43 protein-coding genes and 2 pseudogenes (2 of these 45 cut by a window edge) are annotated in these 57,671 nt (G+C 38.0%); 22 read left to right on the top strand and 23 right to left on the bottom strand.

Annotated elements, in window-relative coordinates; translation table 11 throughout:
* A protein-coding gene (locus tag H6G06_RS11225) for a thioredoxin family protein (RefSeq protein WP_190560068.1) crosses the window boundary here: on the top strand, window positions 1-254 show its end. 325 nt of this gene lie to the left of the window's left edge; only the last 254 of its 579 coding nucleotides appear in the window; the start codon falls outside the window, past its left edge; its stop codon occupies window positions 252-254.
* An 85-nt stretch (window positions 255-339) separates the two neighbouring features.
* Here the strand turns inward: H6G06_RS11225 and H6G06_RS11220 are convergent, their stop codons facing one another.
* The gene (locus tag H6G06_RS11220; protein ID WP_190560066.1) at window positions 340-852 is read right to left on the bottom strand and encodes a hypothetical protein; all 513 of its coding nucleotides are present in this window, start codon (window positions 850-852) and stop codon (window positions 340-342) included.
* A 984-nt stretch (window positions 853-1,836) separates the two neighbouring features.
* Here H6G06_RS11220 and aroA point away from each other — a divergent pair.
* On the top strand, window positions 1,837-3,186 hold the full coding sequence (gene aroA, locus H6G06_RS11215; protein WP_190560064.1) for a 3-phosphoshikimate 1-carboxyvinyltransferase: 1,350 nt from the start codon (window positions 1,837-1,839) through the stop codon (window positions 3,184-3,186).
* A gap of 93 nt (window positions 3,187-3,279) precedes the next feature.
* Here the strand turns inward: aroA and H6G06_RS11210 are convergent, their stop codons facing one another.
* Genes H6G06_RS11210 through H6G06_RS11200 form a run of 3 tightly spaced genes read right to left on the bottom strand, consistent with a single transcriptional unit; the run spans window position 3,280 to window position 6,062 of the window.
* Window positions 3,280-3,939, bottom strand: a complete 660-nt coding sequence (locus H6G06_RS11210; protein ID WP_190560062.1) for a type II restriction-modification system restriction endonuclease — start codon at window positions 3,937-3,939, stop codon at window positions 3,280-3,282.
* Window positions 3,940-3,946: 7 nt separating this feature from the next.
* Window positions 3,947-5,119 (bottom strand): DNA cytosine methyltransferase, encoded by a 1,173-nt coding sequence (locus H6G06_RS11205; protein WP_190560060.1) that lies wholly within the window; start codon window positions 5,117-5,119, stop codon window positions 3,947-3,949.
* Window positions 5,120-5,144: 25 nt separating this feature from the next.
* On the bottom strand, window positions 5,145-6,062 hold the full coding sequence (locus tag H6G06_RS11200) for a restriction endonuclease (protein ID WP_190560058.1): 918 nt from the start codon (window positions 6,060-6,062) through the stop codon (window positions 5,145-5,147).
* Between the two features lie 133 nt (window positions 6,063-6,195).
* Here H6G06_RS11200 and H6G06_RS11195 point away from each other — a divergent pair, with 133 nt between their 5' ends.
* Window positions 6,196-6,822, top strand: a complete 627-nt coding sequence (locus H6G06_RS11195; protein ID WP_190560056.1) for a hypothetical protein — start codon at window positions 6,196-6,198, stop codon at window positions 6,820-6,822.
* 117 nt (window positions 6,823-6,939) lie between these two features.
* Here the strand turns inward: H6G06_RS11195 and aspS are convergent, their stop codons facing one another.
* The 3 genes from aspS to H6G06_RS11180 all read right to left on the bottom strand — a co-directional run bounded on the left by aspS (window position 6,940) and on the right by H6G06_RS11180 (window position 12,478).
* Window positions 6,940-8,733, bottom strand: a complete 1,794-nt coding sequence (aspS, locus tag H6G06_RS11190; RefSeq protein ID WP_190560054.1) for an aspartate--tRNA ligase — start codon at window positions 8,731-8,733, stop codon at window positions 6,940-6,942.
* A 227-nt stretch (window positions 8,734-8,960) separates the two neighbouring features.
* Window positions 8,961-10,322: a tRNA (N6-isopentenyl adenosine(37)-C2)-methylthiotransferase MiaB gene (gene miaB, locus H6G06_RS11185; protein ID WP_190560052.1), complete on the bottom strand. Its 1,362-nt coding sequence runs from the start codon at window positions 10,320-10,322 to the stop codon at window positions 8,961-8,963.
* 68 nt (window positions 10,323-10,390) lie between these two features.
* Window positions 10,391-12,478 carry a GumC family protein gene (locus H6G06_RS11180; RefSeq protein WP_190560050.1) on the bottom strand — a complete coding sequence of 696 codons (2,088 nt, stop codon included), beginning with the start codon at window positions 12,476-12,478 and terminating at the stop codon, window positions 10,391-10,393.
* A gap of 439 nt (window positions 12,479-12,917) precedes the next feature.
* Between H6G06_RS11180 and H6G06_RS11175 the strand changes: the two genes are divergently transcribed.
* Complete coding sequence (locus H6G06_RS11175; RefSeq protein ID WP_190560048.1) at window positions 12,918-13,460, top strand: nucleotidyltransferase family protein; 543 nt, start codon at window positions 12,918-12,920, stop codon at window positions 13,458-13,460.
* Between the two features lie 391 nt (window positions 13,461-13,851).
* Here the strand turns inward: H6G06_RS11175 and H6G06_RS11170 are convergent, their stop codons facing one another.
* The 3 genes from H6G06_RS11170 to H6G06_RS11160 all read right to left on the bottom strand — a co-directional run bounded on the left by H6G06_RS11170 (window position 13,852) and on the right by H6G06_RS11160 (window position 17,748).
* Entirely contained in the window at window positions 13,852-16,449 is a 2,598-nt protein-coding gene (locus H6G06_RS11170; RefSeq protein ID WP_190560046.1) for a tetratricopeptide repeat protein, read from the bottom strand.
* A 208-nt stretch (window positions 16,450-16,657) separates the two neighbouring features.
* Window positions 16,658-16,888 carry a hypothetical protein gene (locus tag H6G06_RS11165; protein WP_190560044.1) on the bottom strand — a complete coding sequence of 77 codons (231 nt, stop codon included), beginning with the start codon at window positions 16,886-16,888 and terminating at the stop codon, window positions 16,658-16,660.
* Window positions 16,889-17,013: 125 nt separating this feature from the next.
* Complete coding sequence (locus H6G06_RS11160; RefSeq protein WP_190560042.1) at window positions 17,014-17,748, bottom strand: abortive infection family protein; 735 nt, start codon at window positions 17,746-17,748, stop codon at window positions 17,014-17,016.
* A gap of 229 nt (window positions 17,749-17,977) precedes the next feature.
* Between H6G06_RS11160 and H6G06_RS11155 the strand changes: the two genes are divergently transcribed.
* The gene (locus tag H6G06_RS11155; protein ID WP_190560040.1) at window positions 17,978-20,002 is read left to right on the top strand and encodes an FAD-dependent oxidoreductase; all 2,025 of its coding nucleotides are present in this window, start codon (window positions 17,978-17,980) and stop codon (window positions 20,000-20,002) included.
* A 56-nt stretch (window positions 20,003-20,058) separates the two neighbouring features.
* Here H6G06_RS11155 and H6G06_RS11150 read toward each other — a convergent pair whose 3' ends face one another.
* The gene (locus tag H6G06_RS11150) at window positions 20,059-20,496 is read right to left on the bottom strand and encodes a DUF29 domain-containing protein (RefSeq protein ID WP_190560038.1); all 438 of its coding nucleotides are present in this window, start codon (window positions 20,494-20,496) and stop codon (window positions 20,059-20,061) included.
* 119 nt (window positions 20,497-20,615) lie between these two features.
* Here H6G06_RS11150 and clpS point away from each other — a divergent pair, with 119 nt between their 5' ends.
* Together clpS and H6G06_RS11140 are read left to right on the top strand one after the other, a co-directional pair.
* Complete coding sequence (gene clpS / locus H6G06_RS11145; RefSeq protein WP_190560036.1) at window positions 20,616-20,939, top strand: ATP-dependent Clp protease adapter ClpS; 324 nt, start codon at window positions 20,616-20,618, stop codon at window positions 20,937-20,939.
* 5 nt (window positions 20,940-20,944) lie between these two features.
* Entirely contained in the window at window positions 20,945-21,241 is a 297-nt protein-coding gene (locus tag H6G06_RS11140; protein WP_190560034.1) for a DUF2103 domain-containing protein, read from the top strand.
* 53 nt (window positions 21,242-21,294) lie between these two features.
* Here H6G06_RS11140 and H6G06_RS11135 read toward each other — a convergent pair whose 3' ends face one another.
* From H6G06_RS11135 to H6G06_RS11110, 6 genes are all read right to left on the bottom strand, one after another.
* Window positions 21,295-21,615 (bottom strand): hypothetical protein, encoded by a 321-nt coding sequence (locus H6G06_RS11135; RefSeq protein ID WP_190560032.1) that lies wholly within the window; start codon window positions 21,613-21,615, stop codon window positions 21,295-21,297.
* A 195-nt stretch (window positions 21,616-21,810) separates the two neighbouring features.
* Window positions 21,811-23,028 carry a hypothetical protein gene (locus tag H6G06_RS11130; protein WP_190560030.1) on the bottom strand — a complete coding sequence of 406 codons (1,218 nt, stop codon included), beginning with the start codon at window positions 23,026-23,028 and terminating at the stop codon, window positions 21,811-21,813.
* Between the two features lie 121 nt (window positions 23,029-23,149).
* Window positions 23,150-24,361, bottom strand: coding sequence for a hypothetical protein (locus H6G06_RS11125; RefSeq protein WP_199306660.1), 1,212 nt, complete (start codon window positions 24,359-24,361; stop codon window positions 23,150-23,152).
* A gap of 33 nt (window positions 24,362-24,394) precedes the next feature.
* A complete protein-coding gene (locus H6G06_RS11120; RefSeq protein ID WP_190560028.1) occupies window positions 24,395-25,906 on the bottom strand; it encodes an MBOAT family O-acyltransferase in 1,512 nt (503 codons plus the stop codon).
* A gap of 278 nt (window positions 25,907-26,184) precedes the next feature.
* Window positions 26,185-27,819, bottom strand: coding sequence for a hypothetical protein (locus tag H6G06_RS11115; RefSeq protein WP_199306659.1), 1,635 nt, complete (start codon window positions 27,817-27,819; stop codon window positions 26,185-26,187).
* Between the two features lie 649 nt (window positions 27,820-28,468).
* Window positions 28,469-28,945 (bottom strand): molybdenum cofactor biosynthesis protein MoaE, encoded by a 477-nt coding sequence (locus tag H6G06_RS11110; RefSeq protein ID WP_190560024.1) that lies wholly within the window; start codon window positions 28,943-28,945, stop codon window positions 28,469-28,471.
* Window positions 28,946-29,445: 500 nt separating this feature from the next.
* On the opposite strand from H6G06_RS11110, the gene H6G06_RS11105 reads away from it, so the two are divergent.
* The 4 genes from H6G06_RS11105 to H6G06_RS11090 all read left to right on the top strand — a co-directional run bounded on the left by H6G06_RS11105 (window position 29,446) and on the right by H6G06_RS11090 (window position 36,992).
* A complete protein-coding gene (locus tag H6G06_RS11105) occupies window positions 29,446-32,262 on the top strand; it encodes a hybrid sensor histidine kinase/response regulator (RefSeq protein ID WP_190560022.1) in 2,817 nt (938 codons plus the stop codon).
* Between the two features lie 18 nt (window positions 32,263-32,280).
* Window positions 32,281-34,359: a PAS domain-containing sensor histidine kinase gene (locus H6G06_RS11100; protein ID WP_190560020.1), complete on the top strand. Its 2,079-nt coding sequence runs from the start codon at window positions 32,281-32,283 to the stop codon at window positions 34,357-34,359.
* A gap of 283 nt (window positions 34,360-34,642) precedes the next feature.
* Window positions 34,643-35,089: a response regulator gene (locus tag H6G06_RS11095; protein ID WP_190560018.1), complete on the top strand. Its 447-nt coding sequence runs from the start codon at window positions 34,643-34,645 to the stop codon at window positions 35,087-35,089.
* Window positions 35,090-35,105: 16 nt separating this feature from the next.
* Entirely contained in the window at window positions 35,106-36,992 is a 1,887-nt protein-coding gene (locus tag H6G06_RS11090; RefSeq protein WP_190560016.1) for a hybrid sensor histidine kinase/response regulator, read from the top strand.
* Between the two features lie 71 nt (window positions 36,993-37,063).
* Here H6G06_RS11090 and pyrR read toward each other — a convergent pair whose 3' ends face one another.
* The 3 genes from pyrR to H6G06_RS11075 form a co-directional block, all read right to left on the bottom strand.
* Complete coding sequence (gene pyrR / locus H6G06_RS11085; RefSeq protein WP_190560014.1) at window positions 37,064-37,600, bottom strand: bifunctional pyr operon transcriptional regulator/uracil phosphoribosyltransferase PyrR; 537 nt, start codon at window positions 37,598-37,600, stop codon at window positions 37,064-37,066.
* Between the two features lie 114 nt (window positions 37,601-37,714).
* Window positions 37,715-38,677 carry an adenosylcobinamide-phosphate synthase CbiB gene (gene cbiB, locus H6G06_RS11080; protein WP_190560012.1) on the bottom strand — a complete coding sequence of 321 codons (963 nt, stop codon included), beginning with the start codon at window positions 38,675-38,677 and terminating at the stop codon, window positions 37,715-37,717.
* Window positions 38,678-38,725: 48 nt separating this feature from the next.
* Entirely contained in the window at window positions 38,726-39,169 is a 444-nt protein-coding gene (locus H6G06_RS11075) for an Rrf2 family transcriptional regulator (RefSeq protein WP_190560010.1), read from the bottom strand.
* Window positions 39,170-39,573: 404 nt separating this feature from the next.
* On the opposite strand from H6G06_RS11075, the gene H6G06_RS11070 reads away from it, so the two are divergent.
* The gene (locus H6G06_RS11070) at window positions 39,574-39,987 is read left to right on the top strand and encodes an AbrB family transcriptional regulator (protein ID WP_190560008.1); all 414 of its coding nucleotides are present in this window, start codon (window positions 39,574-39,576) and stop codon (window positions 39,985-39,987) included.
* Between the two features lie 153 nt (window positions 39,988-40,140).
* Here H6G06_RS11070 and H6G06_RS11065 read toward each other — a convergent pair whose 3' ends face one another.
* A complete protein-coding gene (locus H6G06_RS11065) occupies window positions 40,141-42,045 on the bottom strand; it encodes a chloride channel protein (protein ID WP_190560006.1) in 1,905 nt (634 codons plus the stop codon).
* 603 nt (window positions 42,046-42,648) lie between these two features.
* Here H6G06_RS11065 and H6G06_RS11060 point away from each other — a divergent pair.
* Window positions 42,649-43,038: a hypothetical protein gene (locus H6G06_RS11060; RefSeq protein ID WP_190560004.1), complete on the top strand. Its 390-nt coding sequence runs from the start codon at window positions 42,649-42,651 to the stop codon at window positions 43,036-43,038.
* A 164-nt stretch (window positions 43,039-43,202) separates the two neighbouring features.
* On the opposite strand, the gene H6G06_RS11055 is transcribed toward H6G06_RS11060, so the two are convergent.
* Entirely contained in the window at window positions 43,203-44,816 is a 1,614-nt protein-coding gene (locus H6G06_RS11055) for an ArnT family glycosyltransferase (RefSeq protein WP_190560002.1), read from the bottom strand.
* 258 nt (window positions 44,817-45,074) lie between these two features.
* Between H6G06_RS11055 and H6G06_RS11050 the strand changes: the two genes are divergently transcribed.
* The gene (locus H6G06_RS11050; protein WP_190560000.1) at window positions 45,075-46,601 is read left to right on the top strand and encodes a thioredoxin domain-containing protein; all 1,527 of its coding nucleotides are present in this window, start codon (window positions 45,075-45,077) and stop codon (window positions 46,599-46,601) included.
* Window positions 46,602-46,670: 69 nt separating this feature from the next.
* Here H6G06_RS11050 and H6G06_RS11045 read toward each other — a convergent pair whose 3' ends face one another.
* Window positions 46,671-47,963 carry a recombinase family protein gene (locus H6G06_RS11045; protein WP_190559998.1) on the bottom strand — a complete coding sequence of 431 codons (1,293 nt, stop codon included), beginning with the start codon at window positions 47,961-47,963 and terminating at the stop codon, window positions 46,671-46,673.
* Between the two features lie 534 nt (window positions 47,964-48,497).
* Here H6G06_RS11045 and H6G06_RS11040 point away from each other — a divergent pair.
* The 8 genes and pseudogenes from H6G06_RS11040 to H6G06_RS11005 form a co-directional block, all read left to right on the top strand.
* The gene (locus H6G06_RS11040; protein WP_190559996.1) at window positions 48,498-49,880 is read left to right on the top strand and encodes a CmpA/NrtA family ABC transporter substrate-binding protein; all 1,383 of its coding nucleotides are present in this window, start codon (window positions 48,498-48,500) and stop codon (window positions 49,878-49,880) included.
* A gap of 37 nt (window positions 49,881-49,917) precedes the next feature.
* Window positions 49,918-50,757, top strand: coding sequence for a nitrate ABC transporter permease (gene ntrB, locus H6G06_RS11035; protein WP_190559994.1), 840 nt, complete (start codon window positions 49,918-49,920; stop codon window positions 50,755-50,757).
* A gap of 112 nt (window positions 50,758-50,869) precedes the next feature.
* Window positions 50,870-52,873 carry an ABC transporter ATP-binding/substrate-binding protein gene (locus H6G06_RS11030; RefSeq protein ID WP_190559992.1) on the top strand — a complete coding sequence of 668 codons (2,004 nt, stop codon included), beginning with the start codon at window positions 50,870-50,872 and terminating at the stop codon, window positions 52,871-52,873.
* Window positions 52,874-53,032: 159 nt separating this feature from the next.
* Window positions 53,033-53,875: a nitrate ABC transporter ATP-binding protein gene (locus H6G06_RS11025; protein WP_190559990.1), complete on the top strand. Its 843-nt coding sequence runs from the start codon at window positions 53,033-53,035 to the stop codon at window positions 53,873-53,875.
* Between the two features lie 918 nt (window positions 53,876-54,793).
* A pseudogene (locus H6G06_RS11020) lies at window positions 54,794-55,904 on the top strand (sodium-dependent bicarbonate transport family permease).
* Between the two features lie 97 nt (window positions 55,905-56,001).
* On the top strand, window positions 56,002-56,334 hold the full coding sequence (locus H6G06_RS11015) for a P-II family nitrogen regulator (RefSeq protein ID WP_190559988.1): 333 nt from the start codon (window positions 56,002-56,004) through the stop codon (window positions 56,332-56,334).
* A gap of 7 nt (window positions 56,335-56,341) precedes the next feature.
* Window positions 56,342-56,665 (top strand): annotated as a pseudogene (locus H6G06_RS11010) (STAS domain-containing protein); the annotation flags it as partial.
* A gap of 419 nt (window positions 56,666-57,084) precedes the next feature.
* Window positions 57,085-57,671: the 5' portion of a lipid kinase gene (locus H6G06_RS11005; protein ID WP_190559986.1), read on the top strand. 289 nt of this gene lie beyond the right edge of the window; only the first 587 of its 876 coding nucleotides appear in the window; its start codon is at window positions 57,085-57,087; its stop codon lies off the right edge, out of view.

Genomic DNA, 57,671 nt, shown 5'->3' with positions numbered 1-57,671 from the left:
AAACCCAAGCAACAGCAAAAGCTTACACAGCAGCTTGCACACCTGATTTTTTCCTGTTTGATAAAGAAAGAAACCTAGTGTATCGCGGACAATTAGATGATAGCCGCCCCAGTAACAACAAACCTGTAACAGGTGCAGATTTACGCGCAGCTATAGAAGCTGTTTTAGCTGATCAACCAGTTACAAGTGAACAACAGCCAAGTGTAGGTTGCAATATTAAATGGAAACCAGGAAACGAACCTAGTTATCAGTAAATCGTGAACCACTGATAAGTACAGACGTTCCGCATGATAAGTACAGACGTTCCGCCGGAACGTCTCTACAACTGACGACTAATTATCAGTGGTCGATTTCCAAATTTAGTATATAGCGTCCCAATTGTACCTTTTCTGACCACAATTCATAGTCAAGTCGCAAATGTTCGGGTAAATTTTGTCCGCTGAGATTCAAACTATTAGTAAAATTACGTAAACGGATTGGCTTGTGTTGTTGCAATGATTCATTGGGTAACCAATAACGAGTAACCCCATAAACTCCTTGTTCCCAGAAATGGCGGTAACTCACTTGAGTGTTACCTTGCATAGTCATAGTTACTCGGTAAGGTGAAATTTCCAACCACAAAATTCTGGGACTAGTGGGGATGTCAACATTTTTTTGAGTTTGAGGAGATGGATCTTCTGGACTGATTAAACTTCCTACTTCACAAGTAATTAAAGGTGGTGCAGTCAATAGTAAATGAAATCGGTCAGTATCTTTTTGATACAATGTTCCAGCAGTTTCCACAACAGACCAAACTGGCAAGTCTGTAGAAATAATTGATAAACAAACAGGTTTGCGATGATGAGTGAGCATGGGAGCGATAAGTGCTAGAAGCGGTTGAATAAAATTAAATGAACACTAGGTGATCTAAAAACTGAGTTTAAGCAACTAGATAGTAAAACCTGCTTAATATTAACCGAATCTACTGATTTGTTAATATAGATAAATAGGATGCAAAAAGGTACGAATTAAGGCTAAACAACAAAAATGTTGCGGTTTCTGGCAATAATCACTATGTAGTAACTACTTGTGAATATTTTTCTCAAGACTCTCAGAATCTAACCTCAAAATAATGAAATTATTCTTGTAGCAATGATCCATGATATTACACTTTATACTTTAATTGTGCGGAAGTTTTATTAAGTGCCAGGGGACACACAATTGGTCAGTAAGTTAATTGGTATAAATAAACATAATAGTCAATCAAATCCCAGACCTCTCAAAGAAGTCTGGAAGCTATAGGATTTATATCCTGAGTGTTTTATATTTATAGGAATTACGCAAGATTGAACTCAAAACCTGATTCTTGCGTAGGGGTAATTCATGAATTACCCCTACTTCGGTTCTGTTATTTTGACCTAAGAGGTTGTTTGAAAAGTATTAGATGAAACCAATAATCTTCAGCAACCTAACCCCCCTTCCCCCCTTCCCTACGAGGGAATGGGGGTTTCAAAGCCTCTCCCCGCGTCGGGGAGAGGTTTGGAGAGGGGTTTATTTATACATTCAAAACTTTTAAAACATCCTCTAACTTATGCAAAAGCAGGACTTAAGCAAAATTATGAAAAAACGCATCCCTTACGGTAGCGGGAGGCATACAGCAAAGGACACGTTCGCCGTGATCGAGGAGTAGGCGTTCCCGTATGCTAGGAATAAGAGTTTCAGCTAGTTCTTGCGTAAGTCCTAAAAAGGTAACTATTGGATAACAAAAAGCGATAGGATACTAGGGAGAAATTCACCAGTGGCAGCATCAGAAGTCACTGAGAGATTTTTATTATATTCAAAAGCTAGTGTATCCTAATGTCGGCTGCTGTTATAACTTTAAAAACTCAAGAAAACGCTTCTCATAACTTAATTATTCAGCGTCCTCCCGCTGGACTGTCTTTGCAAGGTCGCATCCGCGTTCCTGGGGATAAATCTATTTCCCATCGGGCTTTAATGTTGGGTGCGATCGCTGAAGGTGAAACTGAGATTCAAGGACTGCTTTTAGGAGAAGATCCCCGCAGCACTGCTCACTGTTTCCGGGCGCTAGGTGCGGAAATTTCGGAATTAAATACAGAGTTGGTGCGGGTTAAAGGTATTGGTTTAGGGAACTTTCAAGAACCTGTGGATGTATTGAACGCGGGTAACTCTGGTACAACCATCAGATTGATGTTAGGGCTGTTAGCTTCCCATCCTGGGCGGTTTTTTACGGTGACAGGTGATGACTCTTTGCGATCGCGTCCCATGTCCCGCGTTGTCAAACCTTTACAACAAATGTCCGCAGAAATCTGGGGACGCAAAGGTAACACCTTAGCACCTTTAGCGATTCAAGGACAAGCTCTTAAACCGATTCATTATCATTCTCCCATTGCTTCGGCGCAGGTAAAATCCTGTATTTTGTTGGCTGGTTTAAACACTGACGGTAAAACTACTGTCAGTGAACCTGCTTTATCACGAGATCACAGTGAACGGATGTTAAGGGCTTTTGGGGCAGAATTAAGTATAGACCCGGAGACTAACAGCGTTACCGTGACGGGGAATGCGAAATTATATGGACAAAAGGTGGTTGTTCCCGGTGATATCAGTTCTGCGGCTTTTTGGTTAGTTGCAGGTTCTATTATTCCTGGTTCTGAGTTGGTGGTGGAAAATGTCGGTGTAAACCCTACCCGCACGGGAATTTTAGAAGCCTTAGAAATGATGGGTGCAGATATCCAGCTAGAAAATCAGCGGGAAGTTGCTGGGGAACCGGTCGCAGATTTGCGGGTGCGTTCTAGTAGGTTAAAAAGCTGCACTATTGCTGGGGATATTATACCTAGATTAATTGATGAAATTCCCATTTTGGCGGTAGCTGCAACTTTTGCAGAAGGGACAACAATTATTAGAGATGCGGCGGAGTTGCGAGTTAAAGAGAGCGATCGCATTACCGTGATGGCGCAACAACTCAATAAAATGGGTGCTAAAATTACCGAATTACCCGATGGGATGGAAATTACTGGTGGGACGACTTTGGTGGGTGCTGAGGTAGACAGTCATACAGATCATAGAATAGGTATGAGTTTAGCGATCGCTGCTCTCAATGCTAGTGGTACTACGACTATTCACCGTGCGGAAGCTGCGGCTATTTCTTATCCTAATTTTACTAATACTTTGGTAGAAGTTTGTCGATAAATATACCAGGGGATTTTTGATTTTCCCCTGTTTTTTGATATAAGAATATCTCACGCAGAGGCGCAGAGAGGAAGATTGAGGTTTTTGATGTTTTTACACTAATAGATTTTCTACACCTGCTGTTGTTGCTGTTGTGGCAACTTGAATAACCCTACTATATTGTAATCGCCATTGTAAAGCATTGGAAATTGTCAGGTAGCCAATTTCTGGTGGTTGTTGCAAAATTCTTTCTGCTAGTGCTTCACGGCCGATTTCATCTAAAGGAAAATTGCGTTCTTCTAAAAAAGCTATCACATCATCTTTATTTCCATTGCGGCGTAAAATTTCTCTGATACCGTAGCTTGTTTGATAATCTCCAGTGCGTTCCTTATCTACAAAAACAACATTCTGGAATTTTAAATTAGCATTACGAGAACTATGATCATCAATTTTTTCGTATGCAAATATTAACAAATTATATCCTAAACCATAGACTTTTTGACTGGCATTTTTAAATGGACAAGAAGATTGAGGTTGTTTAATTGATGTTACTTTTAAATCAACTTCTAGTCCAGGAAAATCAATTCCTAATGCAGCACTACCAAGGGTGTATTCGTACCTTGTAGATAAATATTGATTAAAAGCAGATTCAACATAAGTTCCTACTGCTTTTCCATCTGTAACCCCATACAAATTATGGATTGGTGTTGCACTTAGTTCTAAACAAAAATGACGTGCAGCAGTTTTCAAAGATTCTAAAGTTAGTAATTCCATTGTTTATTCAAATTGCCAAACTTAATTGCTGCCAATTAGATTTAGTAAACTCAATATTTATTTTACCAATTCTTTGACATACCCATTCTACACAAACAGGAACAATTGCATTACCATATAAAGCATATTGATCGTAAATTCTTGCTACTCGACACCAATCATCAGGAAAACCCATCAATCTGGCATATTCAACATTAGTTAAACGCCGAAATTTATCACCTACTTGATAACGTTCATAATGTCTTGATGTAGAAGCAGTTAAGGTTGATGCAATTCCATTAATTCCGAATATTGTATAACCTAGTCTTGAACCTCCATCTTGATTATATAATAATTCCACACCATGACAATAACGATTTACAAACTTACTTTTTTTAATCCGTTCTAAAGTGTCAATAGTAAAATCAAACTGAGCATCTACCATTGCTTCATCTTGAAGAATATCTTTTAGTTTCTGTCTAGGTTTAATATCCGGTAAAGCTGGAAGATTTAGAGTTAACATTTGATTTTTATAAGCCATTCCCCAGTTATAATTTTTACCTTTATTGACAACTATAGGTATCATATACTTGTCTACTAATAGTTCTATCTCTTCTAAATCAATCACATCTGGTTTAGTTAAAAAAACAGATGTACTTTCTAACAAATGAGAAGTTATATTTGTTGAATTTAACTTAGTACCAAAAATAAAAATCCTGTCTCTATTTTGAGGTATACCAAAACTGATGGGGCTAATAATTCTCCATTCAATCAAATAATCTAATTCAGATAGTGCATTTAAAATAACTCGGAAATGATAGCCATTTTCCATTGTTAAAAGTCTTTTGACATTTTCCAAGAAAAAATATTTAGGTTGTTTCTCATCTATAATTTCTACAATGCGTTCAAATAAAGTTCCTCTAACGCTATCTCTCACACCAAGTTTTTTACCAGCAGGGCTAAATGGCTGACAAGGAAAACCAGCAGTTAAAATATCATGATTAGGTATATCTGATATAGGAATTTTGTTGATATCTCCTAAAACTATTGAATTCTTCCCAAAGTTACTTTCATAAACTTGATAACTTAGTTCATTGATATCATTAGCCCAGATAGTTTCAATATTTGCATTTTGCAAACCCAAGCGAAAACCACCGATACCAGCAAATAATTCTACAGCTTGTAGGTTGTTTGTTTTCATGTATAGTTAAGTTTAAAAGATAGGTTTACTCATCTGTAAAATAGTCTGAATCTATTTTTTTGATTTCGTAAATAGAGACAGTTGATACACCGACATGATTATCAATCATTAATTGAGCTAATTCTTGTCCATCTATTAAAACAATCTTACTATCTATTATAGATACATATTCTCTAGCGTCTTGAGAAAATTTAGAAGTAGTTATAAAAACACCTTTTCTCGCTCGTTGTCCATGTAAAGCGCCGACAAATTTTTGAATTTCTGGTCTACCAACAACTGTATTATCCCATCGTTTAGCTTGAATATAAACAATATCTAAACCTAATTTATTTTCTTTAATTATCCCATCAATTCCCCCATCTCCACCTTTACCAATTGCTCTCCCTGCGTCACGTCTTGAACCACCGTAACCCATTTTTACTAATAAATCGACTACCAACCGTTCAAAAAAATCAGGTGAACAACTTTTAACACGGTTCAATAATTCTAACTCTAATTCTTTTCTAATTTTTTGATAACCAAATTCTATAGATTCTTGGGGTGTAGTTTCGGATATTTCTATAATTTCTGGTTCTGATTCTGATTTATCATTATCTTTTTTACTGGTTTTAAATTCTATAAACTCTGGAAATTGATTGAGAAATTTGAGATTAATTTCCGCAGGATTTTGACTTAATACTTCCTTTCCTCGTTCTGTAATTTGAAAAAACCCGCGTTTTGGATCTTGTAATAAACCAGCTTTTTTCAAATGAGTTCTAGTCCAACCTACTATATTATCAAAAACAGCTTGCTGTCCACTGGGTAATAATTCCTTTTTTTCCTCATCACTTAAATTAAACACATCAGCTAAATATGTAATAGCTTCTCTTAAAGAATGTTCCTTACCATCACCTGCATATTGCAGCAAAGGAAGCATAATAGATTGAAAATCAGGAATAGCCATTTTTCGCAAATTCTTAAATTAAGCCATCAAATTTTATACCATATTTTACCCTCTCCTCCGCGCCTCTGCGTCTCTGCGTGAAATAAATCTATAATATAGAAGATAGAAAAACTACAATATAATTTACAAACTTATGACTAACCCACATCGTCCCCAAATTCTCAAACCTAGTGAAACATACACATTTCGCAAATACTTTGATTTAAGATTTGCACCTGCGGATATTTTACAAGAACTAGGAGCAACCTTAACCAAAAGTACAATTAATTTACCAACAACTAATAATCAAATTACTAGATTAGCTGATTTGAAAGAAAGATTAGAAGAAGCAATTCAAAGAGTGAGTCTCACCAGCGAAGCTGCACGTAGAGAAGTATTAATTGCTCCTATTTTATTAGAAATAGCCCATATTACTCAAGCAACAATTAATATTGAATATCCCATAGAAATCAATCAATTTTTACGAGGTGATTTAGATTATTACCTACAATCTCAACATCAAGTATTAGTTGTAGAAGCAAAACAAGCAGATTTAACACGAGGGTTTACTCAACTAGCAGTAGAATTAATTGCTGTAAATGAATGGATATCAACAGATGAACCCATATTATATGGTGCTGTCACAACAGGAGATATTTGGCAATTTGGTAGTTTTCAACGTGATGAAAGAATCATAACTCAAGACTTAATGTTATATCGAGTTCCCACAGATTTAGAAATATTAATGAAAATTTTAGTAGGGATTTTAAATAAAAATTAATCAAAATATCTTTAATTCTTCCTTTGCGTCTTTGCTCCTTTGTACCTTTGCGCGAAACAAATTATTTTTCAACCAAAAAATAAACCCCCTGCAAAAAGCAGAGGGAATAATCAAACCTTACTCTTTCGCTTTTGGTTTAAAAGTCGAAGCTACATGAAGTTCTTTCAACTGCTTCGCGTCCACATTTGAAGGTGCATCTGTTAACAAACAACGCGCTTGTTGAGTCTTTGGAAAAGCAATTACATCACGAATTGATTCTTCTCCAGCTAACAACATTACTAAACGGTCTACACCGTAAGCAATACCACCATGAGGAGGTGTACCATATTCAAAAGCTTCTAACAAAAAGCCAAATTTACTTTGTGCTTCTTCTGGTGATAAACCAATAGCTTCAAACACCTGTTCTTGAATTTCTCGCTTATAAATTCGCAGACTTCCACCACCAACTTCAAACCCGTTAAACACCAAATCATAGGCTTGAGAGCGGGCGGTTTTCAAATCATTGATATCATCAGGATGGGGTGCTGTAAATGGATGATGTAATGCTTCTAATCTTTTCTCATCAGCATTCCATTCAAACATCGGAAATTCTGTAATCCAGAGTAAGTTAATTTTATCTGGTGGAATTAAATTAAATTCCCTAGCTACAAACTGACGAATTCTATCTAAAGTTTTATTTACAGTACCAGTATCAGCAGCTGCAAATAATAACAAATGACCTTCTTTTGCACCTGTGCGGGTTAAGATTTCCTGCTTTTGTTCTGGTGTCAAATTATCTTTAATTGCGCCAATGGTGTCAATTTCGCCATTTTCCCGCACGCGAATATAAGCTAAACCTTTTGCACCGGCTTCTGCTGCTTGTGTGAAAATATCACCTTTTGGTTTAATGCGAACATTAGAAATTGCATCGTTACCGTTAGGAATAGGGAGAATTTTCACGATTCCACCGTTAGAAATTGCATCTTTAAAAACTTTGAAACCAGAATCTTTTAAAACATCAGAAACATCAACTAATTCTAAACCGTAGCGGGTATCTGGCTTATCACTGCCATATTTATTCATCGCGTCAGCGTAAGTGAGACGCGGAAAAGGACGGGGTAAATCAATTCCTTTAACGGTTTTGAAAATGTGACAAACTAACTTTTCATTGAGTTCAAGAATTTCATTTTCCGACATGAAACTCATTTCCATGTCTAATTGTGTAAACTCCGGTTGTCTGTCTGCGCGTAAGTCTTCATCCCTAAAACATCGCGCCAGTTGATAGTATCTATCCATGCCTGATACCATCAATATTTGCTTAAATAGTTGGGGTGATTGGGGTAAAGCAAACCATTCACCTTCATTAACGCGACTGGGAAGAATATAATCCCTCGCACCTTCAGGAGTGGAACGGGTAAGAATAGGGGTTTCAATTTCGATAAAACCTTCGTTATCTTCCAGGTAGCGACGCACAGCTTTAACGACTTGGTGACGCATCTGTATATTTTGTGTCATGCGTTCTCGTCTCAAGTCTAAATAACGATATTTTAACCGCAAGTCTTCCCGCACGTTTTCTGTGTCTGCGGTGGAAACTTGGAAAGGTAACTGTTTGCGGACAGCGTTGAGGAGTTCAATTTGATCTGCGTATATTTCTACTTCACCAGTAGGGATACGAGAATTTAAGGATTCTGGGGGGCGTTGGGTGACTCTACCTGTGATTTTAACAACGTATTCATTGCGTATGGCGTTGGCCTGTTCGTAGGAGTCTGGGGTGCGTTGCGGATCGCTGACGATTTGGACTATGCCAGAGCGATCGCGTAAATCTAAGAATATCACGCCCCCATGATCGCGGCGACGGTCTACCCAACCGTAAAAGGTAACAGTTTCTCCAATATGCTCTTTTCGGAGTTCGCCGCAATAGTGAGTTCGCATAGTGATTAGTTCTTTTTTTTCGGGCTAGAGGGGTGAATAAATGTCAAGGCTTTCCCATTATCTAGCATCAACACTAATTGTAATCATTTTGGGTCAAGAAAAATCAATCTTTTTAGAAGTCAGGAGTCAGGAGTCAGGAGGTTATTTATTCTCCCCTGCTCCCCTGCTCCCCTGCTCCCCTGCTCCTTTTCTTCTTCACTGTCACCTGTCACCTATTCCCTGTCGCCTCACACCGTCACCGCTTCCCGCACTTCTACTGGTTCACCAGTCAAGCTAAAAGGACGAACTTCGGTAATTTTCACCTTGACTATTTGCCCTCTGAGTTCGTTAATATCGCCTGTGAAGAAGGTGAGACGATTTCCGCCTGTGCGTCCCATCACCTGAGTTTTATCCTTGGTGTTTTGCTCTTCAACTAACACTTCTTCAATTCTGCCAAAGTAACGCTGCGATCGCTCTGCTGCTTTAACGTTAACTAAATGGTTTAATCTTTGCAAGCGATCGCTCTTCACTTCTTCGCTCAATTGATTATCCCACAAAGCCGCAGGTGTACCCGGTCGGGGTGAATATGCAGCAGTATTCAACAAATCAAAACCAATATCATCCACCAATTTCAGAGTATTTTCAAACTGTTCCTCTGTCTCCCCAGGAAAACCCACAATTGCATCTGCGCTAATTGAAGCATCCGGCATATAACGACGAATAGTATCAATAATCCGGCGATATTTTTCGTGCGTGTAACCCCGTGACATTGCCTTTAGAAGCTCATTATCCCCAGATTGGAAGGGAATATGGAAGTGTTCGCACACCTTGGGCAATTCCGCACAGGCTTTAATTAATCGTTCTGTAAAATAACGGGGATGGCTAGTAGCAAATCTGAGCCTTTCAATCCCAGGCACATCATGAACATAATAGAGTAAATCTGTCAAGGTGTTTAGGTGACGGCCTTCGGGAGTTGAACCTGGTAAATCTCGTCCGTAAGCATCAATATTTTGACCCAAAAGGGTAACTTCTTTATAACCTTGTTTTCCCAATAGTTCCATTTCCGCGCGAATAGCTTCTGGTGTGCGAGACTGTTCCACACCGCGCACGTTGGGAACTACACAATAAGTACAACGCTCATTACAGCCATAAATGACATTTACCCAAGCTGTCACTTTACTATCACGACGGGGTTGGGTGATATCTTCTAAAATATGTACTTCTTCCGTAGCAACAACTTGATTACCATCAAAAACAGACTCTAGCAAATCTTTGAGGCGATTAGCGTGTTGCGGACCCATTACTAAATCTAATTCTGGCACACGACGCAACAAAGCCTCACCTTCTTGTTGAGCGACACAACCAGCAACGACTAAAGTTAAATCAGGTTGTTCATGCTTGCGTTTTGCCTGTCTACCCAGGTAGGAATAAACTTTCTGTTCGGCATTATCCCGAATTGTACAAGTATTATAAAGAATCACATTTGCATCATTAGGATCTTCTGACCATTCAAAGCCCATGTCTTCTAGTATGCCAGCCATGCGCTCTGAGTCGGCTTTATTCATTTGGCAACCGAAGGTAGTAATGTGGTAGCGGCGGTTCATGGTCATGGGGAATTACGCTGAATCAGTATCATCTATTTTAAGTCTATTGACTATTCTATCGAAACCTATGACCACTAAACTGTAGTTGCTGCATAAGCAGAATATTGCTCATTAGCACTGATGCCATTTATAGCCACACCTAAAACATTTTGGTCAGCTTTTTCCAACATTTCTTTAGAGAGAGAAATACTGGTAGAATCAACCACTTTAGGTCTGACGACAAACAGAATTCCATTGACCAATTTACCTAAAATAGTTGCATCCGCAGCTACAGTTAAAGGCGACGTATCTATAATTACAAAATCATATCTTTGGGCGACCTGTCCCACAAATACAGCCATTTGACTAGAATCCAACAGGGCGGCTGAGTTGTTATTTGGTTGACCAGCAGTGATCACTTTCAAATTAGGTGTAATTTCCACTACAGCCTGATCAACATCCAAATCACTTCTGAGAATGTTACTCAAACCTGCTTGATTTGAAATGTCCCAGATTTTGTGTTGACTGGGATTACGCAAATCAGCATCGACTAGTAATACATCCCGTCCTAATTGAGAGATAGAAAAGGCTAAATTGGCAGCAATTGTAGATTTACCTTCTTTTGGTACAGCACTAGATACCACAATCACCTTCACTGATTGTTCTGCATTAAAAAATCTGAGGTTAGTTTGCAGCATCCGAAAAGCCTCGCTGATTTGTGAATCAGGCTGTTTTCTGACAATTACTTCTGGAGTGAAACTACCATTGGGGAAAGGCGGAATATAACCTAGAAAAGTATATCCCAGTAAGTCTTTCGCAGATTTTGGGTTTTTGATAGTCTTGTCCAATCTTTCCAAAACCAAGGCAGTAACTACCCCTAAAACGATTCCACCTATTAAGCCTGGCAATAAATTAATATACCTGTCAGTCGTCAGTGGTACTGAAGGAATTAAGGCAGGTGCGACAATCATGGCATTACTCACTTGTAAATTTTCCGCTACCTGGAGTTCCTGATACCTGGCCAACAGATTTTGATAACTAGACTCAGTTGCAGCTATTTCCCGTTCTAGCTGACGTTGCTGTAATTCTAGCTGTGGTAAGATATTAGCCCTTTGTTTATAAGATTCGATTATTTGAGCTAAAGATTTGAGCCTGACTTGTAAACTTAATCTTTCGGCTTCAGCAGCAGCATATTGGCCAAGAAGTTCCTGTTGTAAACCAAGAGTTTTCAGTTGTAATATCCTATCCGGATCTTGGAGATTATTCAAACGTCCTGCTTTACTGATCAAACTTTGTTCTATCCGCTTCTCCAGTTCTTTTTTGAGGACAGCCTCTTGTTCTTTGAGATCAATCATCGTTGGATGGGTGTCTGTCAAACGTAACCCTACAACAGCTATCTTTTTCTGAAGATCTTGTAATTGTTCCTGAACTGCGTTTATTGATGGCGATTCACCCGCAAAACTCGCAGTTATAGCATCTTGTAAAGTGACACCAAACAATTTTTGGATTGTTTGCATCCGGGCAGTTTGTGAAGATAAATCCGATTTAGTTGCGGCTACTTGTTTTTCTAGACCCGTAAGAATACTTGCACTTGATGCGGCTTCGGCTTTTAAATCCAAAACTCTGTGTTGCTGTTTAAAAAATTGTAGTCTGCGTTCAGATGTTTGTAATGCAGCTTTACTCAGTGGCAACTGTTGGGCAATAAAGTCTCTGGCAGACTTGGTTTGCTTGCGGTTCGCATTGATATCATTTTCTATATATATCTTCATTAAAGTGTTAACAATTGAAACCGATCTTTTGGGAATTTTATCTGTATAATATATTTCAATAATATCTGTATTTTCAATATTTTTTACTTTCAGACTTTTGAGAAATTCTGTGGGTTTAATATCGAGAGCAAGGGTATTTATCGTCTTTTCAGCTAAGGGTAGAGAATGCAAAACTGCTACCTCGGTTGCCAATGGTCTACCACTGACTGAACTCTCCAACTGTCCTAATTGACTACCTACTCCTGTTAGGGAAGATGTGGCGTTCTTTTTCAGTACCAGCTGGCCTCCTGCCTGATAAACGGGAGTTTCTATGACGGTTTTAACTACACTCAATGCCAAAAGAGTTAAAAAAACTATAGAAGCGGGCAACCCCCGGCGCTTAAGTATAGACCAATACTGCAAATGTTTTTCCATATTCTTTTTTCGGTAGTTTGATTTTGATTTTTGTGATGTTCAGATTTTGAATTCTGTATAAGCTCGGCTAACAGAATAGAATTATATACAGATAAAAATGCGTATTTAACTTGAAGATTGGAAATTACTTGTACTAGAAAGATGATGTTGATTTTACACCACAAACACAGTCTAGTCAAAATTACTAATAACTCAGGTTTGTTATGGATTTATCTCATAACATGGGTGACAAGTTTATTTAAATTTGATAATATTTGTCAATATCTTATGATATTATTTCAGTTCATCTTATCAAAGTTTACAATACTTTTTAAGTAAAAAAACATAGTAAATACATTTTTATTATACCAAATATAATTCAGGCTTGGTGATAATATTGTATAGAATGTTAATAAGCAGGTTTCAACTTTGTTGTTTACTCCACTACCTCATCCCCAGCATGGATAATCAAACACATCTGCAAATAATTCTATCTGATTCAATTATTGGTACTGTCTTACCAGCAATAGCTCACATCAATTTACCTCATTGGTGGTTAGCAGGGGGAGCAGTGCGAAATACAGTTTGGCGTGCCATTTTTGGACAAGAATGTGAGTTATTCATCAAAGATTTTGATATTGCTTTTTTTGATGATGGGGGGAACCGTGATCAGGAACTGGTAGCAAAATCAACTCTGACAGCACAATTTCCTCAATACGAGTTTGATGTTAAAAATCAAGCAAGTTTTGGGCGCTGGCGTGCTGGTATAAGAACTTATTCGAGTACAGAAGATGGCATTAAAGATTGGTTACACACAGCGACTGCTGTAGGTGTGCGTATGGATCAACAAGGAGAATGGAAATTTTTTACACCTTACGGTTTAGATGATTTATTTAGTGGCATTATTCGACCCACACCCACACATATTAATGATGTGAATGCTCACAACAAATCATCTGGGTTTATTCAAAAGTGTCCTGGCTTGCGGTTATTGTTTCTTTGACTGGCGGGGTAAATTTCTAGTTTCAGGTTAATTTATATACTTTAGATTACGTAAATAATTCTATTTGCTGTCGATTTTAAGTATAGTACAGTATTTTTTATACTGAGCTACCGTCAATCTATCTTAGGGTAGATTTTTGCCTATCTCTCTAGATAGATGAGGTTTGAGAGAAATACGTTATATCTTCAATGATGAGGCATTGATAGGATTTCCTTCAGTGGAAACTACATAGTTGTTAAGGCTTTTCCTTGCACAATTGCAGCCCACCTATTATCCAATTTCTCTGCTACATTTCCCTCTCCTCACAAGAGGCATTAATGACTTCAAATTACCCCTTTATAGGTTCTAATGAGTGTAGAAACTATGGAGGGGTATTTTTCATTTATCATGACTAACTCTGAATTAATTCCTGAAAGCTTTGATCTTGGTTAATATCATCAAAATCTATATCAGTCGCAGCATCTTCTTTGTAGCTGGGTTTAAGCTCAATTGCTTTCTGAAGATTCTCTACAGCTAATGTAACTTCTCTTTGCAGTGCATAACAAGCTGCTTTATTATAATAAGCACTAGCATAGTCTGGTTTAATTTCTAGTGCTTTGTCAAAATTGATTATTGCTTCGTCATCTTGTCCCAATCTTACCAATGTGTAACCACGTTTATCTAAGATTTTGGGTGAGTTGGGTTGGAATTCTAACGCTTTATCAAAGGAAGCGATCGCATCTTCGTAACGTTCCAATTCTAATAAAGACAAACCACGATTTAACCAAGCTACACCATCATCTGGCTGAATTTGCGTAGCTTTATCAAAACAGTTAAAGGCTTCTTTGTGCTTACCTAAATTACCACAAGCAACACCAATATCACACCAAGCTTGATGATAATTAGGGTTAATTTTAATCGCTTTATTGTAAGACATAATCGCGTCTTTATAGCGTTTTAACCTATTCAGAGTTAAACCGCGTTTCAGCCAAGTTTCTGCATCATCAGGTTTAATTTTAACGACTTGTTCATAAATTGCTAAAGCATCTTCATAGCGTTTTTCTGAAAATAGCACTTCCGCTTCTTTGATATAATTATCCGCAGAAATTTCAGGTTGTGTTGGTTCGGGTAATTTTTCTGGTACTATTTCCGGTTCTGGGGTAGGTTGAGGTTTACTTTCTGCTAACTCTTGTAATATGGCATCTTTCCGTTTTTGAGCATCTAATTGTAATTCTGATAGTTGTGCAGTAAATTCAGATTCTAACTTGTCTAAGTTTCCTAATTTCTCCAAAATCTTCAATTTATGTTGTTGAACATCAGTTTGAATATCTGCAAACTGAGAGATAAATTCACTACCAGATTTTTCTAGGTTGTCAATTATTTGTTGTTGACGTTGTTGAGCAGTATTTTGTAATTGTGCAACTTGGTTAATAAATTCAGATTCTGCATTTTGCAACTTCTGTAAAATCTTCAATTTTTGTTGGTGAACATCAGTCTGAATATCTGATTTAATATCTAAAAATTGAGAAGTAAATTCACTACCAGATGTTTCTACGTTGTCAATAATTTCTTGTTGACGTTGTTGAGCAATATTCTGTAATTCTGCAACTTGGTTGATAAATTCAGTTTCTAACTTTTGCAACTTCTGTAAAATATTCAATTTCTGGTGTTGCACATCAGTTTGAATATCTGCAAACTGAGAAGTAAATTCACTACCAGATGCTTCTAAATTATCAATTATTTGTTGTTGACGTTGTTGAGCATTATTCTGGAATTCTGCAAGTAGGTTGATAAATTCAGTTTCTGATTTTTGTAGATTTTCCCGAATGATAACTTGCTGTTGTTGAATATCTTTCTGCACATCAGTTTGAATTTCTAATAAACGAGAAGTAAATTCTTGACCAGATGCTTCTAAATTGTCAATAATTTGCTGTTGACACTGGTGAGCATAATTTTGTACTTCTGCGAGTTGATCAGAAAATTCTAATTGTAATTGTACAAAACCAGCAAGCAGTTTATCTTTTTGGCTTTGAGCGTCAGTTTGGAATTCAGCAAGTTGTGATTTAAACAGATTATTTATTTTTTCGAGATTATCTATAAATATATCTTTTTGATGTTGAGCATCTGACTGAAAGTGAAATAATTGATCAGTAAATTCTGACCGCGATTGTGATATACTTTCAAAAGCAGTTTCTTTTTGCTGTAAAGTTTCTAACTCTAAATCATGCAGTAGAGATATCAATTGAGAACGGGATTGTTCAATATCATTAACAGCGGTATCTTTCTGATTTTCAACTGCTAATGTGAGTTTGGTAAATCGACAAACTAACTCAGTTTCTAATTTCTTGACATTTTCAATGGTGATTCTTTGTTGTTGAGCAGATAAAGTTACTTGTTCTAATTGAGTATTGAGTTTAAATTCTAAATTGCTGATATTTTCTTGAGCAGATTCAACTTCTCTTTCTAAAGCTGTTAAAAATTCTTGTTTTGATTTTGGTAAATCAGATAAAAGTATAGATAAGTTTGCTTCTTCACCTTGAATTGATCGTTTAAGTTTATTGGCTTCCTGTGCTAATTCCTGAGTAATATTTTGAGATGAGCGAATCAAATTTTCCGCATCTTGGTTAACAGTAATTAATTGAGTTTGCAACTTTTCTATTCCTTGTACTTGTTGCATTGCTCGCTCAACAATTTCCCGAATTATGGCTTTCCGTAATAACCATAATGTAGCAATTAAAACCACAGGAAATAAACTTAAAATAGTTAACCAGATATTGAGCAGGGTATTCGTGCGAGTGAAAGCACGCTCAAAGTCTGACTGTACTTGCTTTTGAATGCGGGTTTCTGTTCGCAGTCGAGCTAATTCTTCCCGTTCTGGATTTGATAATACCTGAGCATTAGCTGATAGTTCGAGTTTTCCACTGACAAAAGCGGTAGATATCAACAGGGGTGACAATAAAATGGCGCTTTTTAAAGCTAAATTTGAAAAAATGGGTTTTTTGCTGTTCATAACACCTTCCCTATCCGTTAGTTAGTTTTTGCAGCGGTGTGTCTATATGCCATCTATGATAGATGATGGATGCAAGGGTACTGATTTTTAGGGGGGTTGTTTGATATTAGCAGATTTGTGGAGATAAAACGCTCTATCAATAAGCTTGTAACTGTATTTGATAAAGGTGTATTAAAATTGTGACTATAGTTGGCTGACAAAACGTGCGTTATTCATCATTGAGCAAATATTCCAAAATTTCAGGTGTTAACCCCCGTGCTTCTGCTTTTGCTCCGATTTCATCCATTAATTGATTGAGAGAAACAGATGGTTTGTCTAACAATTCTCTCATTCGCAAGCCTAAGAGGAATTGTATCTTTTTTTGTTCTTCTCCCGATGCTTCTATGTAAGCCTTTACTATAGCAGAATTTATAGGAATAGAAATTGTTGTATTTTCCATTTTGATAATGCAGTTTGGTTTAACTGGTTATTCAGTTTGTTGTAAGTTTATTTTACCCTAATTTCTAGTTTTAGGGGGTTAGAGTTGTGTCTCTCAGCTTCAACTACAACTTCTAAATTCATGAATTACTTAAGTTTTGCATCAAGGTAATGCAATAAAGTACGCGCTACATTTATGACTAGCATTGCTTCATTTTTTTCTAACAAATCCTCATTCGGATGTGCCAAGCTCGCACTGTTTCTAATTGGATTGAGTACATCCATAATCCCAGCACATGATTGCAGGATCTTCTCAATATCTTGTGAACGAACACCTATATTTTGAAATGCAGGATGTTGTTGACGGAGTAATTTAAATAGCTTTGTCATCGAATCATCTTTAGTATGTGGGATATTTTCTTTAGTACACACGGCACGTAAATAGCCATGTAAAGCTGTATGGATTCTATCAACACCACTAACTGCTCCGTTGGTTGAAATTAAGATTTCTACATCATTAATTGCTAGTTCAACAACAGCACTTGTAATCTCTGGAGCAGGGATAGAAATGTCTAATAATTTATCTTTACTCAATTCAGCTAAAAATCCTAATAGTATCTCTTTAGCAAATAATTTCTGATCAGAAGACACATATTTAAATATTGATGATGTATAGAATGATTTGTCAGTATGTAAAAGTTGTGGAGTTAATTCCTCCCATTTTTTCAATTCATTTTGCATATTCGCATTTTTAAGAACCTGTGAAACACTTCTTAACCATTTTTTAAATGGATCTGGTTCTATGAGAGTTGGTGATGCTAAGTTAGATAATCTTGTAATTAGACTTTTTATAATCTCTTGCTTTTCTTGCTTTCTATTCATGATTAAGTTCCTTTTTGTCTCATATTTATTAAACAAAACATAGTATAGCGTCACTTACTTGTCATTTGGATGATGAAATGTTGTTGCTAATGCTGATAATTTAAGCAACACAGTGGCTAATACACCACCATAGAGATTAAACCCTCACTAAACACCTATAATCTTATAAAGAACCTTTCCCCCACAACTACCGTCTACAAAATGATATAGTTTACAAAGTGCATCAACCATGAAAAACAGACAAAAAAAGGCTTGTCACCAACTCATCAGCATCACCTTACTAACCACCTTCCTTACTCCCTATTCCGTCACCGCAACCCCACCCAGAAACCCAGATAAAAACGTCAACTGTGAAATTCTCATTGTTGGTGGTGGACTGTCTGGAGTCGCTACAGCTTACGAAAGTTTACTCGCAGGAAACACCGTTTGTTTAACAGAAATTACCGACTGGTTAGGGGGACAAATTTCCTCTCAAGGTACATCTGCGTTAGATGAAAGACCAACCCAACGAGATAAACAATTTTATTCGCGTGGATATCTAGAATTAAGAAACCGCATTCAACGCAAATATGGCAAACTTAACCCTGGTGACTGTTGGGTAAGTGACTCCTGTTTTCTTCCTGGTGATGCTCACAATATCATCACCCAAATGCTCAAAGATGCAGCAAAACAGGGTAAAGGAAAATTGCAATGGTTTCCAAATACAGTAATTAAAGATTTACAAATTAGCCAAGATGGTAAAATTATAAATAGTGCGATCGCAATTCAACATCAACCAGCAAAAAACGCACCACCCCTGAATACTTTCACCTTATCGCAAACCATTGAAGACGCTTATAGTTACCAAAACTCACCCCGCTTCACTAAAAATATAATTCGTTTTCTACCCAAACAATCCAAAAAAAATAATAATCAATGGTACGTTGTAGACGCAAGTGAAACTGGGGAAATTATTGCTTTAGCTGATGTTCCTTATCGTCTAGGAATTGATGCGCGTTCCTATCTCGAACCTTCATCTTCTAGCACTACAAACGACCCCTATTGTACCCAAGGTTTTACTTACACCTTTGCAATGGAGTCTACCAAAGAACCGCAAAACCAAATAATGCCCCCATTTTATCCCCAATATGCACCTTATTTCAGCTATGAATTAGCAAGATTAGCCAATTTTGATTTAGTTTTTACCTATCGTCGTATTTGGAGTCCGCAACAAGGTCAACAAACTAAATTTGGTGGTGTCAATTTTACAACTCCCACCCCAGGGGACATATCTATGCAAAACTGGACTTGGGGTAATGACTACCGTCCAGGAACAGCCGAAGATAATCTCATTTATACTCGCGAACAATTACAAGCTACAGGTCAATTACAGCCCAGTGGCTGGATGGGAGGACTGAGAACCGAGACCCTCCGCAAAGGTGAAGAAAATGCTTTGGCTTATTATTACTGGTTAGTTGCGGGAAATACTGATTCACAACTTGGTGCAAATGTGAAACAACCCCAACCTAATAATCGTTTGTTAACAGGTTTAGATTCGCCAATGGGAACTGCACACGGTTTATCAAAATACCCATATATGCGCGAAGGAAGACGCATTATTGGCCGTCCCAGTTGGGGGCAACCGGAAGGGTTTGGAATTTGGGAAGTTGATATTTCCCGCCGTAATTATAATGATGAGTATTACCGGAAAACTCTACCTGCGGATATGTATCGCCAGTTAAAAGCGACACTGGCAGGTTTAGAGGCAATATCAGTAATTAGAGGTGAAGTTGCACCAGATAAAGCCATGAAGCGCAGTCGTTCTACTATTTTACCGGATGCTATAGGTATAGGACATTACGCAATAGATTTTCATCCTTGTATGGTGAACAGTCCAGCGGAAGCACCCGGTAATAAAGAACGCGCGGGAGAAAGACGCGGTGCTGGTAACGCTTATCCTTTCCAAATTGCGCTGAGAGCCATGATTCCCCAAAAAATTGATAATTTATTAGTAGGGGGTAAAAGTATTGCTACTAGTCATATAGCTGCTGCTGCTTATCGGGTTCATTCTTTTGAATGGTCTGCTGGTGCTGCTGCGGGAACTGTGGCCAGTTTTGCACTTAAAGAAAATATTGCACCTTATCAATTAGTTGATGATTTACCGAGATTAGAACCAAAATTACAGGTTTTAAAAGATATTTTAGAGAAAAATGGTAATCCTACTGCTTTTCCTGATACTTCCATTTTTAATCAAAATTGGGAAGATTGGCGGTAGAATTATGTGTTGACTAGATCCCCCACTTCTTCAAGAAGTGGGGGATCTGAAAGCAACTAATCTGGTAAAAATTCCGAGTTGAGAGTTTGTTCACAGGTGTAAGGACATATTTCTGGAAATACTTTTTGGCCTAGTTGAGTTTCTCGCATTGCTAAGGCTAAACCTAGTTCATAAGCTGTGAGAAAAACTTCTTCTAAATAAGGTTGTAAGCTAGGACTGTCTTGTAAAAGTAGTTTGATTTGAATACGTTGTTCTTTAATTGTACTCAACCAACTATTACTACGTTTTTGGGCTTGAAATTGCCATTTTAATAGATGTCCTAGCAATACAGCTAGTCTATTTCTCAATTCTTGTCTTTCTTTTCTTCCCAATGTTTCCAGTTCTTCAATTAGGTTAACGGTGTCTAATGTATTCCATTGTTGAGTTTTGAGTAAATTAACCTGTTCTTGAGTCCAAGCATGGAAGTCGGTTGTATAGAGTTGAAAGGTGTTCATTGTTGCACCTGTTATCAGTTTATATATTTATAATTGTAGTCTCTCTCTAATTCTCAACCCAACAATGAATTAAACTGGATATTTGAAGTGTAGTTTTGTAAAACGTAGTTTGTTGACTTATGGAGACAAGACTTGCAGCTGTTTATGGAATGGCCACAGCACCAACTGTAACACCTGATCGGGTTAATCAAGTTACTCGAAAAACCTATCCTAATTATAAGGTGATTGTCTTAAATGACGATTTCAATACTTTTCAGCACGTTTCTGAATGTTTGATGAAATATATTCCGGGAATGACAGGCGATCGCGCTTGGGATCTCACAAATCAGGTACACTATGAAGGACAAGCGATAGTGTGGGTAGGTCCGCAGGAACAGGCGGAGTTATATCACCAGCAGCTGCGTCGCGCTGGGTTGACAATGGCTCCTCTGGAAACAGCTTAATCATCATGAGCAAACCCACGGATGGTAGACTTGTTTGGAATCACTCTACCCACATTTCTGGTCTAATTCCTATTTTAGAACGTTTATGTCAGCATGATGGCATTCACACTGTAACGCCAGCGGTAATTGGGCGAGTGAAAGGTCATGCTCCTAAAATGCAGCTACGTGTGTCTGTACCCATTCGCGGGGGGTATAAAGTTATTGCACGACATGGTAAGACGGTGCAAGAGGTATTTATACTCACGACTTTAGCACAGGAGCAACTGGAAACAGCGATCGCGATCGCGATGAAAATTGCATGAATATAACAAATAATCAGGAGAGGAGCGTTTTTAGCTCCTCTTTTGATATTTGACTATTCTTCAACTTCATGCACAGCAAATTTATGTAATGGCAAACTGAGAATACAAGAAAAAGTTAAAAAATATGACAAAGCTGTAGTAATTTTTAAAGTCATGGTTAAACTTTCCCAAGTCGGTAAAAGCATTTTTTCAATCCCAAAAGCGATACAGTAAACAAGCCAGTAAGCAAAGCTCATTCTCAACAGCACTTCTTCTGTTGCTTGTGCTTCATCTTTCTGTTTCTTGTCCTCCCGTAGTAACCATAGACCAGCAATGCAAGCTACAAAGGAAACAGCAACCACAAACTCGTGACAAAAGAGGTTTACTAAACACATTTGCCTTTATTCCCATCTGAATGATGTCTGGATCGACATTAGTCTAAAGGCATATTCCTGCGGGTTGAACAAAATATTTACAAACTGAAATAATGTAAATAATTACAACAAACACTAAATCTTTTGTTAAGTATTTTTACAACTTCAGCCAACATTCTCATTCCTATAGAGACGTTAACCCAGAACCTCTGTAATTTATTGTTTACTATTCTTGTCCTGTTGAGCTGCCAAAAATTGCTTTTCTAAACTTTGTACCAAATCAAATTCATCTTTATGCTTTTTTAACCATTCTTCCCTATCTGCACGAATTTTAGCTAAGTGATATTCAATATTGTCTTTATTTACTAAAATCCCAAAATCTGCTGGTAATTCATTTTCTTTATAACCAAAAATACGATTTATTAGTAAATTACCAACTCGTGTAGTGTAATGGGAATTATCCACATAGTTTACCATCATATCATTAATTGCTTCAGTAGTGATACTATTGTAACCAGAGAAATCCCATACAGGACTTAGTTGTACAATTTTCTCCTTCCATGATTCAAAGGTTGGCCACTGTCCTGTGACTCTAATTGCTTCCCATTGAGTAGCATGAGATGGAGAAATAAAAACAATTAATTTTATATTTCTTTCTTGGCATAAATTAATAATTTGTCGAAAATAATCAAAATATTTATCAGAGAATTTGTATTGGTAGTGAAGAACAAAATAGGAATTTATAAAGTGCCTAAACCGAAATGTAATAGGTTTTTTTTCATATTTATAATTAGGTACATAACCGTTTTCTTCAGATGTTTCTGCTGGATGATTGTTTTGCAAACTAGCCAAAATTGTTTCCCTATTGATCTGTAACACATCTAGCGAAAATAGAGAATTAATAATATCATTAGGAATTATATAAGTCTTCTCTAATCTGTTTTCATCAAAACCAGGTTGATTACCAAGTGATTCATTAAACATAAAAAAATCAACTCCAAGAATTACTTGTTTTAGATGAGGTTGATTTTTAATAGTATGTTGTAAATAGCGTAGTAGTTCGTAGGGATTAGATCCATCAAGACCAATGTTATAAACAGGTTTAAAATTAGATAAAGCCAAATGATTTGGATCTAATCCTTGTTTAGTTCTTGATGAACCTAAAAATATAGTGAAGGGTTTAGTGTGAATAATCTCAATAGCTTTTACAAGGCGATCATTAAACTTTTTTTGGGGTTTTACATGATTAATTCCCACAAAAATAGGGCTTTTGTATATTCCATAGGGATCAATTAAAGCATTAAAACTCACGACCATCAAAATAAATATAGCTATGGTAGAGAAAAACCATTTATTAAACTGAAAAAAATTATCAGACTTGCTCATTTGTTTGTTAGAAATATTAGTTAAATCCAAACCATAATTATTACTCATTTTCAAAGAAAATTAATTTTTTCGGATTTTCTAAAATTTGAAATAGAGGAATTCAGAAACACGGTTTTACTCACTGTTTTTATTTTTATTCAGATAAAACTTAGTATTTACAAACCCAACTTTATTTATCCTTTTGCTGTTGGGTTTCCCCAAATTTATTTTCTAAATTTTGCACTAACTCCAGTTCACTTTTGCGGTTTTTTACCCATTCTTCCCTGTCTGCACGAATTTTAGCTAAGTGAGATTCAATATTTTCTGGAGTTATTAAAACACCAAAATCTGCTGGTACTTCCTTTTCTTTGTAACCCAGAATGCGATTTAAGATTAAATCGCCAACTGGTTTGGTGTAATGAGAACTATCCGCATAGTTTTCCATGACATCCTGCAAAGGTTCAGTGGTGATAGAATTATATCCAGAAAAATCCCATACCGGAGTTACTTTTAAAATTTTCCTTTTCCAATTTTCAAAAGTTTGCCATTCTCCTGTAACTCGAATTGATTCCAGGTCAATGGCATGAGAAGGAGAAATAAAAACCTTTAGTTTGATATTTTTTTCTCGACAAATTTTAACAATTTTCTGGAAATCTTCAAAATATTTGTCATTAAACTTATATTTATAATTGAACTGAAAATATATATTTATAGATTTAGTAAACCAAATTTTAGCTTTACCATCTCTATACTTAGAGTTGGGCATAAAACCATTTTCACCGTAATATTTATCATAATTCTCCTGTTGTAAACTCGCTAAAATTGTTTTCCTACTCACCTCCAATGTATCCAATGAAAACAGAGAATTCATAATATCACTAGGAAACAAATAATTCTTTTCTAACCTATTTTCATCAAAACCTGGTTGATTACCTAAAAATTTATTAAACATAAAAAAATCAATTCCAAAAATTACTTCTTTTAGGTTGGGTTGATTTTTGAGCGTATGTTGTAAATATCGTAGAATTTCATAGGAAACTGCACCATCAAGAGCAAGATTGTAAATACTTTCAGCATTAGATAAACCCGGATGATCGGGATTTAGTCCTTGTTTAGTTCTTGATGAACCCAAAAACACAGTTAGAGGTTTGATGCGAATAATATCAATAGCTTTAAATAACCTATCATTAGACTGTTTTCCAGGTTTTTCATGATTAATACCCAAAAAATTGGGAGTTTTATATATATCATAAGGATCAATGACAAAATTAACACTTACGACCATCAAGATACATATGGCTATGGTCAATAAAAACCACTTATTAAACTGAGGATGATTATCCAACTTACTCAATTGAGTTTCAGAAACATTAGTTAAATCCGAAAAAGGAGAATTACTCATGGGAACTCGATATGATACTATTGATAGGGTTTTCTAAAACTGGAAATAGAGGAATTCAGAAACACGGTTGAGGGATAGTATGCAATAGGCAGCCAATAAACCAATACCAATTCCCCACCATTTGTTAAAAGTCATTTTATTGCTAATTTCCTGAGTATTAGGCAGGAGTGTAACAGCTATCATTAGCGCAGATAAGACAACAAAGCTTAAAGATTTTTTTCCAAAAAATTCTGGTAAATAAGTCAACTTACTCCATTCTTGAACTTGAATGCCAAATTGAGATAGCATAGACAGTTTACCACCAGGCGCACCAGGAATAACTATGCCATTTATACCCGACATAGTTTTCAAAATTTCTATCGCATCCTGTAAATTCTGAGCGCGGAAAATTACCCAACCGACGACAACTGCAAAAAATGTCATCAACCAAGCTATTAATGTGGGAATTTTAATATTAAATTTTCGCCAACCATGATTTATTGATAATAACAAACCTTGTAAACCTCCCCAAATTATAAATGTCCAGCCTGCACCATGCCATAATCCTCCTAATAACATTGTGATCATTAAGTTGGCATAACGTCGTACTTCTCCTTTACGACTTCCTCCCAAGGGAATATATAAATAATCACGCAAAAAGTTAGAAAGGGTAATATGCCAACGTCGCCAAAAATCAGTAATTGATGTTGCTTTATAGGGGGAATTAAAGTTAACAGGTAGGTTAGTATTGAAGATAAATCCTAACCCAACCGCCATATCTGAATAACCTGAAAAATCAAAATATAGCTGAAGTGTATATGATAAAGCCCCTACCCAAGTTTCAATAAATGTGGCATTATCCGTATTACTAAATACTGGTCCTACCCACTGGGATAAAGTATCAGCGATCAGGATTTTTTTAGCTAAACCTAGACTAAATACTGTGATTCCTAAAGCAAAGTTTTTACTGGAAAATACGAAATTTTTCAACCCTCGCAATTCTGGTATTAATTCATCATGACGTAAGATTGGACCGGCAATAAGTTGAGGGAAGAAAAGAATAAACAAGGCATAAGTGGGTAAATCATAATTTTGTCCTTTAACTTCCCCACGATAGGCATCAACCAAGTAGGCAATCTGAGTGAAAGTATAAAAAGAAATACCCAATGGAAGTATTAAATTACCTAAATTCCAGTCTGCTGAAAATATGCTACTAACTGAAGATAAAAAGAAGTTAGCGTATTTATAATATGCAATGATGCCGACATTGATTATTGTGCCAATAATCAACAACAGTTTCGCTCGGTTGCTAAAGGGTTGGGCTGAGGCGATCGCCATACCCATTTGATGATTAAAAACAATAGAAAGAATTATCAATAAAATATATCCAGGGGTTGCTGCTTGTCCTGCTGGAGAAAAAAGATTCCAATAAGAATAGAAAAATATGGAACTTATCAGCAACCAAGGTAATACAAATTTATTTAATCTAAATTTGCTTAATAGCCACAATACTAACAGTGTTAAAGGCAGAAACACCAAGATAAAAACTGAAGAACTAAATAACATAGAGGTAGAGGTTAGTTGATGGGAGCGATGCCTGCGGCGGGCGAAGCCATCGCCCCAGGTATTACATAATTTTCACTAATTAGCTAAAAATATTACCATAAAATAGCTAGTCATTGCTTTAAACTTGTTGTAAATTTATTCCTCTGGATTCTGACTTATCTAAGAATTCGCGTATCTTCTCTTACACAAAATATTTAACCATTTTATAGCGGCTTTAAATTTTATTCAAAACCGCAACATCCTTGGTCCGCAGTTTGCGATCCTGCAACAAATGAGACTTAATTTAAAATATAAACCTTGGCTGCATCTGTTTCTAAAACAAGCTTTGATGGTCTGGTAATCATGCCATTCTCAGAAATTTTAAATATTGGCCACAGCTTCTCTAAATCTGATGGCGTAAATTTCAGATAATAGGGTTTTTCATAACTTGTGTCATTAAGAAAATTACCATCTATAAGGAGTAATCTTTTCGGATGAATGACATAATTACCAGAGGCACACACATTGACTATTTTAATACCTTTAAGCGTGATATTAGTATCAATGTAATTGTATTGATTATTAACTATTCTTTTACCCCTCACTCTGGGATCACAAATTACGGCACCAGATGGTAACTGATTGATTACTTGGGTGATATCTGCCGTATTTATTACCCTATTAATACCATATTTAACCAGCATAAACTGATAATCATAAAATAAATTACTCAAGCATGAAATCAAAATAATAATGCCAATAGATATGTAAAAAATAACTTTTTTTATTCCAGCCACATTAACGTATGCAAGAGATGTAATTGTGAAAACAATAGGAGCAAACAGTATAAGTAACTTGTAGTGAATAAAAGATTTTTCTGGGTCAAGATTTGATGCAGCATATAGATAAAGTCCCCATGTAGAACACCAAATACACCAAATAGATTTGTTCCCCTTAAATTTAGTGATTCCTAAATATGTAACTAGAGATATAAAAACAAAGGCTATCAATAAATAAATCCATGAAGAATTCCCAAGATACACTTCTTGAAAGAGTTTATAATAATTTAAAAAAACATTACTCAGCCTTTTACCCAAATTTATTAAGAAAGGATTTTCCGATGAAGAATTAGCACTAGTTAGAGTTTGAATAATAGTTTTAGTATTCCGAAAACCTCGCCCAAATTCACCTATCCAATATGGCAGTAAAGCAAGTACAGTCGATAAACCACTGATGATAGGTAAACTTATTGATAAATAGAGTTTTCTTTTAATAATTTTATATATAAAAATTGAAGAGCTAATAATAAACACTACTGGCATGATAAATAGTGTAGAAGAATGCAAACTTATTAATATAGCTAAAACCACTCCATATAAAAACCATAAGATAATTTGTATGACAAAAGGAAATTTACCCTCTATTTGCAGATAATAGAGTAATGTAAAAGCGAGTAAAAAGAAAGGAATTGAACTAGGATTCCATTGAAAATTACTAATAAATATTTCTCCATAAAGAACGCTATACCAAAAACCAGCTAAACCACTGAAAAAAATTCTCCTTGGTGCTTCAACCTTTTCTAGAAGTAAAAAAACTAGATAGGTTAATAGCGGAATGGATAAAAAAGAAAACAAAGCATTTGGTAATGCTTGAAAAACTGGATCTGCTCCTAAAAGGGTAAAGGGAAAGAAAAGATAATAATAAAGAGGTAAGATATGGTGTCTACCGATGGTAGTGACTTGAGGACCGAGTGTTGGAAAGTCTCCTTTCCAGATATTAATGACAGCAAAGGCATCTCTAACTTGATCGGGATCAGGACCGATGTCAAATGAAATATATTGAAAAACCGCTATAATTCTTGTTATAAACCCAATCAAAATTGCTATAACTATTAAGCTATATCCTATCAAATTAATGGGAATAACACGCTGCATCTCTGAGTTCAGCTTAAACACGGTAATTATATCCTTATTAATTAATTATGTGATCTTGAATAATTTATAGGATCTTGGAGGATCTTGGAAAATCCAAATGAGCGGTTATCGAAGCAGTGATTATTATCACTCAACCTATAAAAATAAGTTTTGTAAACCAAGAAATTTTTTGCCAAATTGCGAGTGTCTAAAATTATGTAATTTAGAATACTTTTAAATTCTAAGTTTTTCACCAACAAGCATAGTATACGCCATTTGCTTAATAGCCTTAATACAAACATTGTTATCGGTAACAACCCCAAAATGAAAGCTGAAGAACTAAATAACATAAAGTTTAGTTGATGGGAGCGATGCCTGCGGCGGGCGAAGCCATCGCCCCAGGTATTACATAATTTTCACTAATTAGCTAAAAATATTACCATAAAATAGCTGTTCTTTCTTGAAGATGTTGTAAATTTTTTACTCAAGAGCCTGCTGGTAAATACTGGAGAGCATCCCAATTTGGTAGGCAGTCTGGAAATAAATTCCTTACTGCTCGTCTAAACTCATTTAATCAGGTTGAAATTCAAATTTATTATTGCCGGTGTCGAAAGATATATATTCATCTAGAGAACAAAATTTATTTTATGGCTGTATCTTGGTGATCACGTCAACAACTTTCTTCGCAAGCACCAATACTCACCCAGGAACTAGAACCATCTTGCCAATGCTCCTTTTTCCAAATTGGTGCATTATGTTTTAGGGTATCAATTGCATACTGGCAAGCTGCAAACGCTTCACTACGATGGGGAGACCCCACCGCAACTAAAACACTGATTTCGCCAATTTTTAACCGCCCGATGCGGTGATATATCACTACCCGATTTACATCAGACCATTTTTCGTGAATATTAGCTGCAATTTGGTAAAATACTTGTAAACCCATCGGTTCGTAAGCTTGATATTCTAAAGCTACCACAGGTTTACCATCAGTTTGATTACGAACCATTCCACTCATCACCACCACTGCACCATTAGCTGGATCGTCAGCTTTGATATATATTTCCTCAAGCGACAATGGAGCCAAGGTAATACCAAAACTATCTTGAGCTTTAGGTTTGATGAGGAAAGCGGCTGGGTTTTTCATGACTAAGTTTTGAGCCTGTTGATAGGATACTTGATTAAGACGTAATACTAGATAACTAATTATCTAACCATTGCACGCTAATCTGCATAAATTCCCCAAAAATGATCTATCCGCTGAATAATTGACCGTTCAATAGTATTAGATTATATACTATCAATATACACAACACTCAGAAATTATGTACACCGTGAAACTAGAACTAAAACTTACTAACCCGCAACCTTCCTTTCTCAAGGGTTGTGTAAGTTTTTCGCGCTTAACTTCAAAATCCTCCTGCCAGTTTTTGATTGGGAATGTCATATAGAGATTTGTATAATTTTGGTGTGATTAATCAGTATATTCTCATATCAATATATATGAAAATACCCTGAAGAAGTGACGAATTTTTAATTAAAATTCAAACAAGCATAATTTCAAATTTGCCTGTTTGATGAATGTAACAAACGGAATTTATACTGGGGCAAATTGTGATTTGATCATTAATTAGTAGGAAAGTTTTGATGAAATTTTCAGTGTCTAACAATGAAGCCGCGAGGCTTGAGGTTCTCCATCAGTACGACATTATTGATACTAACCCAGAACAAGCTTTCGATGATTTGGTATCTTTAGCCGCTCTCCTTTGTGATACACCAATTGCTTTGATTAGTCTCATCGATGCTGATCGGCAATGGTTTAAAGCAAAAATAGGATTAGATCGCCAGGAAATGCCCTTAGATAGTGGCTTTTGTCAGGCTTGTGTCCAGCAAGGCGATATGTTAATTATTCCTGATACCTTGGCAGATCAACGCTATGCCACAACAGATTTAGTTATTTCAGAACCATATATAAGATTTTATGCTGGCGTGCCTTTAGTAGTCTCAGGAGAACAGATAATTGGGACTTTATGTATAGCAGATCAAGTAGCACGGCAAATCAGTCCTCAACAGTTAACAGGACTCCAATCTCTTGCTCGTTTGATTGTTAGACAATTAGAAATTAGACGCTCTTTAAAAGAAATTTCGCGAATAAACTCAGAATATAAACAAGCTCAGGCAGCACTCCATCAAAGTGAATCTACTTTACACAGTTTCTTTGCAAGTGCGCCAATGATGATGGGAATAGTAGAGTTAGTAGATAATGATATTCTGCATATTTCTGATAATCCCAAGAGTGCGAAATTTTTTGGACTCACCCCACAAGCAATGCAAAATCGTCTAGCACGGGAAATGGGTGTAGACATGACGCGTTTAAAACAGTGGATTAATTACTATCGTCAAGCAGAAATTACCCAAACACCTGTTAGATTTGAATATACTCATGAAACTCCCCAAGGAGAAAATTGGTTATCAGCCACAGTCTCAGCAATTCCCAAAAACTATCATAGTCGTCAGCAATTCGCATATATAGTAGAAGATATTACTGAACGTAAGCAGGCAGAAAATGAATTACGTTGGCAAGAAGCACTTTTGCGATCAATGAATAGTGTTTCACCACTAGGCTTTTATGTTGTTGATAATCGCACAGATAATATCCTTTATTTTAATGATCGCTTTTGTGAAATTTGGGAAATTGAACATCTCAAAGAAACCATGCAAAGCCGGGAATTAAACAATCAAAAGATTATTCCTGATTGTCTGAAATTGATTATAGATATTCCCGCCTTTGCCGCATCATGCCAACCTCTACAAGATGAAAATAACCGCTGTGTTGTTGAAGATGAGATTTATTTCAATGACGGGCGGATTATCCGGCGTTTTTCTACCCAAATTCGGGATAAAGATGATCAATATTTTGGGCGATTATATATCTTTGAAGATATCACAGCCCGTAAAAAAGTAGAACAGAAGCTCCGCGAACAAGCGGCATTACTCAATATTGCCACAGATGCCATTTTAGTGCGAGATTTAGACAACAAAATTTTATTATTTAACAAAAGCGCCGAGAAACTTTATGGTTGGAAAGCTGAAGAAGTTATCGACAGAAATGCTAGTCATATTTGGGTTGATGAACCTGAGTCCCTACAACAGGAAATTTATCAAACCATGTTAACACAAGGTTCATGGCAAGGAGAATTAATTAAAAACACCAAATTTGGCACAGAAATTATTCTAGAAAGCCGTTGGACTTTAGTACATGATGAGTACAATCAAGCTCAATGTATCCTGATTGTTGAGACTGATATTACCCAGAAAAAACAATTAGAACAGCAATTTTTACGCGCTCAACGCATGGAGAGTATTGGTACTCTAGCTAGTGGGATTGCCCATGATTTGAATAATGTCTTATCACCAATTATGATGTCAGCATATTTACTCAAAAATAAATATTATGACCCGCAAGCTAAGGAACTGATCTCGATCATAGAAACCAATGCCAAACGTGGTGCTAATTTAGTTAAGCAAGTGCTATCTTTTGCTAGGGGAATTCCAGGCGATCGCACAGTGATTCAAGTCAAGTATTTGATTTCAGAAATGCAGCAAATTGTTGTCCAAACATTCCCCAAGTCAATTAAATTTCATGCAGAAATTCAGGAAAATTTATACCCAGTTTATGGTGACACTACCCAACTAGATCAAGTGCTGATGAATCTGTGTCTAAATGCTCGTGATGCTATGCCTCATGGCGGTACTTTAACAATAATCGCTGAGAATATTTGGATTGATCATAACTTTGTTAAAATACACCTAGAGGCAGAAATTGGTTATTATATTATCATAAAGGTGATTGACACAGGCATTGGCATTCAAAGTAACGTATTAGATAGGATATTTGAACCTTTTTTTACAACTAAAGAATTTGGCAAAGGTACCGGACTGGGTTTATCAACAGTTATAAGCATTATTAAAGGTCATGATGGTTTCATAACTGTATCCAGTTTACAAGGTAAAGGTACAGAATTTCATGTATATTTGCCAGCAGTATATACAGAAATTACCGAGTCACTACCAGAAATGGAAATACCTGCTGGCAATGAAGAATGGATTTTATTGGTAGATGACGAAATTTCGATTCTGGAGATTACTACAACTTCTTTAGAAACCCATAATTACAAGGTAATTACTGCTAGTGAAGGAGAGAAAGCTCTAGACTTATACAAGCAAAATCAAAATAAAATTAAGACAGTAATTATTGATATATTGATGCCAAATATTGATGGCATCACCACTATTCACAAATTGCAAAATATAACTCCAAGCCTAAGAATTATTGCGATCAGCGGACTCGTAACTAGCGAACATCTCAATATTCTAAATCGATTGGAAAATATAACTTTTTTGGCTAAACCTTTCACAGTGCAAGAACTTTTAAAAACCCTAGATAAAGTTAAAAGTCAGTAAAAGTAAAACCAATTACTAATGACTAAAAAGATACCAGGAGAAAGTGAGCAAGCGCATCAGTGGGAAGCACAAATTAGGATGGCATTAGACGCAGCTTGCATGAGCATTTGGAACTTCGATATCCACAGCAATGAAATTAGCAGTTCGGATCATCTACAAGCTCTTTTTGGGTTAGAAACAGACAATTTTCATCCCACATATCAAGCTGTTCTCAATTGCATTCATAGCCAAGACCGAGAATTTGTTAAACGCACTTATCAGCACGCTATTGAAGAAGGACGCGCATTTGAAATTGAATTTCGAGTAGTTTTAGCTGATGGTAGTATTCGCTGGTTAGCCAGTAAAGGTGTGGTTGAAAAAGACTCATCAGGAGTACCCTTACAAATATGTGGGGTATTTATGGATATTACCAAGCGTAAACAAACTGAGCATAGAAGGATGGAAGAGGCGCTAAAAAAAAGTGAAGAAAGGTTTCAAATAGTTGCTCTGGCTACTAATGATGTGTTGAGAGATTGGGATTTGCTAACTAATCAGGTGTGGTGGAATCAATCTGTACAGTCTCTTTTTGGTTATACAGCAGAACAAGTTAATTTAGATGCAACTTGGTGGCGTGAACGAATACATCCAGATGATAGACAACGTATTACTACTGATCTGCGTGCTGTCATTGATAATAGGAAACAATTTTGGTCTAATGAATACCGCTTTTTGCGTAGTGATGGTACTTATGCTTATATTTTTGACCGTGGTTATATTGTTCATGACCAGACGAATAAGCCAGTGCGGATGATTGGGGTAATGATGGATATGACTGATCGCAAACGAGCCGAAGCAGAATTACAACGGCAAAACCTGCGATCGCAATTATTCGCCAATATCACCCTCAAAATTCGTCAATCTTTACAAATTGAGGAGATTCTCGAAACCAGCGTCACTGAAGTACAAAAGCTACTTCAAGCAGATCGGGTGTTAATTTTACAGCTTCATGGTAATAGTTCCTTTCTCGCAGTGAAAGAAGCTGTAGTTCCTGGTTTACCAATTGTTCTGGGACAGAACATTTCTGACCCTTGTTTTAGTGAAGATTACATTCAAAAATACAGTCAAGGGCGAATTAGTGCGATTAGCGACATCGAGAAAGCACAAATTCAAGCTTGTCACATTCAATTTCTCCAACAATTCGCCGTTAAAGCTAACCTCGTCGTTCCCATTTTCCGCAAAAATCAACTTTGGGGGCTGCTAATTGCCCATCAATGTCTACATACCCGTCAATGGACTAATTGGGAAATTGGACTTTTGGGACAACTGGCCGATCAAATTGGTATTGCTTTAGCACAAAGTTTAATTTTAGAACAAGAAACCCAGCAACGCCAAGAACTCGCTCGTTCTAATGAAGAACTGCAACAATTTGCTTTTATTGCTTCCCACGATTTACAAGAACCGCTGCGTAAAATTAAGACATTTGGTGAGCGTCTGCAAGTTACTTGTGGAGAATCTTTAAGTGAACAGGGACGTGATTATCTACAACGGATGCAAAATGCAGTCTTGAGAATGCAAACTTTAATTGAAGACTTATTGACACTTTCACGGGTAACAACTAGGGCGCAGCCATTTGTATCCGTAAATTTAACACAAATTGCCCAAGAAGTATTATCTGATTTAGAAGTACGTATCCAGCAGACAGAAGGACAAATTGAGATAGGGGAATTATCTATTATTCAAGCCGATCCTCTGCAAATGCGTCAATTACTGCAAAATCTCATTGGTAATGCCCTCAAGTTTTGTCGTCAAAATCAACCACCTAAAATCAAAATATATGGTCAAGTTTTAAACAATCATATTGATGATTTATCTGTTGGTAATGCCTACTATCAAATCATTGTTGAAGATAATGGCATTGGTTTTGCAGAAAAATATCTTGACCGTATTTTCAATGTTTTTCAACGGCTGCATGGTCGCAGTGAATACGAAGGTACGGGCATCGGTTTAGCTATCTGTCGGAAAATTACTGAACGCCACCACGGTACGATTACAGCACAAAGTCAGCCAGGACAAGGAGCAAAATTTATTATTACTTTACCAATTCATTCTCATCTCTAATTTTTCTTCCCACAGATGGATTACTACTACACCCCAAAATGAGGTTAATTGTACAAATGTGGATAGCAGTTGATGGGAATTGCATAATTAAATACTTAAGTAAGTCGGCAGGAAAAAACCGTAGACGCGTAGCGGCTTCTCGAAGAGTAGTATGTAACAAAAAGTAAATTCACCAAAACCCTCTTCCCCGTTCCCTGTTCCCTGTTCCCTTGTCATAACGACAATTTTTAACGCCCACTTACTTAATTAATACTAGTAACTAGTAAAAAGGAGAAAATCTAGAGTGAAGGATCGGCAACTAACTGTCACGATCTTAATGGCTGATGACGATGATGATGATAGCCTATTAGTTCGTGATGCCTTAATAGAAAGCCAATTACCCATTGAACTATATATTGTCAGGGATGGTGAGGAATTGATGGATTATTTATCTCATCGTGGTTTATATACTGAGGTTAGTAAAGCACCCCGTCCAGCTTTAATTTTCCTAGATTTAAATATGCCGAAAAAACACGGTCTTGAGGTATTAAAAGAAATTAAAACTCACCCCCAATTCCGGCGAATTCCCGTGATAGTTCTGACAGGCTCTAGCGCCGAAGAAGATATATATAATACATACAATTTGGGAGCAAATTCCTTTATTATTAAACCAGGAAATTTCACATCCTTAGTTGAATTGATGAAAACTATAAAAAAATACTGGTTTGAAATTGTAGAACTGCCCCTATAAGCAGTAAGAGGCAATCATGAATGACAGAATCATTAAAGTTTTGTTAATTGATGATGATGAAGATGATTATATTTTAACTCGTGATTGGTTTAAGGGATTTCAGGTAACTGGCTGCGAGTTGGAATGGGTGGAAAGTTATCAATTAGCGAGGGAAGTGATCGCTCGACACCAACATGATATCTATCTGGTAGATTACTGTTTAGGGGCGGATAATGGTTTAGAACTGTTGCGCGAAGCTATTGACAAGGGTTGTAATTGTCCCTTTATTTTACTCACTGGTCAAGGCGATCAAGAAATAGACCTAGAAGCCATGAAAACTGGAGCAGTAGATTATCTAGAAAAAAGTCAATTAACTGCACCTTTATTAGAACGTTCTATTCGCTACGCCATTGAGCGCAAACAAACAGAACAAAAAATCCGCCAACAAGCTGCTTTACTTGATGTCGCTACCGATGCCATTTTTGTAGGTGATTTAGATGATCAAATTTTATTTTGGAACAAAGCCGCTGAACGTCTCTACGGTTGGAGTAAAGAAGACGCTCTGACAAAAAAAATCCGGCATCTGAGTCCAGAAAAAAAATTATTTCAATTGTCCGAAGCATTCAAAATTCTCATCAAAAATGGTTCCTGGGAAGGAGAACTAGAGCAAATTACTAAATGCGGTAAAGAAATCATTGTTGAAAGTCGTTGGACTTTAGTCCCTGCATTCGGCAACAAACCCCAATCTATTTTAGTTGTTAACACTGATATTACTCAAAAAAAGCAACTAGAACAGCAATTTTTACGCGCTCAAAGATTAGAGAGTATAGGCACTTTAGCTAGTGGTATTGCCCACGACTTAAATAATGTCCTTGCACCAATTTTGATGACGGCGCAAATTTTGGAAACTCAAGTCAAAGATGAACGATCTCGAAGACTAATACCTATATTAATTTGCAATGCTAAACGGGGCGCAAATTTAGTTAAACAAGTATTATCTTTTGCTCGAGGACTAGATGGCGATCGCACCCTTTTACAATTAAAACACTTACTCATTGAAATTCAGCAAATTATTAAAGAAACATTTCCTAAAAACCTGGAAGTGAACACCCAAATTTCCCAAAATCTTTGGACTGTATCTGGTGATGCGACTCAATTACATCAAGTGTTAATGAATTTATGTATCAATGCCCGTGATGCTATGCCTAACGGTGGTACTTTAACAATCACTGCTGAAAATCTCTTAGTTGATGACAATTATGCCCAAATGCACATTGATGCCCAAGCCGGACCTTACGCTGTCATTACTGTAACTGATACGGGAATTGGTATTAAATCGACCATAATAGACCGGATATTTGAACCCTTTTTTACTACAAAAGAATTTGGGCAAGGGACTGGTTTAGGTCTTTCAACTGTATTGGGAATTGTTAAAAGTCATGGTGGTTTTATCAATGTTTATAGCGAAGAAAAAAAAGGCAGTCAATTTAAGGTCTATTTACCTGCACAAGATACAAACGAAATTATAGAAGAACCTGAAATATTTTTGCATCAAGGTAATGGAGAAATGATATTAGTTGTAGATGATGAAGCTGCTATTTGTGACATTACAAAAACATCACTTGAAAGCTATAATTATACAGTAATTACAGCCCGTGATGGCATTGAAGCGATCGCCTTATATGTAGAACATCGTGATAAAATAGCCCTAGTTTTAACTGATATAGTCATGCCATCCATGGATGGACTAACCAGCATCCGTACCCTCAAAAAAATTAATCCTCATGTCAAAATTATTGCTGTTAGCGGACTAGCGCCCAGCGATAAAGTCAACGCAGCTTACGATATGGGTGTCAAAGCTTTCCTGTGTAAACCTTATACAACAACCCAATTATTACAAACCATTAGTACCGTTAACAGGTAATGGGTAATGGGTAATGGGTAATGGGTAATGGGTAATAAATATTATTCCCAATCACCAATCACCAATCACACTCAATTACTAATTAACTCCACCGCATCCCGTCCATCGTCATCTTGTAAATAAACTTTAACAATTTCTTCTTTAGCCGTAGGCAGTTTCTTACCCACAAAATCAGGGTGAATAGGTAACTCCCGATGACCCCTATCTACTAACACAGCTAAACGAATCACCTCTGGTCTACCATACTCGTTGACTGCATTTAAAGCAGCACGAATTGTTCTACCCTTAAAAATGACATCATCTACTAGGACAACTGTTTTCCCCGTCAAATCAAAAGGGATATCAGTTTTAGCTGGAGTTCTTAAGCCAATTTGGTCTAAATCATCACGATAGAATGTAATATCTAATGCTCCCACCGATACAGTGATACCTTCGAGACTCTCTATTTGACGCGCCAATAAATTGGCTAACGGTACACCTCTGGTATGAATACCCAGAAGTAACAATTGGGACAAATCTCGCGTCCTTTCAATAATTTGAGAAGCAAGACGAGTCAAAGTACGACGCAGTTCTTCTGATGAGAGAATTTCAACTACTTTAGTAGACATAATTACATAGGGACTGAGGAATGGGGACTGGGGACTGGGGACTGGGAACGGAGAAGAAATAAATTCAAAATTCAAAAACCCCTATTCCCTATTCCCTTTTTTACGAATTACGAATTATGAATTATAAATTAAAATCATTCCTACTCCCAACCACAATAAAAACGAATACCGAGTTAATTGCAAAGCGTTGTAGATCGAAGTTGGGGTGATAGGATAAATAGCCTCTCCTAAGAGTGGTTTATGTTTAGCTACTCCACCATACCAATTTGTTCCTCCCATCTGCACACCTAAAATAGCAGCATAGGCACACTCGCTCCAACCAGAATTAGGACTGGGATCTTGAATAGCATCTCGGCGACAAATACGCCAAACATCTAAAGGTTTAACTGATAATATCGCCAAAGTCATCACTGTTAACCGACAAGGAACCCAGGTTAAACAGTCTTCTAATTTAGCACTGAACCAGCCAATATAAGTATAGGGTGCTTCTCTATAACCAACCATTGAATCTAGGGTACTACTAGCTTTATATGCTAAAGCTAAAGGAACAGGTCCGATAAACGGGATTAATGCACCCACAATTGCATAAAACAGGGGAGCCATTACCCCATCCGTAGCATTTTCTGTCACCGTTTCCAGAACTGCTCGCAAAACTTCGGCTTCTGAAAGATTTTCTGTATCCCTACCCACATAATTACTTAAAATCTGCCGCGCTTCCTCTAATTTTTCTGTTGTTAAAGGTTGGATAACATCTACAGCAGCGGTTCGCAAACTGTGAAGAGCAAAACAACTGGCTAGAAAAATGCTCTCTACAGCAATTCCTAACAATGGATGTAACCATCTGCTCATTTGAATTATTAACCAGCCAGACAAACCACTCCCTATGATGAGGATAAGAGCTAGTACAATTCCAGCTACACGTTGTATTCGAGAACTTTGGCAATGTTGGAGAAAAAATTTACTTAAACCAGAAATGAACCACCCCATCACTCGCACTGGATGAGGCCAACCCCAAGGATCACCAATTAAGTAATCTAACAAAGCAGCAATAATTAATATATAGATGTTATTAGTCATTGGGAACAGGGAACAGGGAATAGGGAACCAGAGATAACTGACCAATGACTAAACCACAAAACTTGCTTCTTCCCCTAGAGATGCTTGCCAACTTCGAGCATCATAATAAAGGTCTGCCAGAGTAATACTGTACAAAGCTTCTTTTAACTTTTGGTTAAGTCTTTGCCATAAGGTAAATGTTACCCAATCTTCCGCTTGTGTAGGCGGTGGACTGTTCAGAGGTAAGTGAGTCATATTTTCCCCAACTGCCTCTAGAATTTGTCCTATAGAAATTTGTACAGGCTCTTTTGCTAATTGATAGCCACCGATGCTGCCACGAATTGAATTCACTAACCCAGCACGACGCATTTCTATGAGCAGCTTTTCCAAATAGGGAGCCGGAATATCTTGACGCTTGGCGATCGCTCTTACCGATACAGGCCCATATTTTGGCTGTAAACTTAAATCCAGCAATGCCTTAACACTATAGTGTCCTCTAGTCGTTAGTTTCATCTGTCAGTTATCAGGGAATAGGGAATAAGGAATAGGGAACAGGTGACAGGGAACAGGGAACAGAGACCAGGGGGAGAATATTTTTGCTAATGACTAATGACTAATGACTAATGACTTCAGGATCATCTTCCAAGAGCAAACCCTTTTTTGCGGGACTTAAAAAAACTTAAACAAATACAGTCTACCAGTAATTCACAAACTATATATATAGATATCAGCATTATCAGAATTTTATTTTAGAAAATATCTTGACAAGTTTGGTAATTGTGCAACAATTTTTCCTGTGAGTGTAATATACTTGGCTATGCTGAGATAAAAATAAAGGATTCCTTTCCTATTAGCTCAGTATCAGTTAAAATAAAATCGATTCAACCACTTCAAACATTCAATTTCGACCTAAGTTGATGCCTAAACAGAAAAAAATTGACCCCCTTGTCGGTGAAGAACTGCTCAAAAAAGTTAAGGAGCTAGAGAGCGAGAGCAAGGAAGATAAAGCTAAACAGTGTGGCTACTATACTGTTACCAAAAATGGTATAGAGCGCGTCAATATGATGAAATTCTTAAATGCCCTAATTGATGCCGAGGGCATTCAGTTGGACAGTACACCTAGTGCCAATGGTCGTGGTGGTCGCAGTGCCAGCTATAGAATTAGCGTACAGTCGAACAACAACTTACTCATAGGTTCAGCTTATACAAAACAGATGAATCTTAAACCTGGAGATGAATTTATCATCACTTTAGGGAAAAAGCACATTCGATTGCGGCAAGTAGATCCAGAAGATAGGGAAGATGAAGCTGAAGTAGAAGCTACAGCTTAATCAAAAATCAGTTGATAAGAATTCAGGAGTCAGGAGTCAGGAGTCAGGAATTAGGAATTAGGAATTAGGAATTAGGAGTCAGGAGAAACAACAGATTTTTCTCCCTATACCTCCCCTGCTTCCCCTGCCTCCCCTGCACCCTATTCACTATAACTAATGACCAATGACTATATCTGTTGTAGGTAGGATTGGTAAATAGTGCTGTAATGCCTTGCGCGTAGCTGCCAAATTGCAAGTTAAAGCAATTTGCTCTTTTTCTAGTAAACCTAAAATGCAGTCGGGGTTGTTTCTTGCTACCACTGGTAGCTGATGCAAACCTCGCAGTGCCATGCGGTCTAAAGCTTCCGATAAAGGTTCATCCTGCCAAGCGTAGAGAATGTCAGTTGTACAAATATCTATGAGTGTTTGGCTAGAAAAATTAGCCTGTATTTCACTAGGAGAATTGTGGTAATTTTCCCAAAGAGAAAGAGTGCGGTTAATATCGTCTAGAGAAAGAATACCTACTAATTGTTCATCGGCATCAATCACTAAAGCACTGTGTGAGCGATCGCGGATCATTTCCATAGCTGCCTCCAAAACCCCAAGAGTCGCCGGCATTTTTTTGGGATAGGAGTGCATAGCATCTGCCACAGAAATTTGCTGCACAATTTCCACCTGCTTATCTTTCAATTCCGAAAGACCAATCTGTTGAAGATTGGAATTAGAATTAATAGTTGGCTTGATTCGCTCTACCAACCATACACTTAAACCCACCGCTGCCATCAAAGGTAAAACAATCCGGTAATCACGGGTTAATTCAAACAACATTAAAATAGCTGTTAACGGCGCTCTCACACTACCCGCTAAAACAGCAGCCATACCCACCATTGCATAAGCTGGAGGAGCAGCCATATACTCACCAATTGTTGGCGCTATCAAAGCCAAAATTTTGGCATAAGCAGACCCAAAAGATGCACCTAAAAACATTGCTGGGGCAAACAAACCACCCACAAAACCACTAGCAGAACTAACTGCCGTCATCAGCACCTTCAACACCATGAGTACGAGTAACAAGTTCAAGGAAAACTCCTGATCTTGCAGCATCGCTTGTACAGTTCCATAACCAATGCCCAAAATTTGTGGGTACTGCAAAGCCACTAAACCAACTACTGCACCACCAATAATTGGTTGAATAGGTTTAGGAATCTTGCCCAAAAATTCAAATCCTTTAAACCGTCCCGCAAAGAATGCTTTAATCAAACGAATAGATTGTGTATAAGTCAGAGCAACTAAACTTGCGCCCAAACCCAAGCCTAGATAAAGCGGTAATTCTAACAGACTGCGGACTTGGTAAGCAGGTAAGGCAAAAGCAGGTTGGCTCCCTAAACCAATTTGAGCAATTAAAGCTGCTACCACCGCTGCAAGCAAAACCACACTCACAGCCGAAGTAGCAAAAGATGTAGCTCCCATCACTACCTCTAGAGCAAAAAATACCCCGGCAATGGGAGCATTAAACCCAGCTGCTAAACCAGCCGCAGCACCTGCACCCAAAAGCAGCCGCTGTCTCTCTTGAGAAACTTGCAGCACATCCGACAACAACACCCCAAAATTAGTGCCAATTTCTACACTTGGACCTTCTGGACCCAAAGATGCTCCACTACCTAAAGAAACAGCAGCAGCTATCATCTTGCTAACAGGTCGTAGTTGCTGCTTAACTTCTCTACCCTGAGAGACAGCAATTAAAGATGAAAGTCCAGGCCCAAAATCTTGAGTGCGCCAACGCATTAAGCCTACAATTAGTCCGCCCAAAGTAGGAACACAAGCTAAAGTCCAAGCACCCCAGACTCCTATCTGTCCCATGAAATTTTCCAGCATCAAATCATGAATCAGCTGGATTAAATAATGAAAGGTGACTACACCCATCCCCGTACCACCACCAATGAGCATTGCTAAAAACAGCACTACTGTTTCTGGTGATGGTTGAAAGCGATTGATCAGATGAGTTAAACGAGCAGAAGATGTGGGAAAGGCAGCTAGTTGATTTACCTTCCGCAGTTGAGTAGGAGGCAAGAGAGTCATGGAGATACGGGGTAAATGTAAGAAAAAATTTAATTTTTTATTTGTTAATTCTCATTGTGAGGCATGATTTAACAACCAGACAAGTATGCTTGCTCTGCTTGATTTACAAAGCTTTGATAAAACCAGACAAGCAGTTAAAATTTTTGTGAGGAGAATGGTTAAATGGGAGAGAATTAATAGTTAGTGGTTCTGAATGAGTGCTGAGGTAACTGTCGGCTGAGTGAACATAGTTTCCAACAACAGTAACTAAGAGTCATTCTCACCCAAATCTGGCTATACTCGTGTTACGGCTATGTAGATCTGAGTGGTTGCAAGATAATTATATGTGTGGTGCATTACTAATGTTCAGAGAATATTGCCAAGGCTACTAAGTAACACAAGTTGCTATTTGTAACCGTGAGTGGTTGTTTTGGGGAGTTGGGGAGTTGGGGAGTTGGGAAGTTGGGGAGAAAAATTAATTTTTACTCCTGAACTGCGCTGCGTGGTGTAAGCCATACTCCTGTAATTCTTATAAATCTTATACTCATGTAACTCATGTAACTCCTCACTAGTGATTATAGCTATTGTTATAGAGAGAGTAAATGGACTAGGCGGACGAGCTAGATGAATATACACACCTTTGATAATAATTATGTTACTTGCCCAATTTGCCAAAGAAATAACAGGACAAAGCCTGTTAAGACTTACATTGGCTTATTTACTTGTCCTTATTGTCAGGAAAAACTTGTAGTTTGTAAAAGTGGTCACTACGTCCGTGATCCGTTTACTTGGAAAAAAATTGTCATTACTTCGGCTTTGCGTCGTCAAAGCCGACCTCTAGCGAGGATGATTAGAGATTTACTTCTTCTTAAGCATCCTTTATTAGCTTTGGCTATGGGATGTGCAGTTTTATTGACTACAATTGCCATAACCCAGGAAAGCACAAGCTACAACCAGCACCAGCTTCCAGGAAATGAGAAGTTAAATGAAACCGGAGAAGAATATTTACCTTAACTAAGAATTCAGGAGTCAGGAGTCAGGAGTCAGGAGTCAGAAGAATTGTAAAATCAGGAATTAACATATTCGAGATTTTATCCAAAATATCAAGCATGATGCTCAAAGTTTTATGTATTCTGCATTCTGTATTCTGTATCATGAATCCTGACTCCTTAATACCATCAATTGGTATCTTTTGTAATTAATTGCCAACCTGCGGCTTGATCAACTACTTTGATAGATTTGAGTTTGAGACTGTCTAACGCAGAAGCATTCACCAGGAAATAGGATTTTCCATTATACTGCCAATAATATTGCAGGTCGCCAAAAGAAGCAGGAATAATGGTGCGATCGCTATAAAAATCCAAGGATGAACGAGAATAGGGAAAAGATGTGTAGATTTGTCGAACTGCGGGATTGGCACGTGCTATCATTGCGGCCACAGGTTTGACTGGATAAGCTTCTCCTGGTTCCCACACCCAGTAGTTAGATTTCACCAACAATAGCAGGGAAATATAACTTCCCCAAACTAAAATCTTCAGAAATTGCCTATCACCTCGTTCTGCCAAAATCGCTGCCAAAGTCATAGTCAAAGCAGCTGCGGCCCAAATCATCTGTAAGTCTGTTGTCCCTGCGCTCACCCAACTAAAATAAATAGTACCCGCAGAAGCTACCAGAGCCAAGATCGCAAAACTAGTTACCCAAGCACGGGGATAGGATGGGAATAAACGCAAATTCTCGGCTTGTGTTAAATGGAAACCAAAGGCCAAAGCAAAGCTGGGATAAATTGGGAATATATACCAAGGCAGTTTCACACTAACTAGAGAAATGAGCAGTAAACAAACACCAGTCCAAACTATGATCAGCTTCGCCCAGCTAAGATTCCGATTTTCCCAGGTGTAGCGCACAGTTTCGGGAAAAAATACCAGCCAAGGCCATGTCCATGTGAGAATTTCTATGAGATAATACCAAGGTGGTTGAGGCTGACCATTGGCAACAGCAGCAATTTGATTCAAGGATTGATCGCCTAAATCAATTTGGGAAAAAGGATAACCATATCGCAGTAGTTGGGCAGCATACCAACCCAACACAGGTAGAATGCCGATGAAGATTCCTATCCACAGATAGTAATTGGTGAGTAGTCTTGGTGTATCCCAAAAGAGAAAGACTACAGCAATAGCACCTAATAATATACCTACCATGCCTTTAGTTAGGCAAATCAGCCCAAAACTGATACCAATACCAAGGCAATAACGTAAGTCTCTGCGCGATCGCAACACACACAACATCATTACCATCAACAAGCTTACCACTACGCCATCTAGCATTGCTAATCTGCCATGACGCACTACTGGTAGCATTGTCAGATAAATCAAGGCACTATAAACAGCAGCCCAACGGAGGCGAAATATCTCTCTGCCAATGCAATACAGTAATGGCACAGAAAGGGCTGTAAGCATAGCACTAGGTAAGCGAGTTGTCCATTCGTTCACACCACCCAGGGAGTAAGCCCAAGCAATTAGCCAGTGCATGAGGGGTGGCTTGTTATAGTATGGTTCACCTCCCAAAGTAGGGTAAAGCCAGCGCATAGAACCTGCTGAGTCCCGCCAAATTTCTCTGGCGACCTGTGCCACAGTGCCTTCATCCCAATCTCTTAGCGGCAGTTCCCCAAGATTGATGCTAAATAGCAATATTGCCGCCAACAGCAATACTATCAGCCATATTCCATCAATCCATTTGTCAACTGCGCGATGCTGTTTTTCTAGATGAGTCCAAATATAGCTTCCTTCTTGCATATTCTATGCTAATCATTTTACTCGCTGGTTTGATTCCATAGAGACCAGAGTGAATCTCCAATATTGCCATACCGTCACAAACTGTTTTCACAAGCAATGGCTAGATCCAAAATTAGCTCAGTTTTCTCTAGACAATGATAATTTTTTAGAGAAAATTTTTCTTGGTTATTTTTAAAACAATTTAACAAGCTTTTTTCAATTTAAATGATATAAAGAATACAAAGCTAAATTGGTCAATTACCCTGAAGGAGTCTGTCAATGCGCCTACCTGTGATTTTAGATATCGCTCTGGGTTTAATTTTTATTTACCTAATTTTAAGTTTGTTAGCATCAGAAATTCAAGAACTGATTGCTACAGTGATGCAATGGCGTGCTATACACTTAAAGCAATCAATTGAAATTTTCTTGTCTGGTAATTTGGACGAAAAAGAAAAACCCGAAGTAATTAAACTAGTCAATAATATTTATGCAAATCCTTTGATTAAAAGTATCAACCAAGAAGCCAAAGGATTTTTCTCAACTTTACCAAGAAAATTGACTTGGATGACGGCGGACATAACTCGTCCACTCAGAAAAGCAATGGCTAAATCTCCACAGGATGAGAAGACTTTTCCTGATGAACATAGTGCGCCCTCTTATATTTCTGCTGATATTTTTGCTACAAGTCTTATTGAAGAATTAAAATTACCAAAAATCATCCATAGCTTAACGGAAGTAAGGTTAGAAAAATTCAAAAACCAACGTTTGCAAGAGGTGGAAAGAATTTTAACTAGGTCTCTAAGACAAATAAAAAGTACCGACTTATCAAATCAGATTTCTAAGGATATCAAAGAAGACTTTAAAAATCTTAATTTTGAATATACCCAAATTGTTGCTGATTTTAAAGATAACAAACTTGATATAGAGACTAGTATTACTCGGATGAAGGATAGCTTGGATAAATATATAGATAACTTTCAAGCGAATATAGAAGATGAAAATAAAATTTTTCTAGAAACTTGGCAGCGATTGCGAGCTTTTCATAAACATACTTTTCCTGGTGTTGAAGAAGCAATAATTATCGGCGGGTTAAAGCCTAATCTTAATGAAATTGTGCAATTAATGAATACAAGTAATGCTGTGTATGATGGAATCGAAACAGCTATACAAGATAAAGATAGTGAAACGTATAAAACCATTATAGAATTGATTGATAGCCTACCACCTGTGATGAAAAAGAATATCGCAACCTTAGCCAAGCGGGCGCAATACAGAGCTAAAAGCACAGAGGAAGGTATTAAAATATTACAGAGAGAAATTGAAGACAGTTTTGATAGTTCTATGCAGCGAGCAGGTGGTGTTTACAAACGAAATGCTAAAGGAGTAGCAATTTTGATTGGTATTGCTTTAGCTTTTGCCGCTAATGCTGATACATTTCATATTATTAATCGCTTATCGACAGATACGGTGCTGCGAGAAGCCGTTGTTTATAAAGCTGTACAAACAATAGAGAAGCAATCCAACTCTCCCAATCTCAGCAATATAGATACTAAGCAGATTTTAGAGGAAATTAATCTCCCAATTGGTTGGACAGATGATAACAAACAAGAGCAACTGGGACAGAATCCAATCAATATCAATGGTGTGCCTATTGTTAGTTTAAGCATGATTGCTGGTTGGATAATAAGCGGTTTTGCTATTGCAATGGGAGCGCCTTTTTGGTTCGATTTACTTAGTAAAGTGATGAACGTTCGCAATGCTGGTGGTAAATCACCAACATCAGCTAGAAGTCGAGATGAAGATTAATTAGGGATTGGGGATTGGGGATTGGAAAGAGGAAAGAGGGATAATAAAAACCGACAACTGACTGACCAATTAAAAAATGAAAATTACTTGCAAATCCCACTTTTCACCCTGGCGAACAATATCTATTTTACGAATAAATTCTCTCAAATAAAATCGTCGTTCTACTTCTGATAAGTCTAACCAAAATTGGGGAATAGAAACAGCTTCAGCGACAGAACGCAAATTTACAGGGGGGAGAATAGCTAACTTAGCTTGAAGTTGAGATATTTCTGTGCGGAGTTTGTAAGACCTTAATTTTGCTGTTTCTGTATCCAATACTCCGGTTTCTATAAAGGTGGGTAATTGGTGGAGAATTTCTTGTTGACGGGCGACAGCTTCATTTAGACTATTTTTAATAGCATCCAGTTGGGGAAAATTCATTGCTGCTACTGCTAGAGGTAAGTCTCGACAAACAATTTCAATTGTCTTTTCTAAAACTTCTGGGTAAGAAATAGCACGACATTTAGGAATTTGGGGACAGTTTGTATTCCGTAAATATAAATACTTCTTTTCTTGATAACGCTGAGTAACACGAGTGACTATCATTTGCGCCTGACACTGGCTACAAGCAACTAAACCAGCTAAAGAATGGGGCGCACTGGCGGTACGAGATGGTAAACGGCTATTCCTGCGTAAAAGTCGGTCAACTTGCGCTGCTTCTTCCCTAGAAATAATACTCAGATGAGTATCAGAAATAATTTCCCCATTTTGATAAGCGGTATCACCACGATAAACAGGATTTGTTAACCAACGTCTTCCTGTGGTGACAGAGATTTTTTTAGCGTATTTTTTGGCTATATAACGAACTGAACCACGTAAAGAACCATAAAGTAAAAAGTTGTCAAAAAAATCTTTGACTATCGGCGATGTACTGCGATCAATAGTATATTTTCCTTTGCCTCTGCGGTAGCCATAGGGGACTTTACCTGGTGGTGGTGAGGCATCGAGACGATTTCGGGCGTGTCCTTGACGGATACTGCGACTGCGCTGTTGACGTTGAATTTGCTGGAGTAAGTTTAGGAGTTCAAGGCGGAATTCTGAGGCTTTTGAGGTGTAAGCTTGTTCTGTAGCAATTACCATTACCCCCATTGCTTCTAGTTGGTTGAGGCGATCGCTCACTTGTTCTAATGTATCCCCCAATTCTTCTAAACGGCGAAGCAGTAGATAATTAGCAGGTTCTGTGTCACAGTCATTTAGTAATTGTTGTAGTTGAGATCGCTCTCCCAAATCCTGATATATTCGATCTATCTCCCAACCCCAACTAGCTTGATCCGGAGACGTTTCTAAAAGTGGTTCAGTGAAACTGTAAGCAATAATTTTCATTAGTTTTCATTTTAGGAAAATATACTCATTCATAGGTTATAATAAATCTTCATCATAGGATTCAATCTATAGATGAAGATGTTATTCTATAGTTAGCATCAAAATTATCTATTCATGCCTTTTTCATGTGCTTAACTTAACTCACAGTTATGGTGTTCATCGTCTAAATATAATCATAATCATCAGCCCCATAATATATATTAGAAAGTTTACTCAAAATTAAGTCCTCATTATAAATTTTTACTTATATATCCAATTTAGTATTTATTTAATAATTGCCTTTCCATGTTGATCAATTTGTATAAAAAACCTGTACACTAAATTTCACTAGGTCAGAGATGCTTCCCCATTTCTCCTAGCGACCCAAAGCAATTAAACTTTGTTTCCATAGCCGAGTTAGCCATTTTCTATCAGAAAATGTTGGCTTCGCATGACTAAATATATTTTAGTACAGAGGCAATAAATGCAAGATTTTTTTGTTATTGCTGTAATTTTCATGCGTAAAAAATAAATTTGTAATCCAGGAGATGTCTTATGTCAGATTTTTTAAATCAATTTTCTCGGCGGAAATTTATCGTTACAGCAGGCGCATCAGCCGGTGCTGTTTTCCTGAAAGGCTGTCTAGGCAATCCTCCAGAAGCTGGTAACAGTGGCGGTACATCTACTCCATCTGCTGTTCAACCAGTAGCTAATAATAACCCAGAACAGAAACCAGAAACGATAAAAGCAAAACTTGGATATATCCCCATTGTTGAAGCCGCACCATTAATTATTGCCCTAGAAAAAGGCTTTTTCGCCAAACATGGGATGACCGAGGTAGAACTTTCTAAACAAGCTTCTTGGGGTTCAGCACGGGATAACGTAGAAATTGGTTCTGCTGGTGGTGGTATTGATGGTGGTCAATGGCAAATGCCCATGCCCCACTTAATTACTGAAGGAAAAATTACCAAAGGGAATAAACAAATTCCCATGTATGTATTGGCGCAGTTAGTTACCCATGGTAATGCAATAGCGATCGCTAACAAACATCTAGGGAAAGGTATTAGCTTAAAACTTGATGGTGCTAAACCTTTATTAGCACAGCTTAAATCCTCCACGCCCTTCACTGCCGCTTTTACCTTCCCCCACGTTAACCAAGACTTGTGGATTCGCTACTGGTTAGCCGCAAGTGGAATTGACCCGGAGACAGATGTCAAATTGTTGACAGTACCTGCGGCACAAACAGTCGCCAACATGAAAACCGGCACAATGGACGCTTTCAGTACCGGCGACCCCTGGCCATTTCGCCTTGTTAACGACAAAATTGGCTTCATGGCCGCATTAACAGCCGAAATTTGGAAAAATCACCCAGAAGAATATTTTGCCATGAGAGGAGATTGGGTTGATCAACATCCCAAAGCCACAAAAGCCCTACTCAAAGGCATCATGGAAGCCCAGCAATGGCTAGATAACTTTGACAACCGTAAAGAAGCGGCTGAAATTCTCGCGGCTAAAAAATATTTTGGCTTATCTTCACCAGAAATTCTTGCCAACCCATATCAAGGTAAATATGACATGGGTGATGGTCGTAAAATTGATGATAAATCAATGGCTGCTTATTATTGGAAAGATGAAAAAGGCAGTGTTTCTTATCCTTACCAAAGTCATGATTTATGGTTTATAACTGAAAACGTGCGTTGGGGATTCTTGCCACAAGATTACATTGCTAATGGTGCAACCAAAGCTAAAGAATTAATTAAAAAAGTTAACCGTGAAGATATTTGGAAAGAAGCCGCTAAAGAATTAGGAGTCCCTGCTGCTGATATTCCCACAAGTACCTCTCGTGGAGTAGAAGAATTCTTTGATGGCGTTAAATTTGACCCAGAAAAGCCAGAAGAATATCTTAAGAGTTTGAAAATCAAAAAAGTTGCTGTTTAGTCATTAGTCATTAGTAAATTTGAGGAGAATAACATCCATGACTTTAGCTCAAAAACGTTCTACAAGCCCTAAATTTGATAACAGCTTTTTATCAAGTTTGCAAAAAAAATTTCCTGAACTTGTTCCGCCAGCTATTGCCCTCCTGATCTTCTTAACTATTTGGCAATTATTCTCTTGGACTCCAGGGGCAACACTACCAGGTCCAATAAAGGTTATTCAAGACACCTGGATCTTAATTTTGTATCCCTTCTATGATAAGGGTGGCACTGACAAAGGGCTGTTTTGGCAAATTTGGGCTAGTTTACAACGGGTTGCTATTAGCTATACATTAGCGGCAATTGTCGGTATTGGCTTGGGCGTTTTGATTGGTGTCAATAAAACCATGTCCAAGGCTTTAGATCCCCTATTTCAATTACTCAGAACCGTACCACCTTTAGCTTGGGTGCCTATTTCTTTGGCAGCTTTGCGCCAAAACGAACCAGCAGCATTATTTGTAATTTTCATTACTGCAATTTGGCCAATTCTCATTAACACCGCAGTGGGTGTAACACAAATTCCCCAAGATTACAACAACGTTGCTAAAGTTCTGCAACTTTCCAAAAAAGAATACTTTTTTAACATTCTTATTCCCTCAGCACTACCCTACATTTTTACTGGTTTAAGAATTGCCATTGGTTTGGCTTGGTTGGCAATTATCGCCGCAGAAATCGTTATGTCCGGGATTGTAGGAATTGGCTTTTTTATCTGGGATGCCTATCAAAATAACAACGTCAGCGAAGTTATTTTGGCTCTAGTTTATATCGGTGTTGTTGGTCTAATTTTAGATAAACTCATGGCTGCACTACAAAACAGGATTCTTCCCTCAGAACAAAAATAGAGATTTGGTAATAGGTAATAGGTAAGAAAGTTACCAGCCACAAATTACTAATTACCCATTACTAATCACCAATTTCCAATCACCAATTACTAATCACCAATCATCAAATAATATGTCTATATTTGTTGGCGTTGATCAAATTGATAAAGTTTTTGAATTAACTGGTGGCGGTCAATATATTGCCCTCAAAGGTATTGATCTCCAAATTAAAAAAGGCGAATTTGTTTCTTTAATTGGTCACTCCGGTTGCGGAAAATCCACGCTTTTAAACATGATTGCCGGTTTGGATTTACCAACAGAAGGTTTGGTGACTTTGGAAGGACAAAGAATCAGCAAACCCGGGCCTGATAGAATGGTGGTGTTTCAAAATTATTCTCTCTTACCTTGGCGAACAGTCAGAGAAAATATTGCCTTAGCGGTAGATTCAGTCTTAAATGGGATGCCGGCAGCAGAACGTAAAGCCATAATCGAAAGACATATAGATATGGTAGGTTTACGTCCCCATGCAGACAAACAACCAGGGATGTTATCTGGTGGACAAAAACAACGGGTAGCGATCGCTCGCGCTTTGGCAATTCGTCCTAAACTATTACTACTAGACGAACCTTTTGGTGCTTTAGATGCACTTACTCGCGGTAATTTGCAAGAACAATTAATGAAAATCTGCGAAGAAAACGAAGTTACCGCTGTTATGGTGACACATGACGTAGACGAAGCCGTTTTGTTATCTGACAGAATTGTCATGTTAACTAACGGGCCCGAATCTAAAATTGGTGACATTTTAGAAGTAGATATTCCCAGACCCCGCAAACGCATGGAAGTAGTAAAACATCCTAGTTACTACACCTTGCGGAGTGAAATGATTTACTTCCTCAACCAACAAAAACGCGTCAAGAAAATTCGAGCCAGAAAAACCGCTGCGGTTGTTCGTCATGGGTTAGAAAAAGTTAATTTAGAGATTGGCTTCTTACCCCTCACTGCTTGCGCGCCCCTAGCAATAGCCAAAGAAAAAGGCTTTTTTATTAAACATGGTTTAGATGAAGTTAATTTAGTCCGGGAAAGTAGTTGGCGGGGAATTGTAGATGGGATGACAGGCGGTTATTTAGATGCCGCACAAATGCCATCAGGAATGCCAATGTGGTTAAGTTTGGGAGGGAATAAAAACGAACCCTTACCCGTTGTCACAGCCCTGACCATGACCCGCAACGGTAACGCCATTACCTTAGCTAAACGCTTTTATGATCAAGGTGTACACAGTTTATCCGACTTCAAAAATTACCTTCTCAAGACCCGCGAACAACAACACAGAATGGGTGTAGTCCATCCTGCATCCATGCACAACTTACTGCTACGTTATTGGTTAGCAGCCGGTGGAATTGATCCTGATGTTGATGTGGATATGAAAAATATCCCCCCTGCCCAGATGGTAGTAGACTTAAAAAGCGCAACCATTGACGGTTACTGCGTCGGTGAACCTTGGAATTATCGCGCTGCGGTAGAAGGTTCAGGCTTTACCATTGCGACTGATTTAGAAGTTTGGTTAGGACATCCCGGTAAAGTTTTGGGAGTGCGAGAAGATTGGGCAGAAACTTATCCTAATACCCATATTGCCTTAACCAAAGCCTTACTAGAAGCTTGCCAATATTGTGCAGATCCTGCCAACGCCCAAGAAGTTCGCCAAATTTTAGCAAGTCGGGAATATGTCAGCACAGATATTGACTATATCCAAATTGAAGATGTCAATGGTGCAAGCTGTGACTTAGACCATCCCATGCGGGAATATGCCCATCACCAATTTTATTCCGAGTCTGCAATTAATCGCCCCAGTCGGACAGAACAAATTTGGATTATGACTCAATTGGCGCGTTGGGGTGATACTCCCTTCCCCAGAAATTGGGTAGAAATTGTCGAACGAGTTTGTCGAGTGCGTGTTTTCAGTACAGCAGCTAGAGAACTGGGTTTAGATATTAGTTACACCCGTCAACCGATTCAATTATTTGATGGTAAACCCTTCAACGCCGATGACCCCATTAGCTATCTCAACGGCTTAGAAATTAAACGCGATTTTTCTATTGCTGAAGTTGTTCTAGATGCACCCAGACGAACAGCAGCTTAAAACAAACCTTCTTTCTCGTTTCCATACTCTGTATGGGAATGAATTATGGAAGGCTCTGCCTTCAACGATACCAGAAGCAGAGCCTCGTGAGAGCATTCCCAGTCTGAGACTGGGAACGAGATAACAAGATATTAAAAAATTCAAAACTTAAAATTTAAAATGCAAAACCGTAACTTGAGAACCACCAACACCGCTACCAGCACAATCAGCCGTCAATCTTTCCTAGAAATTAAGGAAGTTTGCAAAGTTTATCCCACCAAAAATGGACCATTTACCGTCCTTGATGGTGTTAACCTCAACGTTGAACAAGGTGAATTTCTTTGCGTTATCGGCCACTCTGGTTGTGGAAAGTCCACGCTGTTAAATATGGTTTCTGGCTTTAACTTTCCCACCACCGGACAAGTGCTGTTAGAAGGACAACCAATTACCAAGCCTGGTCCAGACAGAATGGTGGTTTTCCAAAACTATGCGTTATTACCTTGGAGAACGGCTTTTGAAAATATTTATCTGGCTGTAAATGCAGTTTACCCTACCAAACCAGAAGCGGAAAAACGGGCTATTGTCCGAGACCATTTGGCAATGGTGGGTTTAGGTGACGCTATGGAAAAGAAACCCATGCAAATGTCTGGGGGGATGAGACAACGGGTTTCTATCGCCCGTGCTTTGGCTATTCGTCCCAAGGTGTTGATTTTAGATGAACCTTTTGGCGCTTTGGATGCTATCACGAAGGAAGAATTACAGGAAGAGTTGCTAAAAATCTGGAATGATAACCGCTGTACGGTGTTGATGATTACCCATGATATTGATGAGGCGCTGTTTTTGGCTGATAAATTGGTAATGATGACCAATGGACCTCATGCCAAAATTGGGGAAGTGATGGAAATTCCATTTGGTAGGCCACGGGATAGAGCCAGAATTATGGAAGATCCCCAATATTATCAACTCCGTAACTATGCGTTAGACTTCCTGTTTAATCGCTTTGCCCATGATGATGTAGGTTAGCAAAAAATTGGGCGAACTATAGTTCGCCTATATACCTTTAAATAGCCTAAACTATGTAGTCTCTAGTAGTAACTGGTGATGCACATTATGCCTTTTATTTCCTATTCCCTGATGAATAAATAATAGCTACCATAGACAAAATATTATACATTGACAATTACAGGCAATTTTTTGATGACATATAAGTTATTCCTTATATGAGGTATCTAATATTTATTTAATAATTCGTGTCTTTGGGTTAATTTTTTAGACCTTAAAGGCGGTATATTATTTTTAATCAAACAGTTGATCCCCGGTTTCAACTGCAAAAATCAAACTGGGTAGATAGTTCTGCATGATTGTGTTTCAGGGTAACTAAGATTACTCCTTGAGTAGAACCTTAATGCACAGTCCATGTAAATTGTCAAACATAATCACAAATCAGCAAGATGTTTTATGCTTGCTGTTTTTTGTACTGAGGAAACAGTTAAGCACTACTTGAGGAGCATTTACAAATGTATTTTGAGAAAAATGTTTTAATCACACTAAAATGCTAAGAGCCAATCTTTAGCTTAAGATTAATATATTCATCTGACCAACATAAATCTGCAAAGGCTGTTAATCAATGAGATTTATTTGTAATTTTAACAGCTTCAATTTTTCGGCTTGTGTCAGCAAAAGTTAGCTAATACCAACTATTTTCGCATACAAATAAGCTGGGTATCTAAATTTTGGATTTGGACCCAAGATTATTACTGCCAAATTAACATGGTTGCATTATTGTTGACCAAGTAAATTTATTGACAGATGAAGACAGGTATTGTGCTTAGGTTTAATGGGTGAAACGCCTCACTCTTACTTACTTTCTTTAGCTCTTTAAAGTTCATTTAGTTCATTTATTGTAATACTCCTCATTAGAGGAGTCACAAGGAGGTATTCGTGGATTTTCTGTCCTTATTTATCACGGACTTTATTGCCCAGTTGCAGTCCCCAACACTGGCCTTTTTGATTGGTGGGATGATCATTGCTGCCCTTGGTAGTGAATTGGTAATTCCAGAGTCAATTTGTACGATCATCGTCTTCATGCTGCTGACCAAAATCGGTCTAACCGGTGGAATTGCGATCCGTAATTCCAACCTAGCGGACATGATTTTACCCGCATTGTTTGCTGTAATCACAGGTATTGGGGTTGTATTCGTCGCCCGTTATACATTGGCCAAGCTGCCTAAGGTCAGAACTGTGGATGCGATCGCTACTGGGGGGTTGTTTGGAGCCGTGAGTGGTTCTACCATGGCCGCCGGACTAACGGTACTGGAAGAACAAAAAATTCCATTTGAAGCATGGACTGGCGCACTCTATCCCTTTATGGATATCCCCGCACTCGTAACTGCGATTGTGGTAGCTAAATATTTACCTAAACAAGAAGAAACTTAAAGAATCAGCCGACTCTGCCATGCAGGAGTCTTTTAGTAAGCAGCCCGTTGCGGCAGGCGATTATCCCAGCACCCGGCAGGAGTATCTCAGCCAGCAGAAAGATCCTGGTGATAATCGGGTCAAGATATGGCCGATCATCGAGGAAAGCCTCCGGGGTCCTGCTTTATCAGCAATGTTGTTAGGCCTCGCTCTTGGACTGTTCACTCAGCCGGAAAGTGTCTATAAAAGCTTCTACGATCCCGCCTTTCGCGGCTTGCTTTCGATCTTGATGCTGGTCATGGGTATGGAAGCTTGGTCAAGAATTGGCGAACTGCGTAAGGTAGCTCAATGGTACGTCGTGTATAGTGTAATAGCACCGTTTATACACGGCTTAATTGCGTTCGGTTTAGGCATGATTGCCCACTACACCACGGGATTCAGCATGGGCGGTGTCGTCGTCCTGGCTGTCATCGCTTCCTCTAGTTCAGACATCTCAGGTCCTCCCACATTGCGAGCCGGTATCCCGTCGGCTAATCCATCCGCCTATATAGGCGCGTCTACAGCCGTCGGTACGCCCATTGCAATCGGCTTGTGTATACCGTTCTTTATCGGGCTTGCCCAGGCGATAGGCGGCTAATCCCAGACGGGTCGCGGTCTGTTGGCGCTCCCTTGACCCGGCAGACTAAGCAACTCAGTATATAATATAAATTTACGTAAGTAAGGAGGTAAGCAATATGTCCAAGCGTGCCAACAAGCTCGTCATAGTCACGGAAAAGGTTCTGCTGAAAAAGGTCGCCAAGATCATTGATGAATGCGGGGCGACTGGTTATACGGTGGTGGATACTGGCGGTAAAGGCAGTCGCAACGTGCGCTCTACGGGTAAACCCAACACTGCTGACACCGATTCAAATGTAAAGTTCGAGGTACTCACCGAAAATCGGGAGATGGCCGAGAATATTGCGGATCAGGTCGCAATGAAGTTTTTTACCGATTATGCGGGCATTATCTATATCTGTGAAGCAGAGGTACTGTACGGAAGACATTTCTGCGGGCCAGACGGCTGTTGAGTCGAAGATCTTTGGTGTTTCCAAAGCGATTTCTCGTGAACATAATGCGATCAAAGATTGTGATGTCGTTGTTCTTGACTTAGGTGATGTACCGATGATGGGTGTTACAGCTTCATTAACTATAGAGAGTGCAATTAGAGAAGCTTGTGAAAAAGGTCGTCAAGTTAAAATTGTTGGTGCAACTGGCAAGATTAAGAAACGGTTGGAAAGTTTGGGAGTTTTGAGTTTGCTACCTCCCCATCACCTGATGGTAGACCGTAAGGAAGCACTGACACAAGCAGTAGCTTTAGTTGACAGTTTGGCTAGTCAAATAAATACACCTGTTGTCTAAATTCTAGTATCATTAATCAAAAACAATAATCCTCAATTTTGTCATGCAAAGTTGGGGTTTATTTATTTTCAATAACAAGGAATCCATTTACGGCTGCTAAAGCTAAACTAGATACAGCAGGAGTCACTCGATTTTGGATTGACGATTTTTCCGTCCTGAAGAACCCAGACCTATACCAAATTTTTTTAATCTAAAATCTAAAATCTAAAATCTAAAATTCCCGGTCAGGAGTCAGGAGTAAAACTGGCTTTGTATATAGGTTTCAATTTAGATTCTGTACCTCATTGATCTGCAATCTGCTGTAATTCCTAACTTGTTCGGAAATTAAATTATAGTCTCACCAAGCTTTGAGACTACAATTCAAGCAAGGTCGAAACACATGGAGAATACTGACATCTAAACTACAAAAGGTAAGCCCCATGAATCCCCGCGCACTACTATTAGTAAATCGTCATGCCCGCCAAGGACAACAAGGTTTATTGGAGGCTATTCATTGTCTGGAAATGCTTGGTTTTCATCTGATTCAAGAGTCCACAGAAAATCCCAAACATTTGGGTGATGTGATCCGTCGCTACCAAAAAGAAATTGATTTGGTAATTGTGGGTGGTGGTGATGGGACTCTTAATGCTGCTGTAGATGCTATAGTTGATACTCAATTACCTTTGGGTATTTTGCCTTTGGGAACTGCTAATGATTTAGCCAGGACTTTGGGTATTCCCAATACTTTACCAGAAGCTTGTCAAATTATTGCTGCTGGAAATTTACGACGCATTGATTTGGGCTGGGTAAATGGTAAATATTTTTTTAACGTTGCTAGTCTGGGTTTGAGTGTAAAAATTACTCAAAAATTAACCAGAGAAGTAAAACGTCGTTGGGGAATATTTGCTTACGCAGCTACTGCATTACAGGTACTTTGGAAATCTCGTCCTTTTAGAGCAGAAATTCGTACCAATGACCAATCCTTTGTCGTCAAAACTGTACAAATCGCTGTGGGAAATGGGCGGTA

Origin of the sequence: Anabaena sphaerica FACHB-251, assembly GCF_014696825.1 — a bacterium.
In the GTDB taxonomy this organism is placed as follows: Bacteria; Cyanobacteriota; Cyanobacteriia; order Cyanobacteriales; family Nostocaceae; genus RDYJ01.
This window is presented reverse-complemented; position numbering and strand designations above follow the sequence as displayed.

What these genes read in the sequence shown, in the direction of transcription:
- H6G06_RS11075 (WP_190560010.1), bottom strand. Translation starts at nt 39,169, where the DNA reads ATGAAACTAACGACTAGAGGACACTATAGTGTTAAGGCATTGCTGGAT.
- H6G06_RS11150 (WP_190560038.1), bottom strand. Translation starts at nt 20,496, where the DNA reads ATGAACACCTTTCAACTCTATACAACCGACTTCCATGCTTGGACTCAA.
- H6G06_RS11160 (WP_190560042.1), bottom strand. Translation starts at nt 17,748, where the DNA reads ATGAATAGAAAGCAAGAAAAGCAAGAGATTATAAAAAGTCTAATTACA.
- H6G06_RS11135 (WP_190560032.1), bottom strand. Translation starts at nt 21,615, where the DNA reads ATGTGTTTAGTAAACCTCTTTTGTCACGAGTTTGTGGTTGCTGTTTCC.
- H6G06_RS11040 (WP_190559996.1), top strand. Translation starts at nt 48,498, where the DNA reads ATGTCAGATTTTTTAAATCAATTTTCTCGGCGGAAATTTATCGTTACA.
- miaB (WP_190560052.1), bottom strand. Translation starts at nt 10,322, where the DNA reads ATGACCATGAACCGCCGCTACCACATTACTACCTTCGGTTGCCAAATG.
- H6G06_RS11210 (WP_190560062.1), bottom strand. Translation starts at nt 3,939, where the DNA reads ATGGAATTACTAACTTTAGAATCTTTGAAAACTGCTGCACGTCATTTT.
- H6G06_RS11105 (WP_190560022.1), top strand. Translation starts at nt 29,446, where the DNA reads ATGAAATTTTCAGTGTCTAACAATGAAGCCGCGAGGCTTGAGGTTCTC.
- H6G06_RS11060 (WP_190560004.1), top strand. Translation starts at nt 42,649, where the DNA reads ATGAATATACACACCTTTGATAATAATTATGTTACTTGCCCAATTTGC.
- ntrB (WP_190559994.1), top strand. Translation starts at nt 49,918, where the DNA reads ATGACTTTAGCTCAAAAACGTTCTACAAGCCCTAAATTTGATAACAGC.
- H6G06_RS11140 (WP_190560034.1), top strand. Translation starts at nt 20,945, where the DNA reads ATGAGCAAACCCACGGATGGTAGACTTGTTTGGAATCACTCTACCCAC.
- H6G06_RS11050 (WP_190560000.1), top strand. Translation starts at nt 45,075, where the DNA reads ATGCGCCTACCTGTGATTTTAGATATCGCTCTGGGTTTAATTTTTATT.
- H6G06_RS11200 (WP_190560058.1), bottom strand. Translation starts at nt 6,062, where the DNA reads ATGGCTATTCCTGATTTTCAATCTATTATGCTTCCTTTGCTGCAATAT.
- H6G06_RS11165 (WP_190560044.1), bottom strand. Translation starts at nt 16,888, where the DNA reads ATGGAAAATACAACAATTTCTATTCCTATAAATTCTGCTATAGTAAAG.
- H6G06_RS11065 (WP_190560006.1), bottom strand. Translation starts at nt 42,045, where the DNA reads ATGACTCTCTTGCCTCCTACTCAACTGCGGAAGGTAAATCAACTAGCT.
- H6G06_RS11125 (WP_199306660.1), bottom strand. Translation starts at nt 24,361, where the DNA reads ATGAGTAATTCTCCTTTTTCGGATTTAACTAATGTTTCTGAAACTCAA.
- H6G06_RS11025 (WP_190559990.1), top strand. Translation starts at nt 53,033, where the DNA reads ATGCAAAACCGTAACTTGAGAACCACCAACACCGCTACCAGCACAATC.
- H6G06_RS11090 (WP_190560016.1), top strand. Translation starts at nt 35,106, where the DNA reads ATGAATGACAGAATCATTAAAGTTTTGTTAATTGATGATGATGAAGAT.
- H6G06_RS11175 (WP_190560048.1), top strand. Translation starts at nt 12,918, where the DNA reads ATGGATAATCAAACACATCTGCAAATAATTCTATCTGATTCAATTATT.
- clpS (WP_190560036.1), top strand. Translation starts at nt 20,616, where the DNA reads ATGGAGACAAGACTTGCAGCTGTTTATGGAATGGCCACAGCACCAACT.
- H6G06_RS11100 (WP_190560020.1), top strand. Translation starts at nt 32,281, where the DNA reads ATGACTAAAAAGATACCAGGAGAAAGTGAGCAAGCGCATCAGTGGGAA.
- pyrR (WP_190560014.1), bottom strand. Translation starts at nt 37,600, where the DNA reads ATGTCTACTAAAGTAGTTGAAATTCTCTCATCAGAAGAACTGCGTCGT.
- H6G06_RS11110 (WP_190560024.1), bottom strand. Translation starts at nt 28,945, where the DNA reads ATGAAAAACCCAGCCGCTTTCCTCATCAAACCTAAAGCTCAAGATAGT.
- H6G06_RS11120 (WP_190560028.1), bottom strand. Translation starts at nt 25,906, where the DNA reads ATGTTATTTAGTTCTTCAGTTTTTATCTTGGTGTTTCTGCCTTTAACA.
- H6G06_RS11205 (WP_190560060.1), bottom strand. Translation starts at nt 5,119, where the DNA reads ATGAAAACAAACAACCTACAAGCTGTAGAATTATTTGCTGGTATCGGT.
- H6G06_RS11220 (WP_190560066.1), bottom strand. Translation starts at nt 852, where the DNA reads ATGCTCACTCATCATCGCAAACCTGTTTGTTTATCAATTATTTCTACA.
- H6G06_RS11030 (WP_190559992.1), top strand. Translation starts at nt 50,870, where the DNA reads ATGTCTATATTTGTTGGCGTTGATCAAATTGATAAAGTTTTTGAATTA.
- aspS (WP_190560054.1), bottom strand. Translation starts at nt 8,733, where the DNA reads ATGCGAACTCACTATTGCGGCGAACTCCGAAAAGAGCATATTGGAGAA.
- H6G06_RS11015 (WP_190559988.1), top strand. Translation starts at nt 56,002, where the DNA reads ATGTCCAAGCGTGCCAACAAGCTCGTCATAGTCACGGAAAAGGTTCTG.
- H6G06_RS11155 (WP_190560040.1), top strand. Translation starts at nt 17,978, where the DNA reads ATGAAAAACAGACAAAAAAAGGCTTGTCACCAACTCATCAGCATCACC.
- H6G06_RS11180 (WP_190560050.1), bottom strand. Translation starts at nt 12,478, where the DNA reads ATGGAAAAACATTTGCAGTATTGGTCTATACTTAAGCGCCGGGGGTTG.
- H6G06_RS11045 (WP_190559998.1), bottom strand. Translation starts at nt 47,963, where the DNA reads ATGAAAATTATTGCTTACAGTTTCACTGAACCACTTTTAGAAACGTCT.
- H6G06_RS11070 (WP_190560008.1), top strand. Translation starts at nt 39,574, where the DNA reads ATGCCTAAACAGAAAAAAATTGACCCCCTTGTCGGTGAAGAACTGCTC.
- H6G06_RS11170 (WP_190560046.1), bottom strand. Translation starts at nt 16,449, where the DNA reads ATGAACAGCAAAAAACCCATTTTTTCAAATTTAGCTTTAAAAAGCGCC.
- H6G06_RS11195 (WP_190560056.1), top strand. Translation starts at nt 6,196, where the DNA reads ATGACTAACCCACATCGTCCCCAAATTCTCAAACCTAGTGAAACATAC.
- H6G06_RS11055 (WP_190560002.1), bottom strand. Translation starts at nt 44,816, where the DNA reads ATGCAAGAAGGAAGCTATATTTGGACTCATCTAGAAAAACAGCATCGC.
- cbiB (WP_190560012.1), bottom strand. Translation starts at nt 38,677, where the DNA reads ATGACTAATAACATCTATATATTAATTATTGCTGCTTTGTTAGATTAC.
- aroA (WP_190560064.1), top strand. Translation starts at nt 1,837, where the DNA reads ATGTCGGCTGCTGTTATAACTTTAAAAACTCAAGAAAACGCTTCTCAT.
- H6G06_RS11130 (WP_190560030.1), bottom strand. Translation starts at nt 23,028, where the DNA reads ATGAGTAATAATTATGGTTTGGATTTAACTAATATTTCTAACAAACAA.
- H6G06_RS11115 (WP_199306659.1), bottom strand. Translation starts at nt 27,819, where the DNA reads ATGCAGCGTGTTATTCCCATTAATTTGATAGGATATAGCTTAATAGTT.